Genomic DNA, 55821 nt, shown 5'->3' on the forward strand with positions numbered 1-55821 from the left:
GCTCATCGTGCGCTCGGAGGAGAACCGCAGCTTGCGGCCGGCTTCCTGCTGCAGCGTCGAGGTCATGAACGGGGCGTAGGGCTTGCGCGTGTACGGCTTCTGCTCCACCGAGCTGACGGTCAGCGACTCGCCGCGCAGCCCCGCGGCCAGGGCACCCGCGCCGGCCTCGTCGAGCACCAGCACCTCGTCGGGCTTCTTGACGGCGCCGAGGGAGTCGAAATCGCGGCCCGTGGCCACGCGCCGGCCGTCGACGGTGTTGAGCTTGGCGGTGAACCTGGGCGGCGACGCCTCGGGGTCGGAGACGCTGGCGTCCAGCTCGGCGGTGACGTCCCAGTAGCCGGCGCTGCGGAACGCCATGCGCTCCCGCTCACGCTGCACGATGATCCGGGTCGCAACCGACTGCACACGGCCGGCCGACAGCTTCGGGGCGACCTTCTTCCACAGCACGGGGCTGACCTCGTAGCCGTAGAGGCGGTCGAGGATGCGGCGGGTCTCCTGCGCGTCGACCAGGGCGATGTCGAGGTCACGAGGGTTCTCGGCGGCGGCCAGGATGGCGGGCTCGGTGATCTCGTGGAACACCATGCGCCGGACCGGCACCTTGGGCTTCAGCGTCTCGAGCAGGTGCCAGGCGATGGCCTCACCCTCGCGGTCACCGTCCGTCGCGAGGTAGAGCTCGTCGACACCCTTGAGCAGGTCCTTGAGCTCGGTGACCGTGGCCTTCTTATCGGGGCTGACGATGTAGAGCGGCTCGAAGTTGTCGTCGACGTTCACGCCGAGGCGCGCCCAGGCCTCACCTTTATATTTGGCCGGCACGTCCGCGGCGTTGCGCGGGAGGTCGCGGATGTGTCCGCGCGACGATTCGACGACATAGTTGGAGCCGAGGTAACCGGCAATCTTGCGCGCCTTGGTAGGCGACTCGACTATGACGAGTCGCCGGACCCGGCTGCCGCTACCGGCACCATCGAGGTCAGCCACCGTATCTATACGCTCCACTTCTTGGTCGGCACTAGGACACCGAATGAATGCCTAACGGTCATCCGGTTCCAAGGCAAGTCACAATTTGACACTCCGCGCGAGCCTACGCAAACCGGATGCGGCCAAAATATACGGGCTGCATCCCCTAAATCCGGGGCCATTGGAGAAACGCCTCGGTGAACCCGGGCGGCTCGCCCACGTTCTCTACCAGGCGCAACAACCTCCGACGGCCGCTGATCCGCAGGGCCGGATGGTGACCCCTCGTGCCGATCAAGGTCGGCGCGATCCCGACTCGCATAAGTGCCGACGCCAACGTCGAATGGGTATCCGGTGCGTGGGGATCCAAACCCAAGAGATAGCCGTTCGGTTCCGCGGTGCCCGCGGCCAGCACCCAGGCGCGCAGCTCCCGGGGGCCCGGCAACCATCCGTCGGGCACGGTTTTGACCGCTCCGCGCGTCCAGTCCTGCGCCATGCGGGCCAGCCGGGCGTCGGCTTCGGTGCGCACCAACGGGGTCTTCTCGTCGGTGTGGGTGATCTCGGGCTTCAGGCCCGACTCGGCGATCATCTCGGCCAGCGCCTCGGCCCGCCACAGCGCGTCGACGACGACGGACAGGCGGACTTTGGCGTCCCCCGCCATCACCACCTGTCCCGGCGCGGCGAGCAACCCGGCCAGGTCGGCGACCGCAGGCGGCACCGACTCGGCCGAGAAGAAGGACAGCTGACTCACCCTGCCGACAGTAGGCCAGCCCAGACCAAAAGGCAGGGAGGCCGGGCGCGACTACCCGCGGATGCGAAACGCCCCCACTTCGTCGCTGACGATGCGGGGGCGTTCGGCGGAGTCTGTGAACCTCAGACGGTGCGGACGTTCAGAGCCTGCGGGCCCTTGGGGCTCTGCTCGATCTCGAAGTCGACCTTCTGATTCTCCTCAAGGGTGCGGAACCCATTGGACTGAATCTGCTTGTAGTGGACGAAGACGTCGCCTCCGCCGCCTTCCTGCTCAATGAAGCCGTAACCCTTCTCCGGGTTGAACCACTTCACAGTCCCCTGTGGCATTTGTCCTTCATTTCCTTCTGTTACTGCGGGTGCGGTCCACCGAGTCTTCCGGCGTACCGGGAACGCAGGCGACGTTCCCGGGTGCTGACACACGAACACAGAAGCTGCGACCAAGATCAGTCAACCATGTTCCACGCTGCCGCAACAGTCACACAACGAACTGTGGTTAACAATTCATCTTGTGACGCAGGGACAGTCGAACTTCGGCCGCACGCTGTTGTCGGCTGCGCTGGACGGCACCCCGGCCGGCGAACAGCCGCTGCGGCACGTCGCCGACCTGGCGCCGCGCCAGGCGCGCCGAATGCCCTGGCCCACTTGGGTTGGTGCCGACGTGGCGCAGGTCTTCACCGATCGTGGTGTGGCACAGCCGTGGTCGCATCAGGTGGCCGCGGCCGAGTTGGCGCACGCCGGTCGGCATGTGGTGATCGCGACGGGTACGGCGTCCGGGAAATCCCTGGCCTACCAACTGCCGATCCTGCATGCGTTGCAAAACGATGTGCACGCCCGCGCCCTGTACCTGTCCCCCACCAAGGCGCTGGGCCACGACCAGCTGCGGGCCGCGCAGTCGCTGTGCGCCACGATTCCCGGCCTCCTCAACACCGCGCCGTCCGCCTACGACGGCGACAGCTCAACCGAGGCAAGACAATTCGCCCGCGAGCGGTCCCGGTGGATCTTCTCGAATCCCGACATGGTGCACCTGTCCCTGCTGCGCAACCATTCCCGGTGGGCGGTGTTCCTGCGCCAGCTCAAGTACGTGGTGATCGACGAATGCCACTACTACCGCGGCATTTTCGGGTCCAACGTGGCGATGGTGCTGCGCCGGCTGCTGCGCCTGTGCGACCGGTACGGGTCCGCGCCCACGGTGGTGTTCGCCAGCGCGACCACGGCCGCCCCGGCGCAGACGGCGTCCGAACTGCTCGGGCAGACCGTCACCGCCATCACCGAGGACGGGTCGCCGCACGGCGGCCGCACCGTGGCGCTGTGGGAGCCCGCACTGCTCACCGACCTGATCGGCGAGAACGGCGCCCCGGTGCGCCGGGCCGCGGGTACCGAGGCCTCCCGCGTGATGGCCGACCTGATCGCGGAAGGCGCCCGCACCCTGACCTTCGTCCGCTCGCGCATCGGCGCGGAGTTGACGGCGCTCGGCGCGCGGGCCCGGCTCGAGAACGTCGCACCCGACCTGGCGCCGCTGGTGGCGTCGTACCGCGCCGGGTATCTCGCCGAGGACCGCCGGGCGCTGGAACATGCTCTGACGGAAGGCGAATTGCGCGGCCTGGCGACCACGAACGCCCTGGAACTCGGCGTCGACATCGCCGGCCTGGACGCCGTGGTGCTGGCCGGGTTCCCTGGCACGGTGGCCTCGTTCTGGCAGCAGGCCGGCCGGGCCGGACGGCGCGGGCAGAGCGCGCTGATCGTGCTGATCGCGCGCGACGACCCCCTCGACACCTACCTCGTGCACCATCCCGCCGCCCTGCTCGACAAGCCCATCGAGCGGATCGTCATCGATCCCGCCAACCCCTACGTGCTGTCGCCGCAATTGTTGTGCGCGGCAACCGAACTCCCCCTGACGCCGGCCGAGGTGCGGATGTGGGACGCCGACGCGGTGGCCGAATCCCTGGTCGACGACGGCCTGCTGCGTAAGCGTCCCGCCGGCTACTTCCCGGCGCCCGGCGTGGATCCGCATCCCGCGGTGGACATCCGGGGCTCGTCCGGCGGGCAGATCGCCATCCTGGAGTCGGGCACCGGACGCATGCTGGGCAGCACCGGCGCCGGGCAGGCGCCGGCCTCGGTGCATCCCGGCGCCGTCCACCTGCACCAGGGCGAGACGTTCCTGGTGGACGCACTCGATTTCGAGGCCGGCGTCGCGTTCGTGCACGCCGAGGATCCTGGGTACACCACGTCGGCCCGGGAGGTCACGGACATCAGCGTGCGCGGTACCGGTGAGATCCACCGGTACGGGCCCGTCGCCATCGGTCTGGTCCCGGTGTCGGTGTCCAACACCGTGGTGGGCTTCCTGCGCCGGGCCATGGACGGCACCGTGCTCGATTTCGTCGACCTGGACCTGCCCACGCGCACCCTGGACACCATGGCGGTCATGTGCACGATGACCCCGGAGATATTGCTGGACAAGGGGATTGATCCGGTGCGCGTGCCCGGTTCACTGCACGCCGCCGAGCATGCCGCGATAGGCCTGCTGCCGCTGGTGGCCAGTTGCGACCGGGGCGACATCGGCGGGGTGTCCACCGCGGCGGGCCCAGCTCCCGGCGACTTGTCCGGTCTACCAACGATTTTCGTGTACGACGGCTATCCGGGCGGCGCCGGGTTCGCCGACCGCGGGTTCCGGCAGCTGTCCACCTGGTGGTCTGCCACCGCCGCGGCGATCGCAGCATGTGAGTGCCGTCACGGTTGCCCCTCCTGTGTGCAATCGCCCAAGTGCGGCAACGCGAACGATCCCCTGGACAAAGCCGGCGCTGTCCAGGTACTTCGCCTGGTAGTGCACACTTTGGCGGCCCACGGCAAGTAGGCGGCGGGCCGACACCGGGCAGAGCAAAGAGCGTCAAAACGGATAAACTACGACCATGACGGACGACTGGCTCCTCGTCGAGACCCTCGGCGCCGAACCTGCCGTCGTCGCGTTAGGGCAGCAAACCCAGGACATGGTTCCCATCAGCACTTTCCTGCGGCGCAACGCGAGTCTGATGGCCATCCAGTCGGCGATCGGGGAAACCGTCCGCGCGGGCCTGCCGCTGACGAGCATCACGCCCAAGAGCGACCGGGTGATCCGGACCGAAGTGGTGCAGATGACCGACGGCCGTATCCATGGCGTGCACGTCTGGGTCGGTGCTCCCGATGCCGACCCACCGGACCGGATGATCCCCGGCCCGCTGAAGTGGGATCTGACCAACGGCATCGCGACCGACACCATGGAGTCGCTGGCCAACAGCGGTCTCAACCCGGCGGCCGAGGCCACCCATGGTCGCGCGTTCGCCGACGATCTGCAGACCCGCAAGCTCAACCCGAACGAGGCGCGGGTCATCTCCGCCGTGATCAAGCCCGAACCCGGCCAAACCTTCACGAGCACTTGGGAAATGACCGATTTCCGGGGCCGGCCCATCAGCGTCGGGTTCGCCGCGCGCGTGCTGAACGAGCCTGACGAGGACGACCGGGATCGGCTGATCTGCCGCGCCATGAACTGGCGCGGCGTGCGCGATACGTCGGCGGCCAGCCCGCTCGACCGGGCGCAGCAGCTCGCGGGCGGCCCGGGCGTGCCCGGCGTGTACCGGGCCTTGGTGGACCTGAACACCTGGAAGCTCATCAAGTGGGTCGACGAGCCCTGCCCGCTCTTCGATTGGAGCGCCGACGCGACGTCCGAAACGGTGGTGCACCCCAACGAGATCGCCGAGATGGCCGTCATGACGGTCGAATTCGGCAGCGGACCGACGTCGCGGGTGCTCCGGTTGCGCGCCAACGACGGCGGGTGGGTGCCGATTCACGTCACCGCGCACCGGCTCCAGGTCGCCGACGACACCTTCGCCGGCCTGCTGTCCCTGCGGCTGCCCACCTACGGTGAGCTGGTGGCAGCCGGGGACCGGCTGAACGACGACCTGCCCGAGTCCTGACCAGGACGAGTCCTACTCGGCGCCAGCCGGATTCGCCCCGTCGAACGGCAGCAGTCGCCGAGCTCCCGGCCCTTCGGCGGCGAGCGTGTCGCCGGGGTTGATGACCAGGCAGTGGTTGAGCGAGATGCACCCGCACCCGATGCACTGGTCCATCTCCGACTGAAGGCGCTCCAACTCGAGCTGCCGCTCGCGCAATTGCGCCCGCCACCGCTTGTTGAGCCTGGTCCAGTCGCGCAGTGACGGCATCCGGTCGTCGGGCAGCGTCTGAAAGTGCTCGGCCACCTCGCTGAGCGGAATGCCGAGCCGCTTCGCCACCTGGATGACGGCGATGCGACGCTCCAGGTGACGTGGGTACAGCCGCGTCCCGCCCGACGTGCGCTCGGGGTGGATCAGCCCTTTTCGCTCGTAGAAGTGCAACGCGGACGCGGAGACTCCCGTCCGCTTCACGATCTCCCCGATGGTCAGGAGGTCGGTCGGACCCATGCGCTTGATCTCAACCATAGTTGAGATTCTACGGTAGTGACATGGCAAGCGACACAACGACGGACCGACCCGGGTGGGGTGATCTGTTCTTCTGTGTCCTCCTCATCATGGTGACCACCGCGCTGCCGTCAGCCTGGCCCGGCGCGGGCCCGGCCGTGCGCGTTGCCGAGGTGCCAGCGACCGAACCGCACCGGCACCTCCACGTCGACCACCACATCCAGCCGCTGCACGGCGCAGTGACCAACCCGGCCGTCCATGGCTTCGGCAACGGCGACCGCCCGGCCACAGGATTGGCCGGGCCCGCCGGCCAGTGCGCCCGCGGCGGCGAGTGCGGCCAGATCGGCCGCTGACTGGGCGCGATGCCGACCGATCACCGCCGCGCCGACCGCGGCCGCCCCGGTCATGAGCCCAATCAGCACCACGATGAGCGCGACCGCGAACACCGTCGCCGAACCCCGCTCGTCACGCGCCAGGCTCGGGTGCCGCGACGGCCTCGGCCCCAACGGTGACACCGGGCAGCAGCGGTGCGGGAACGCGGACCCGCGCGACGATGCGCCCGCCGTCGCGCCGCACCTCGACCGAGGCGCCGTCGGGGCCGGTGCGCTGAGCCGTGTCGACGGCGGCACGGTGGTCGCCGCGAGCCGCGAGCCGGGCCGCTTCCCGGGCCGCGTCGATACAGCGCACCTGCGCCGAGACCGCGCCGAGCCCGCCGACACCGAGCGCCGCGACCGCGATGAGTGCGGCAACCGAGAACGCCGCCTCGACCGTGACGCCACCCCGGTCATCACTTGGTGGTGAGGGCACGGCCGATGATGTTGGTCAGAGCGCTGACGATCGAGTCCCCGGTGACCACCGTGTACAGGATGGCGCCGAACGCCGCGGCAGCGACGGTCCCGATGGCATATTCCACCGTCGACATGCCGCTCTCGTCGGTGAGCAGCATGGTCGCGCGGGCTTCGAGTGCGCGAAAGCTGTTCATCTTCATGGTTTTTCCTCCCCTTGTTGCGATCAGAACACCCCGGACCGGAACACGTCACCGGCCAGACCCGCCACCACCGGCACGATGCCGAGACACACGAATGCCGGCAGATAACAGAGCCCCAGCGGACCGGCGATCAGCACGTTGGCCCGCTCGGCGGCCGCATCCGCCGCGTCACCGGCGTCGGCCCTGGCCTGCTCGGCCAGTTCGGCGACGCCCTGCGCCATCGCGGCGCCCGACGACGCCGACCGCCGCGCCAGCCGCAGCAGTGCGATCACATGCGGGTCCGTCCCACGCGCCGGCTCGGCCCAGGCCGCCGCCGGGCCGGCCCCCAGGGCCAGGAGTTCGGCCGCGCGGCGCAGCACGCCGGCCAAACCGGCCGGCGCCGACGCCACCGCTGCCCCGGCCGCCGCACCGGTCGCCATGCCTGCCGCAAGGCAGGCCGCCAACACGTCCAAGCTCGACGGCACCGCCAGTGGGTCGTCCAGCACCGCGGGCCGCGGGGACCGGTCGGGCAGGCGGGGCCGGATTCGGTGCACCGCCGCGCCCGGGATCAGCAGAACCGCCACGGCAAGCAGCAAAATCGGCACCGCGCTCATCGCTGTGCCCGCGCGATGATCCGGTCCGACCACAGCAGCCCGAGGCAGCACAGCACCACGCCGACCGCCAGCACGGCCGCGCCGTCGCCGAGCAGGAAGCGCACGGGATGCGCACCGATCAACTGCCCCAACACAATTCCGAGCACGGGCAGCCCGGACAGGACGGCCGCCGTCGTCCGGGCGCCGGCCATGCCCGCCCGGATCCGCGATGAGAAGCGTTCGCGCGCGATGACATCTCGCTCGGCGGCGCGCATGAGCGGGGCGATCGCGAGCCCGTGGTCGAGCGCCAGTTGCCAGTAGACGGCGAGGCGGTGCCAATGGGCCGACAACGCCGATGATTCCGCGACGCCGCGCAGACCGGCCGAGACATCGGCCCCCAACCGTGCCCGTGCCGCGACCTCCCCCAACGCCACCGCGACGGGCCCGTCCACTTCATGGGCCGCGGCTTCGAACGCCGCGACCGGATGCGCCCCGGCGCGCAATTCGCCGACCAGGATGCCGAGCGCGCCCTGCAGAGTTTGCGCTTCCCGGGCGCGCTGCGCCGCGTGCCGCGAGCGCCGCCACCGGACGCCGGCGGTTCCGGCCACCGCCGCCCCGGCCAGCAGCACCGGCACCGGCAGCAGGACGAGTGCCACGACGGCGACGGCGGCCGCCACCGACCAGAGCAGCCGCGGTCCACCCTGAGAGCCGAATCCCACCAAGCGTTTTCGATGCCCGAGGCGACCGGCGCCGCCGACCGGCGGCGCGACGAGCACGGCCAGCGCCAACAACAGCGCGGGACTCACGACCGGCCCCGCGACGCCAGCAGCTCGCTCAGCGCGGGCATGCCCGGGCCGGCGCCCCGGCAGACGTGCCAGGCCGTCACGACCGTCACGGTCCCGTCCGGCGCGCGGCACAGCACCGCGATCTCACTCAGGTGGCGACGCCCGTCGCGGTCCCGCGCGGTGTGCAGCACCACCTGGCACGCGGCCGACAGTTGCGAATGCAACGCCGCCCGGTCCAACCCGCCGACGGCCGCCAGCGCCTCCATGCGCGCCGGCACCTCGGCGGGGCTGTTCGCATGCACCGTCCCGGCCCCGCCCTCGTGGCCCGTGTTGAGCGCGGCCAGCAGGTCGACGACTTCCGCACCACGGACCTCACCGACCACGATGCGGTCGGGGCGCATCCGCAGCGCCTGCCGAACCAGGTCACGCACGGTCACCTCGCCGACGCCCTCGACGTTGGCGCCGCGCGCGACCAGCCGGACCAGGTGCGGATGGTGCGGTGCGAGCTCGGCGGCGTCCTCGACACAGACGATCCGCTCTGCGGGGTCGACGGCCCCGAGGAGCGCGGACAACATGGTGGTCTTTCCGGCGCCGGTTCCGCCGGATATCAGGAAGGCCAGCCGCGCCGCGACGATGTCGGCGATGAGCGGGACGGCGGGCGGCGCGATGGCCCCGGACTCGACGAGGCCGGCCAGGTCCTGTGTTGCGGGCCGCAATACCCGTAGCGAGAGGCAGGTGCCCGCGGCGGCGATCGGCGGCAGCACAGCATGCAACCGCACGGTCAAGCCGCCACCGATACCACCGAGGTGGCCGTCGACCCAGGGCTGCGAATCGTCGAGCCGGCGCCCGGCCGCCAGCGCGAGACGTTGCGCCAGGCGCTGCACGGCGTTCTCGTCCGGAAATCGGATCATGCTGCGGCGCAACCCGTTTCCGTCGTCGACCCACACCTCGTCGGGCGCACTGACCAAGACGTCGGTGGTCCCCGGTGCTCGCAGGAGCGGTTCCAGAATCCCGGCGCCGGTCAGTTCGGTCTGCAGCAGCCGCATGCCGGCCAGGACATCGCTGTCGGCGACGACACCGCCGGATTCGGCGCGGATGGCGGCCGCCACCGCGTTCGGATGGAGGGCACCACTGGTCTGCGCGGCCAGGCGTTCCCGGACGCGGTCCACCAGTGACGACGTCACGCCGCCTCCCCCGGCTGTTGGCGCAGCACCGTGAGGACGCGACGGGCGGCCACGGCCAGCGGTGACCGGCTCCGCAGACTGCGGCCGAGCCCGCCCCGCTCCAGGGCACCGTCGAGGTTGGTCTCCGCGCGCATGGCCGCCAGCAGCGGCAATCCGAGAATCGTCGCCATCTCGGCGGCACGGAGCCCTCCGGGCGCCGGGCCCCGGACGACCAGACCGACATTCGGGTTGACCGCCGTCACCCAGTCGGCGACGACCCGGGTCGCCGCACAGGCGCGCAGCTCGGCCGGCGCCACCACGACCACCAGATCCGCTGCGGCCAGCACGGTCTCGGCCGCCGGTGACGACTGCCGCGGCACGTCGCAGACGACGGTCGCGCCGGCTCGGCTCCCGGCCTCGACGACGGCCGCGAGCGCCGTCGGCCGCAACTCGACGCCGGTACGGCCCGTCGACAGCACGACCATCCCGCGCCGGCGCGGGAGCGCATCGCGCAGCGCCGGATAGCTCAGCCGTCCCCCGGCTGCCGCCAGGTCGGGCCAGCGCAGGCCGGCATCACACTCGGCGCCGAGCGCGAGATCGATGCCGCCGCCCCAGGCGTCGACATCGACGAGCAGGCACTCCCGGTTCGGTTCACCCGCGGCCTGCGCCAACGCGATCGCGAAGACGGATGCGCCGCCGCCGCCACGTCCGCCGATCACCGCGACCACGGCGCCGCGGCACCCGTCGGATTCGCCGGCCGCGGCCTCCGACAGGACGCCGACCAGGCCCGACTCCTGGCCGGGAAGGGTGATGACCTCCTGCGCACCGATCGCCATCGCGGCCTCGAACTCACGAGTGCCCGGCGCATCGGTGGCGATCAGCACCACGGCGGGCCGTCGCGGCAGCCCGAGCTCGCGACAGCGCCAGGCCGCCGCGACGTCGAGTAGCACTGCCGCCGCACCGACCCACGCCTTCCGGCCGGAGGGCTCTGCCGCGTACACGACCCTGATGCCCGCCGCCGCGGCGATGCGCTCGATCTCGTCGCGCAGTCCCGCGTCGGCGATCAAGGCCAGTGCCCCGTTCGTTGTCATGCGTCAACCGTGATCCGCGTCAGGCCGCGGCACCAGAGCCCGCACGCAGAATGTGGATAGATCGCAAACTGTGGACAACTTTATTGACGGAGTCGTGAGAATGTCGTTCCGCAACTTTTCCGTGGACGCACCGCGACACTCGACGGACCAGGGTCACGACACCTACGCCACGCGGGGAAAACAGCAATCGGGCGCCGGCTGAAACGCGGCGAAGAGGCCATGCCTCGAGGAATTTGACCTACCCCGAAAAAGGGACGACCCCCGCCAGGGGGGGAGGAGGCGGAGGTCGTCGTGGATCAGCCCCGGGGGGTCGGGCTGATGCACACCCAGCGCTGGCCGGGTAATGCCCACTATACACACGTCAACAGGGCTGTGCGCAACTGTTGATTGTCTGTGAAAGGCGCGTGTCAGCACGTCAATCGCCGCGATGGTCGCCCCACGGGCGACCGACACAGCGACACCGCCGCCCACCCGGCACCCGCGTTCCGGAGCATATGCTGGGAGCCGTGACCGCATCCGAACCGGCCGCCCAGGCCGCGGCCGCGCCGCGTCAGGAGGCCGAGTCGAGCGCTCCGGTGCGCACCGCAGCCTTCTTCGATCTCGACAAAACGGTGATCGCCAAGTCCAGCACCCTCGCTTTTAGCAAACCTTTTTTCAACCAGGGACTACTGAACCGGCAAGCCGTCCTCAAGTCCACCTACGCACAGTTTCTGTTCCTGATGTCCGGCGCCGACCACGATCAGATGGACCGCATGCGGTCCTACCTGACCAACATGTGCACCGGCTGGGACGTCGAACAGGTCAAGTCGATCGTCGCCGAGACGCTGCACGACATCGTCGACCCGCTGGTCTTCGCCGAGGCCGCCAACCTGATCGCCGACCACAAGCTGTGCGGCCGCGACGTCGTGGTGGTCTCGGCATCCGGCGAGGAGATCGTGGCGCCCATCGCCCGCGAACTCGGCGCCGATCATTCGATGGCCACGCGCATGGTGGTCGAGGACGGCAAGTACACCGGCGACGTCGACTTCTACTGCTTCGCCGAGGGCAAGGTCGAGGCGATCGAGGAACTCGCGGCCCGCGAGGGCTACGCGCTCGAGCACTGCTACGCCTACTCGGACTCCATCACCGATCTGCCGATGCTCGAGGCCGTCGGCCACCCGGCGGTGGTGAACCCGGATCGCGCCCTGCGCAAGGAGGCCGCCGCCCGCGGCTGGCCGGTACTGACCTTCACCCGCCCGGTCTCGCTGCGGGACCGGCTGCCGGCGCCGTCGGGCGCCGCGGTGGCCACCACCCTGGCCGTCGGCGCCAGCGCTCTCGCGGCCGGCGCCGTGACGTACTCGCTGCTCCGTCGACTGAACTTCTGAAAGCTACTGACGAGTTGCTGAGGCCCCCTCAATAACAATCACAAATCGCCGGTGATTGACCCTTGATGTGACTGCGGTCACGTAGTACAAAGGAAGCACGGAAGCCCCCGAGGCCAAGACCGAACCGGAAGAGAAGGTTCGACCTCCCGAGGCGGGCATCCCAGCACGGAATACCGGCACCCACGCGGAGCACATACCGCGACAATGGTAAAAGCGTTGTGGGCCTGCGTAATTGCGAAGAGCGAACGGCTAAGAGGACCCCTTGGGTGGGGTTGTAGTCGCAGCGCATTGCAGGGACGCCGAGGCCACCCACACAACCCGACAAGCACGCTTGGTAACCGGGGTTCCGTGCTAGCGGGCGGCGAGCCGAGTCAGATGCCCTCTGACGACGGAGCGCCGCCCGCTTTTATGTGTCCGTCTTTGCTGGAGAGGGTCTCAGACGGCCCGCTACTTGGCGGAAGCCTGCGCGATCGACAGCGCCTCACGCGCCCCGGCATGCAGGGCACGACTGCTGGAGATCAACCAGGCCGTCAGCCCGTCGGCCGTGCCCGACGCGAAGCCCCGTGCCGTGGCACGGTATTCGCCGACCTGACGCATCCAATACATCTCGGGAACGCCGAGGCCGTGCGGATCGAGTCCACTGGACATGGTGATCAATCGGGACACCGCCCGCGCCACCACACCGTCGGCCACTCCGAATGGAGCCAGGCTCAGTAGTTCGCCGTGAGCGACGGCCGCGAGCACCGTCGCGGGCACCCGGCTCCCACCACTCACGATCTCGCCGAGCAGCTCCAGCCGCCGACCCACGTCCGGATCGTCGGTGCGGGGCCGGCCGAGCTGGTCCGGATCCGTCAGATCCGCGGCCGCCAGCGAGTGCAGGCGGGCGATCGCCTGCAGCGGCGCCCGCTGCCAGACGCCGACGAGCGCGGTCGAGCCACCTTCGAGCGCCTCGGCCACCCGTAGCGCGCCGGCGAGCACCGCGTCGGCGCGCTCACCTTTGGCCGGTGCCTCGCCGTCCTTACTGAAACTCAGGGATCCGCCGTCCAGCACCGAGGACGCCCGCGCGGCCCGCATCGATGCCTCGGCCGCGGTGGCCGGCCAACCGCGCAGATTCACCTTGTGCCGGTGGGCCCGGCCGAGCGCTTCACGCGCCTCGTCTCCGGCCTCGGCCACGCCGGGCAGTTCGGCCAGGGGAGCCAGCGGGTCAGGTGCAGCCACGTCCGCACACGGTAATGCCACCGGGTGGTCACCTCCAACGTCACGGTGGCGAGCCACCTCCAACGTCACGGTGGCGAGCCACCTCCAACGTCACGGTGGCGAGCCACCTCCAACGTCATTGCAACCTGCCAGTGACTACGCTCACAACCATGACACAAGACACCGCTGTGCCACAGGCTTACCCGCCGCCTGCCGAGTTCGCCGCGCAGGCCAATGCCACTGCCGCGCTGTATCAAGAGGCCGACGCCGATCGCCTGGATTTCTGGCGCCGCCAGGGTGAGCGGTTGTCGTGGGCGACCCCGTTCACCGAGGTGCTCGACTGGTCCAATGCGCCGTTCGCCAAGTGGTTCGGCGACGGCAAGCTCAACGTCGCCTACAACTGCGTCGACCGCCACGTCGAGGCCGGCAACGGTGACCGCGTCGCGATCCACTGGGAAGGCGAGCCCGTCGGCGACGCCCGCGACATCACCTACGCCCAGCTCAAAGACGAGGTCAGCAAGGCCGCCAATGCCCTGACCGCCCTGGGTCTGAACGCCGGCGACCGCGTCGCCATCTACATGCCGATGGTGCCCGAGGCCATCGTCGCGATGCTGGCCTGCGCCCGCCTCGGTGTCATGCACTCGGTCGTTTTCGCCGGTTTCTCGGCCACCGCGCTGGCCGCCCGCGTCGAGGACGCCCAGGCCAAGCTCGTCATCACCACCGACGGGCAGTACCGCCGCGGCCAGGCGGCCTCGCTCAAGTCCGCGGTCGACGAAGCCGTCACCGGCCAGCCGAGCGTCGAGCACGTCCTGGTGGTCAAGCGCACCGGCATCGACGTCGACTGGACCGGCGGCCGCGACGTCTGGTGGCACGAGATCGTCGACGCACAGTCCACCGAGCACGCCCCCGCGGCATTCGACGCCGAGCAGCCGCTGTTCCTGCTCTACACCTCCGGCACCACCGGCAAGCCCAAGGGCATCGTGCACACCAGCGGCGGCTACCTGACCCAGGCGTCCTACAGCCACCACAACGTCTTCGACATCAAGGCCGACGACGTCTACTGGTGCACCGCCGACATCGGCTGGGTCACCGGGCACACCTACATCGTCTACGGCCCGCTGGCCAACGGCGTCACGCAGGTGGTGTACGAAGGCACCCCCACCTCGCCGAACGAGCACCGGCACTTCGACATCATCGAAAAGTACGGCGTCACCATTTATTACACGGCGCCGACGCTCATCCGCACCTTCATGAAGCTGGGCCACCAGATCCCCGCGGCGCACAACCTGTCCAGCCTGCGGGTGCTCGGCTCGGTCGGCGAGCCCATCAACCCCGAGGCCTGGCGCTGGTACCGCGAACACATCGGCGCGGGCACCACACCCATCGTGGACACCTGGTGGCAGACCGAGACCGGCGCCATCATGATCTCCCCGCTGCCCGGCGTCACCGCCGCCAAGCCCGGCTCGGCCATGACCCCGCTGCCCGGCATCAGCGCCAAGATCGTCGACGACGACGGCAACGAACTGGTCCCCGGCGCCGACGAAGAAGAACACGTCACCGGCTACCTCGTGCTCGACAAGCCGTGGCCGTCGATGCTGCGCGGCATCTGGGGCGACGACGAACGCTTCAAGGACACCTACTGGTCCCGTTTCGCCGAACAGGGCTGGTACTTCGCCGGTGACGGCGCCCGCTACGACGCCGACGGCAACATCTGGGTCCTGGGCCGCATCGACGACGTCATGAACATCTCCGGCCACCGCATCTCCACCGCCGAGGTCGAATCCGCCCTCGTCGGGCACTCCGGTGTGGCCGAAGCCGCCGTCGTCGGCGCCACCGACGCCACCACCGGCCAGGCCATCTGCGCGTTCGTCATCCTCAAGGCCTCCGCGCACGGCGGCTCCGAGAACATCGTCGAAGAACTGCGGGCCCAGGTCGCCACCGAGATCTCCCCCATCGCCAAGCCGCGCGAGATCCACATCGTGCCCGAACTGCCCAAGACCCGTAGCGGCAAAATCATGCGCCGCCTGCTGCGCGACGTCGCCGAAGGCCGCGACCTCGGGGACACCTCGACCCTCGTCGACCCCAGCGTCTTCGAGGCCATCCGCGCCAGCAAGTAGGGCAGCCAGCAGGGCCAGGCCGGCTCAGGCGATGGGCACGTAACCCGCGCCGGGCCGGCTCTTGGCGTCGAGATCGGCGATCACCGCGTTGATCGACACCGTCACGGCCGGGGTGTGCAGCGGCACGTACTTGACGACGCACGTCGGCAGGTCGTCGCTGAACGCGCCGTGGATCATGCCGACCAGTTTGTTGTTGACGGTGACGGGCGCGCCCGAATCGCCCGGCTGGCCACACACCTGGTCCACGATGGTGCCCGGGTCCTGCCCGGGGCCCCAAGTGACACCGCAGGTGTAGCCGGTGGTGCGGCCCAGCTTGCACGCCACCTGGCCGAAGGCCGGGTCCGGGCCGATGCCGTCGATCTGGAAGCCGTTGACGTTGTTGAGGGGCTGCACCTTGGCCGGGTCGAACTCGATGACGGCGTAGTCCAGCGGCTGGCTGCCGGCCACCATGACTCCCAGCGTGCCGCGGTTCTCGGCGCCCTCGGCCGCCACCTCGTGGCCGGGACCGCCGCAGTGCGCCGACGTGAAGCCGACGAGCTTGCCGCGGTTGTCATGCCCGATGGTGGTCAGGGTGCAGAACGTGTCACCGTCGACGACGATGCCGGAGCCACCGCCCAGCGGCACCGGTGCGTCCGCGTGGGCCGGCACCCCGACCGACGTGATGACCAGAGCAATGGCCATCCCACACATCGAAGCAAACCCGGGTGCCAAACGCATCGGGGCAGTGTATCGCTGGGCCGGATCGTTAAGCGGCGCCCCACGTGGCAACATATGCCAGGACTACACCGACGCCGGGAGGACGTGTTCGTGAGCAATGGCGATCGCAAGAATGGCCCCGTTCCAGCCACGGTGACCTCGATCCCGCTGGTGGATCCGCATGCGCCCAAGGCCGATCCGTCGATCGGCGATCTGGTCAAGGAAGCCACCGCGCAGATGTCGACGCTGGTGCGCGCCGAGGTCGAGCTGGCGCGCGCCGAGATCACCGCCGACGTGAAGAAGGGCCTGACCGGCAGCGTCCTGTTCATCGCCGCCCTCGTCGTGCTCTTCTATTCGACGTTCTTCTTTTTCTTCTTCCTCGGTTCGCTGCTGGAGCTGTGGCTGCCGGCCTGGGCGTCGTATCTCATCGTCTTCGCGCTGATGGTGCTGACGACCGGTGCGCTCGCCTTCCTGGGCTTCCTCAAGGTCCGCAAGATCCGCGGCCCGCGGGACACCATCGCCACGGTCAAGGAGGCCAAGGTGGCGCTGACACCGGGCCACGACAAGCCGTCGAGCCAAGCCTCCATTCGCACGGCTTCTAGCGACACCTCAGGCTGGTAGTGCCGCCACCTGATCCGTCGGTCGTCCGGATCGACGGTCCGTGGCGACACCTCCAGGTGCACGCGAACGGGATCCGCTTCCACGTCGTGGAGGCCGAGGGCTCGGAGCCCGAAGACCGGAACGCGGACGGTTCCTCCAACGCCGAGCGTCCCCTGGTGATCCTGCTGCACGGGTTCGCCTCGTTCTGGTACTCGTGGCGGCATCAGTTGCGCGACCTGCGCGGCGCCCGTGTGGTCGCGGTCGACCTGCGCGGCTACGGCGGCAGCGACAAACCGCCGACCGGCTACGACGGCTGGACGCTGGCCGGCGACACCGCGGGCCTGGTGCGCGCGCTGGGACACCACTCCGCCGTACTGGTGGGGCACGCCGACGGCGGCCTGGTCTGCTGGGCGACGGCGATGCTGCATCCGCGGGTGGTCCGGGGTATCGCGCTGGTGAGTTCACCGCATCCGGTGGCGCTGCGGTCCTCGACGCTGACCGACAAGGGCCAGCGCGCGGCCCTGCTGCCGGCGATGCTGCGCAACCAGGTGCCGTGGTGGCCCGAGCATGTCCTGACCCGCCGCGGCGGTGTCGCCGTCGAGCAGCTCGTCCGCAGCCGGGCCGGCGCCGCCTGGCCTGCGACGGCGGATTTCGCCCAGACGGCCGCGCACCTGCGCACCGCGATCCAGATTCCGTCGGCCGCGCATTCGGCGCTCGAATACCAGCGGTGGGCGGCGCGCAGTCAGGTCCGCGGTGAAGGCCGGCGCTTCATGCGCGCGATGAAACAGCGCACCGCGGTGCCGGTCCTGCACCTGCACGGCACCGCTGATCCGTACGTGCTCGACGACCCGGTCCGCCGGACCCAGCGCTACGCCCCGCAGACCCGCTTCGTGTCCATCCCCGGCGCAGGGCATTTCGCGCACGAGGAGCAGCCGTCGACCGTCACCTCGGAGCTGTCGACGTTCCTGCACCAGCTACCCGGCTGAGATGCACTTCCCGGTCGGCACCGCTTCGGAGTTGTCGACCTTGGCCATCTGCTTGGCCACCTCGTCGGCCGTGAGGACGAAGCCCGTGTCGGCGTCGTCGACCGCGGCGCCGAACACGACACCGAGCACCTTGCCGCTGCCGTCGATCAGCGGCCCACCCGAATTGCCTTGGCGGACATTGCCTCTGATGGTGTAGACCTCACGCGTGACGGTCGTGGAGTGGTAGATGTCGGGGCCGTTGAGCTTGATGACCTCGCGGATGCGCGCCGGGGTCGCGGCGAACTCGCCGCCGCCCGGGTAGCCCATGACGACCGCGCCGGTCCCGGTCTGCGCCTCCTGCATGTCGAACTTCAGGGGCGCCGCGGGCAGGTCGGGGGCGTCGAGAATCGAGATGTCGGCCTCGGGGTCGTACGACACGACCTTGGCGTCGTAGCTCTTGTCGTCGACCTGGACGGTGACGCTGTTGGAGCCGGCCACCACGTGCGCGTTGGACATCACCCGGCCGGGCGCCACCACGAAGCCGGTGCCCTCGAGCACCTTCTGGCAGCTCTGCGCGACACCGCGGATCTTCACGACGCTGCCCTTGGCGGCGGCCACCGCCGGATCGGCGACGAGCGCGGGGTCAGGTGCCGAGACGCTGACGATCGGGGTGCGGCCGAACGGCTGCAGCACCGACGGCAGGCCCGAGGTGTTCAGCAGTGCCGAGAGCCGCGTGGGCACGCGCTTGAGCCAGGCCGGCGCGAGGTCGTTGACCTCGGACAGCACGCGCGAACCGTTCACCGCCGCAGCCAGGTTCGGCTGATCGGACGACGTCAGCGGCGTGGCCAGCAGCCAGGCGGCGACCAGGACCGCGACAAGTTGCAGGGCCATGCCGACGACCGAGTCGAAGCCGCGCACCACTTCGTTGCGCATGGCGCCACGGACGGCGCGGCCCAGCACCACACCGGCGATCTCGCCGACCACGACCAGGCCCAGGATCAGGAACAGGGCGATGAAGAGCTTGCTGCGGGCGCCGTCGACGTGCGCCACCACATGCGGCGCCAGCAGGACACCGGCCACCGCGCCGAGCACCACACCGAGAAAAGACAGCAGCGAGCCCAACGCCCCGGACCGCCAGCCCGAGACGGCGGCGACGAAGGCGACGGACAGAACGGCCAGATCCAGCCATTGTGAAGGTGTCATGGTTGATCCACACGGTAGCCGCTGGACTCGCCCAGCAGCGCCATTGCCGCGTCCAGTTCCTCGACGACGTCGGTGTTCCAGGGCTTGGCCCAGCCTGCGACGTCGAGCATCGCGGAGATCACCTGAGCGGTGAAGCCCCACACCAGCATCTGGTTGAGCAGAAAGGCCGGGCCGGCGAACCGCCGCGTGTTCTCTTTGCGGTACACCATCAACCGGTTCTCGGGATTGACGAAGGCGCGCACCGGAACCCGCGCGACGATCGCGGTCTCGGCCGGATCGACAGCGCGGACGTGGCCCGGGTCGGGCGAGTACGCGAGCACCGGGACGACGTGAAAACCCGAGGGCGGGATGAACATTCGGTCCAGCTCCGCCAGTATGTGCAGCCGGGAGGGATCGATCCCGGTCTCCTCGTTCGCCTCCCGCAGGGCGGTGCCGATCGGACCGTCGTCCCCCGGATCGGATGCGCCGCCGGGGAACGCCGCCTGCCCGGCGTGGTGCCGCAACGTCGACGCGCGGACGGTGACCAGCAGGTCGGCGTCGGGCGGCAGGGCACCGGCCGGTGCGTCGGGCGCGCCCGAGAACAACACCAGGACGGCGGCGTCGCGTTTGGTGCCGGTCAGCGTCGCGGTGGCGCCGGCAGCGGTGATGGCCGCCAGCACGCTCTTCGGCACCCGGCGCCGGTAGGCCTGCGGCAGGTCCTGTGCGTTGTCGACCAGGGGTTGCAGCCAGGCCGGGGCGGCCTGCGGGTTCAGCACGGTCACCCCGACACTCCTAACTGTGGGTTCACTGCACTGGCGATCTCATCGGCGCTGGTGAACGGCCGGGGCAGGACCTGAGCAACGCTACCGTCCGGGCGCAGCAGCACCGTCGCAGGCATGACGTTGGGCACGCGCAGCGCGGCCGCGATCAGACGCCGGCCGTCCTGCAGCATCGGCAGCTTGACGCCGAGGTCGGCCAGCCGCAGCAGCCCGGCGGTCTCGTTCTCGTCCTGGTGCACCGTCACCACGGTCACCCGGGTGCCCATGCGGCGCTGATACTCGGCGAGTGCGGGCAGTTCGTCGGCGCAGGGACCGCACCAGTAGGCCCACAGGTTCAGCACCACGGCCCGGCCGGCGACGGCCTTCGCGACGTCGACGGGCGTGCCGTCGGCCGCACAGTCGACCGTGATGCCCTGCAGGACTTGTGGTCCGGGGCCACCCTGCGGCGCCGGACAGGGCGGCAGGGCCGCCTTGGCCCGGGGCGCGGCGAGCGCGGCCGGGGTGTCGGCGTCACGATGAGCCCGGGCCTGGCCGGCCGGCTGGCCCGACGGCCCCGGACCCGACGGCTGCTCACCGAGCTGCCGCCACAGCGCCACCCCCAGCACGACGAAGACGGCCAGAACCACAACGGTCCAGCGGGCAGACCGACTCACTCGGTGATCCCGGCCAGCGCCAGCAGGTGCTCGGTCTCGGGTCCTCTGACCAGTGCCGCGGCGGTCGCCAGATCCGTCGGCCCGAGGCCGTAGGACGGGCAGTCGCGGGCCAGCACGCACACGCCGCAGGCCGGGGTCCGGGAATGGCAGACGCGGCGGCCGTGGAAGATCACGCGGTGCGACAGCAGGGTCCACTCCTTGCGCGGGATCAGTTCGCCGACGGCGTGTTCCACCTTGACCGGGTCCTCCTCGGCGGTCCAGCGCCAGCGGCGCACCAGCCGGCCGAAGTGGGTGTCCACCGTGATCCCCGGGATGTCGAAGGCGTTGCCCAGGATGACGTTGGCGGTCTTGCGGCCCACGCCGGGCAGTGTGACCAGCTCGTCCAGGGTGTCCGGCACCTCGCCGTCGAAGCGGGTGACCAGCTCCTGGCCCAGCCCCATGATCGACGTCGCCTTGTTGCGGTAGAAGCCGGTGGGCCGGATCAGCTCCTCGAGTTCGGTCCGGTTGGCCTGCGCATAGTCCAGCGCCGTCGGGTATTTGGCGAACAGCGCGGGCGTCGTGAGGTTCACCCTCTTGTCCGTGCACTGCGCCGACAGGATGGTGGCCACCGCCAACTCGAGCGGGTTGGTGAAATCCAGCTCGCAGTAGACGTGCGGGAAGGCCTGCGCGAGTTCACGATTCATTCGCCGAGCGCGCCGCACCAGACCCAGGTGGGTTTCGTTGTCGAATTTTGCGGTGGATCGTCGCGCAGGCACGCCGGTAAGCGTACTGAGAGAAGTCGGTAAGGATACTTTGACCGGCGTCGTTTCGTGATCACCCTGAGACATTCGGCGTGTTTACTTCTGCGTGTGTCCTGGTTGCTCGTGGTGTGCATTCCCGGGTTGCTCATGCTGGCAACCTTCGGGTTGAGCCGCCTGGAAGCGATGCTCGATACGTCCAAGGAGACGTACACCGCGGCCGACGTCAAAGCCTTTGTCGACAAGGTCAAGACGGCATGGTCGCAGCAGAGTGCACCCTCGGACACACTGCCGCACCGATCGGCGCCCCGATTCGAGGAACCTCGTGCACTGGCGGCCCCGTCGCCGACGCGCGACAACCCGCTCGGGGCCTTCGGTGAACCCGAATTACCCAGCCGCGCGTATGCCCACTATGCGAGCAATCCGCAATTTCGCGACACTCGCCATGCAAATCGTGTGTAGCGTGGCTGGTTGCGAAACGGCTTACCACTAGACTGACTTTGTTAACCAGTTCACTGGCTAGCTTGCGCGCGTTTTTTATCACTCACCAGCCTTAGGGAGCAACGTGGACGAGATCCTGGCGAGGGCCGGAATCTTCCAGGGTGTCGAGCCCACCGCGGTATCCGCACTGACCAAACAGCTGCAGCCTGTCGACTTTCCTCGCGGACACACCGTGTTCGCCGAAGGCGAGCCCGGCGACCGCCTCTACATCATCATCTCCGGCAAGGTGAAGATCGGCCGCCGGTCGCCCGACGGCCGTGAGAACCTGCTGACGATCATGGGTCCGTCGGACATGTTCGGTGAGCTGTCGATCTTCGACCCGGGCCCCCGGACGTCGAGCGCCATCACCATCACCGAGGTGCGCGCGGTCTCGATGGACCGCGAAGCGCTGCGGGCGTGGATCGCGGACCGCCCGGAGATCGCCGAGCAGCTGCTGCGCGTGCTCGCCCGCCGGTTGCGCCGCACCAACAACAACCTGGCCGACCTGATCTTCACCGACGTGCCCGGTCGTGTGGCCAAGCAGCTGCTGCAGCTGGCCCAGCGGTTCGGCACGCAGGAGGGCGGCGCCCTGCGCGTCACCCACGACCTGACGCAGGAAGAGATCGCCCAGCTGGTCGGCGCCTCCCGCGAAACCGTGAACAAGGCACTCGCCGACTTCGCGCACCGCGGCTGGATTCGCCTGGAAGGCAAGAGCGTGCTGATCTCCGACTCGGAGCGGCTGGCGCGCCGAGCTCGGTAGCAGTGACGCAGAGATGCCCCCGCACGCACAGCGTGTCGGGGGCATCTTGTATTCGTGGCGCTAGGCCGTCCGCAGGTAATCCAGCTGGGCCTGAACGGACTTCTCGGCGGCGTCCCACAGCTTCTGGTCGACGTCGGTGTAGACGTGCTCGACAACCTGCCGCGCCGACGCCTCGTCACCGAGCACCTGCAATGCGCCGCGCACCTGGTCGAGCCGTTCCTCCCGGTGCGCGAGGTACATGGCGGCCACCGCCGACAGATCCGGTAGATCGGGGCCGTGCCCCGGCAGGACCGTCCGTCCGCCCAGCCCCTGCAGGCGCCGCAGCGATTCCAGGTAGTCGCGCAGGCTGCCGTCCTCGTTGTCGATGACGGTGGTGCCACGGCCCAGCACGGTGTCAGCGGTCAGGACGGCATCGTCGACAACGAACGACAGCGAATCGGCGGTGTGCCCCGGCGTGGCCAGGACCCTGATCCGCAGCCCCGCGGCGTCGATCACCTCGCCGTCGGTGAGCGGTCCGCCCAGCCCGCGCAGAAAACCACTGCCGACCGAGCGCACCACCGCCCCCGTCAGCGCGACGAGCTTGTCGATGCCGCCGGTGTGGTCGTCGTGCTTGTGACTGATCAGCACCAGCGGGATCTTGCCCAGTGCCGCGATCCGCTCGAGGTGCGCATCGTCGTCGGGTCCCGGGTCGACGATGACCATCTCGTCACTACCGCGCCCGCGCAGCACCCAGGTGTTGGTGCCGTCGAGCGTCATGATCCCCGGGTTGTCGCACAGCAGTACCGAGGCCGATTCGGTTACCGGCCTCAGCACGCCGTACGCCGGATGGGTCATCCGACCTCGACGATCAACTCCACCTCGACCGGCGCGTTCAGAGGCAACTCCGAGACTCCGACCGCCGAGCGGGCGTGCGCGCCGGCGGGGCCGAACACCTCGCCCAGCAATTCGGACGCACCGTTGATCACCGCGGGCTGGCCGTTGAAGCCCGGCGCCGAGGCGACGAAGCCGACGACCTTGACGATCCGCACCACCGAGTCGATGCCGACCAGCGCGTGCACGGCGGCCAGCGCGTTGAGACCGCAGAGCCGGGCCAGGGCCTTGCCGTCTTCGGCACTGACCTCGCCGCCGACCTTGCCCTCGGCCAGCAGACTGCCGGCCTGCATCGGCAGCTGTCCCGAGGTGTAGACGAGGTTTCCGGTCCGGACCGCGGGAACGTAAGCGGCAAGGGGCGCAACGACTTCCGGCAGCTCGATGCCGAGCTCGACCAACCGGTCCGAGACGCTCACTTCGGCCGCTTCAGGTACGCGACGTGCTGCTCACCGCTCGGGTTGGCCAACACCGACACCAGCTCCCACCCGTCCTGGCCCCACTGGTCCAGGATCTGCTTGGTGGCGTGGATCAGCAACGGGACGGTGGCGTACTCCCACCGGGTCGGTTCGCTCATGCCGCCGAGCTTATCGGCCGAGGGGTACCGCATGGTTAACATGCTGGGGTGACCTCCGAATCGACGGGCCAAACCCATACCGGTTGGCCCGCGCGCCTGGACCAGGCGCGCCTCCATTTCGTCACCGGCAAGGGCGGTACCGGCAAAACCACCGTCGCTGCCGCGCTGGCGCTGGCGCTGGCCGCAGGCGGCCGCAGCGTCCTGCTGGTCGAGGTCGAGGGGCGGCAGGGCATCGCCCAGCTTTTCGACGTGCCACCGCTGCCGTACGGGGAGCAGAAGATCGCCACCGCCGAGGGCGGTGGGCTGGTCAACGCGCTGGCCATCGACACCGAGGCCGCGTTCCTGGAATACCTGGACATGTTCTACAACCTCGGCATCGCCGGCCGCGCCATGAAGCGCATCGGCGCGGTCGAGTTCGCCACCACGATCGCGCCCGGCCTGCGTGACGTCCTGCTCACCGGCAAGATCAAAGAGGTCGTCGTCCGCAACGGCAAAACCGCCAAGGAACTGAAGGGACAGCGGCCCTACGACGCCGTCGTGGTCGACGCCCCGCCGACGGGCCGTATCTCGCGCTTCCTCGACGTCACCAAGGCCGTCTCGGATCTCGCCAAGGGCGGGCCGGTGCACTCCCAGGCCGACGGCGTCGTGAAGCTGCTGCACTCGGAGCTCACCGCCATCCACCTGGTCACGCTGCTGGAGGCGCTGCCCGTGCAGGAGACGCTGGAGGCCATCGAGGAACTACGGGAGCTGGAGCTGCCGATTGGCAGCGTCATCGTCAACCGCAACATCCCGGCCTACCTGTCGCAGGACGATCTGGCGAAGGCCGCCGAGGGCGTCGTCGACGCCGACGCGGTACGCGCGGGACTGGCCGACGCGGGAATCACGTTGTCCGACACCGACTTCGCCGGACTGCTGACCGAGACCATCCAGCACGCGACGCGCATGATGGCGCGCGCCGAGAGCGCCGAGGCGCTCGACGCCCTCGAAGTGCCCCGCCTCGAACTGCCCGCCCTGCCCGACGGGGTCGACCTGGGCAGCCTGTACGAACTCGCCGAAGCACTCGAGCAGCAAGGGGTTGGCACCAAATGAGCGGCAAACCCTTGAAGCTCGACATGCACGCGATCCTGTCGGACACCGCCAACCGCGTAGTGGTGTGCTGCGGCGCGGGCGGCGTCGGCAAGACCACCACGGCCGCCGCGATGGCGCTGCGGGCCGCCGAGTACGGCCGCACCGTCGTGGTGCTGACGATCGACCCGGCCAAGCGCCTGGCGCAGGCCCTCGGCATCAAGGACCTCGGCAACACCCCGCAGCGGGTGCCGCTGGCTCCGGAGGTACCGGGCGAGCTCTACGCGATGATGCTGGACATGCGCCGCACCTTCGACGAGATGGTGGTGCAGTACTCCGGCGAGGACCGCGCCGACGCGATCTTGGAGAACCAGTTCTACCAAACCGTCGCGACGTCGCTCTCGGGCACGCAGGAGTACATGGCGATGGAGAAGCTCGGCCAGCTGCTGGCCGAGGACAAGTGGGATCTGGTCGTCGTCGACACCCCGCCGTCGCGCAACGCGCTGGACTTCCTGGACGCCCCGAAGCGCCTCGGCAACTTCATGGACAGCCGTCTGTGGAAGCTCCTGCTCGGACCGGGCCGCGGCATCGGCCGCCTCGTCACCGGCGCCATGGGCCTGGCGATGAAGGCACTGTCCACCGTGCTGGGTTCGCAGATGCTCTCCGACGCAGCCAGTTTCGTCCAGTCGCTGGACTCGACGTTCGGCGGTTTCCGGGAGAAGGCCGACCGCACGTACGAACTGCTCAAGCGCCCTGGCACCCGGTTCGTCGTGGTCTCGGCCGCCGAGCCCGACGCGCTGCGCGAGGCGTCGTTCTTCGTCGACCGGCTGTCGCAGGAGCAGATGCCGCTGGCCGGCCTGATCCTCAACCGCACGCACCCCATGCTGTGCGACCTCACCGCCGATGCCGCCGACGAGGCGGCGGGCAAGCTGGAGAAGTCCGGCCAGGACGCCGACGCGCTGGCCGCGGCGACGCTGCGGATCCACGCGAACCGCACCGTCATCTCCAAGCGTGAGGTGCGGCTGCTGTCGCGGTTCACCGGGGCCAACCCGCACGTGGCATTGGTGGGCGTGCCGTCACTGCCGTTCGAGGTGTCAGACCTCGAGGCGCTGCGGGCCATCGCCGATCAGATCACCGGCGACATCGTCAAGGCGTAAGCCCGAACCCGAACAACGGAAGTCCGCAGAAAACTGCGGACTTCTGTTGTGTCAGAAGGAAAATCAGACCGCGTTGCGGTGCTTGCGCTGGGTCGCGAAGAACTCGGCCCAGGACACCACCTCGGGGTGCTGCTTGAGAAGGGCGCGGCGCTGACGCTCGGTCATGCCGCCCCACACGCCGAACTCGACGCGGTTGTCGAGGGCGTCGGCGCCGCACTCGACGATCACCGGGCAGTGCCGGCAGATGACTGCGGCCTTGCGCTGTGCGGCGCCCCGGACGAACAGCTCGTCGGGGTCGGCCTGCCGGCATCGGGCCTGCGAAACCCAGGCGATCCTGGCTTCGGCTTCAGGTTGGACCACACCCTGCATCGCGCCGTTTCCGGCCTTGGGAGCGATTGTCGCGCGAACTACTGGCTGTGTACCTGTCACCAGCGATCCCTTCGTCACACCGTCTCCCGACGGCCGAGTCCTCCCGAGTAGGTCGCTGATGCGATCTACGCCACATTGCGGCTAGTAGTGTTACCTAGATCGCATTGTGTGTTCAAGTTAGGTGGTCAGGGGCCTATTGCGCAATGGGTCTGGGGCCGCTTTTTTGGGACGTGTGTCCAAACGTTAATTTTTGCCCGTGTCGCAGCCACCTAGATGCCCTGGGGACGTGGTAATCGACCAGCACTCAGCTGCTGGCCACCACGGTCGCTAGGCTGTACCCCATGTCCGAGCGACCGCAGAACCGTCCGCCGACCGCGGTCACCGTCATCAAGTTGACGTGGTGCGTTCTGCTCGCCGCCGTGGTGCTTGCCGCGATGATGTTCCCGCTCATCGGGGGTGCCGGCCTGATGTCCAACCGGGCATCCGACGTCGTCGCCAACGGTTCGGCCCAGCTGGTCGAAGGTGATGCGCCCGCCGTATCCACCATGGTCGACGCCAAGGGCAACCCCATCGCGTGGCTGTATTCGCAGCGTCGCTTCGAGGTTCCGAGCGATCAGATCGCCAACACCATGAAGCTGGCCATCGTCTCGATCGAGGACAAACGGTTTGCCGAGCACAACGGGGTTGACTGGAAGGGCACGCTGACGGGCCTGTCGGGCTACATGTCCGGCTCCGCCGATACGCGTGGTGGATCGACCCTCGAGCAGCAGTACGTGAAGAACTACCAGCTGCTCGTGGTCGCGCAGAGCGACGCCGAACGGCGGGCCGCCATCGAGACCACCCCGGCACGCAAGCTGCGCGAAATCCGGATGGCGCTGACCCTGGACAAGACGTTCACCAAGTCCGAGATCCTGACGCGCTACCTGAACCTGGTGTCGTTCGGTAACGGCGCGTTCGGCATCCAGGACGCCGCCCAGACGTACTTCGGCATCAACGCCAACCAGCTGAACTGGCAGCAGGCCGCGCTGCTCGCCGGCATGGTGCAGTCGACCAGCGGACTGGATCCGTACGTCAACCCCGACGGCGCCCTGGCACGCCGAAACCTGGTGCTGGACACCATGATCCAGAACGTCCCCCAGGAAGCCGACGCCCTGCGCGCCGCCAAGGCCGAGCCGCTCGGCATCCTGCCGCAGCCCAACCAGCTGCCCCGCGGCTGCATCGCCGCCGGTGACCGCGCCTTCTTCTGCGACTACGTCCTCGACTATCTGTCGAAGGCCGGCATCAGCAAGGACCAGGTGGCCAAGGGCGGCTACCTGATCCGCACGACGATCGACCCCGACATCCAGAACTCGGTCAAGTCGTCGATCGACGGCATCGCGTCCCCGTCCATCGACGGCATCGCCAGCGTCATGAGCGTCATCCGCCCCGGCAAGGACAACCACCAGGTGGTGGCGATGGCCAGCAACCGGACCTACGGCCTGAACACCGCGGCCGGGGAAACCATGCAGCCACAACCGTTTTCGTTGGTCGGTGACGGCGCCGGCTCCATCTTCAAGCTGTTCACCACGGCCGCCGCCCTGGACATGGGCATGGGCATCAACGCGCAGCTGGACGTGCCCGGCCGGTTCGAGGCCAAGGGCCTGGGCAGTGGTGGCGCCAAGGGCTGCCCCAAGGACAAGTGGTGCGTCGAGAACGACGGCCGCTACCGGGGCAGCATGAACGTCACCGAAGCGCTGGCGTCGTCGCCGAACACCGGGTTCGCCAAACTCATCTCGCAGATCGGTGTCCCGCGGACCGTCGACATGGCGGTCAAGCTGGGGCTGCGGTCCTACGCCGCGCCGGGCACCGCCCGCCCGTACGACCCGAACAGCAACGAGAGCCTGGCCGACTTCATCAAGCGCCAGAACATCGGCTCGTTCACCCTGGGACCGTTCGAGGTCAACGCCCTCGAGCTGTCCAACGTCGCGGCGACGCTGGCGTCGGGCGGCACGTGGTGCCCGCCCAACCCGGTGGACAAGGTGTTCGACCGGCACGGCAACGAGGTCTCGGTGACCACCCAGACCTGCGAGCAGGCGGTCCCCGAGGGTCTGGCCAACACCCTCGCCAATGCGATGAACAAGGACGCCATCAGCGGCACCGGCGCCGCGGCCGCACAGTCGGTGGGCTGGACCTTGCCGGTATCGGGCAAGACCGGCACCACCGAGGCCCACCGGTCGTCGGCGTTCCTGGGCTTCACCAGTGCCTACGCCGCCGCCAACTACATCTACGACGACTCGCCCACCCCGTCCGACCTGTGCTCGTTCCCGCTGCGCCAGTGCGGCCGCGGTGATCTCTACGGCGGCCACGAGCCGGCCCGCACCTGGTTCACGGCGATGAAGCAGTTCACGCCACCCAACGTGGTGATGCCGCCGACCGACCCGCGCTATGTCGACGGCGGGCCGGGCTCGAAGGTGCCGAGCGTCGCGGGTATGGACCTCGACCTGGCGCAGAACCGCATCAAGGAAGCCGGCTTCCAGTTGTCGGCGCAGCCGTCGTGGGTCAACAGCACCGCGCCGTCGGGGCAGGTGGTCGGAACGTCGCCGTCGGGGCAGACCATCCCCGGCTCGATCATCACGATCCAGGTCAGCAATGGCATCGCGCCGCCGCCACCGCCGCCACCGCCAGTGGGAATTCCGGGCCTCGACGGCCTGCCGCCGGTGCAGATCGGGTCGACGGTCGTGGAGATTCCGGGCCTGCCGCCCATCACCGTGCCGGTCCTCGGTCCCCCGCCCCCATAGGCCCGGCCGAAACCTCAGAACGACCTAAGCCAACCCTGTGGGCTTTCTAACGATGACCAGCGACAACGGGCCAACTCTCGCGCTGAGCAAGTAGGCTGCCTGCATGTCTGCCATCGCCCGTAACGCAGCCGTCACCGTCGCCGGAACCCTGGCTGCGGGCCTCGCCTACGCGTCGCTCATCGAGCGCAACGCGTTCGTGGTCCGCGAGGTCACCATGCCGGTGCTGACGCCCGGCTCGTCGCCGCTGCGGGTGCTGCATCTGAGCGATCTGCACATGATGCCGGCGCAGCGTCGCAAGCAGGCGTGGCTGCGCGAGCTGGCCCGCTGGGAGCCCGACCTGGTGGTCAACACCGGCGACAACCTCTCGCACCCGAAGTCGGTGCCGGCCGTGGTGCAGGCGATGGGTGATCTGCTGGCGGTGCCCGGTGTGTTCGTGTTCGGCAGCAACGACTACTTCGCGCCGAAGCCGAAGAACCCCGCCAACTACCTGTTCAGCAAGCACAAGCGAATCACCGGGCGGCCGCTGCCGTGGCAGGACCTGCGCGCGGCGTTCACCGAGCGCGGCTGGCTGGACATGACCCACACGCGGCGCGAGATCGAAGTCAACGGGCAGCTCATCTCCGTCGCCGGGGTCGACGATCCGCACCTCAACCGCGACCGGTACGACACCATCGCCGGACGGCCCAACCCAGCGGCCAACCTGTCGCTGGGCGTCACCCACGCGCCGTACACCCGCGTGCTGGACCGCTTCGCCGACGACGGCTACCAGCTGGTGCTGGCCGGCCACACGCACGGCGGGCAGCTGTGCGTGCCGTTCTACGGCGCGCTGGTGACGAACTGCGACATCGACACCTCCCGGGTGAAGGGCCCGTCCCGCTGGGGTGCCCACACGCAGCTGCACGTGTCGGCCGGTCTGGGTACCTCGCCGTACACGCCGGTCCGCTTCTGCTGCCGGCCCGAGGTGACGCTGCTGACGCTGGTGGCCGCGCCCACCGGCGGTGGGCACACCGGTATCGGCGCCGACATGACGCAGCCGGCCGTCTCGGCACGGTGACCTCGCCGGTGGCGGAGCGCAGCGTCGACCGCGGCTGGGTCGACAACGCGGTGCGCCTCATCGAGGCCGACGCCCGGCGCAGCGCCGACACCCATCTCCTGCGCTATCCGTTGCCCGCTGCCTGGAGCGCGAGCGTCGACGTCCAGCTGTATCTGAAGGACGAGAGCACGCACATCACCGGCAGCCTCAAACACCGGCTGGCCCGGTCGCTGTTCCTGTACGGGTTGTGCAACGGCTGGATCGGTCCGCACACGACGGTCATCGAGGCGTCCTCCGGGTCCACCGCGGTGTCCGAGGCGTATTTCGCGGCGCTGCTGGGGCTGGAGTTCATCGCGGTGATGCCGTCGTCGACGAGCGCGGCCAAGATAGAACTCATCGAAAATCAGGGTGGCCGTTGCCATTTCGTCGAGCAGTCGTCACAGGTGTACGACGAGGCGGAGCGCCTGGCGCGCGAGACGGGCGGCCACTACCTGGATCAGTTCACCAACGCCGAGCGCGCCACCGACTGGCGGGGCAACAACAACATCGCGGAGTCGATCTTCTCGCAGCTGCGCGACGAGGCCCATCCGATTCCGGAGTGGATCGTGGTCGGTGCGGGCACCGGCGGCACCAGCGCCACGATCGGGCGGTTCCTGCGCTACCGGCGCCATGCCACCCGGCTCTGTGTGGTGGACCCGGAGAATTCGGCGTTCTATCCGTCGTGGGCCACAGGCGACCGGGAAGTGTTCACCGGGGCGTCGTCGCGCATCGAGGGCATCGGCCGGCCGCGGGTGGAGCCGTCGTTCCTGCCCGGCGTCGTGGACGCCATGGTGTGCGTGCCGGACGCGGCCTCAGTGGCCGCAGCGCGGCACGTGAGCAAGGTGCTGGGCCGACGAGTGGGGCCGTCCACGGGGACAAACATCTGGGGTGCGTTCGGGCTCCTGGCCGAGATGGTGGCGCAGGGCCGCAGTGGGTCGGTGGTGACGCTCCTCGCCGACAGCGGTGACCGCTACGCCGACACCTACTTCGACGACGCGTGGGTCAGCAGCCGCGGGCTGGACTCGGCCGACGCCGCAGCGGCGCTGGCGGAATTCGAGCGCTCCGGCCGCTGGGAGTGATCCTGACGGCCCAGCCAGGCCGCCCGGTAGTCAGAAGTCGCGAACAGCCACAGCGCCGCCAGACCGAAGAATCCGCAGTAGAGCAAGGCTCCCAATCCGGTCATGTTCGTTCCTCGCTTTCTGGCGTTCGGTTGCCGTTCATCAGAGTTACCCGTTTTAACGCACGTTGCGCAAAAATCCATCCCGTGAATGGACGTGATCTTCGCCGCTAACCCCGCCCACCAGCGGCTATCTCTCCCGGCTAGGGCCGTTTGGCTTCTGAGGGCACCCGTGCGATAGGCTGTCGAAGCTTCACGCGGGGTGTGGCGCAGCTTGGTAGCGCGCTTCGTTCGGGACGAAGAGGTCGTGGGTTCGAATCCCGCCACCCCGACAAGTGAGCAAGGCCCTGACCAGGGAAATCTGGTCGGGGCCTTCTTCTTTTCCGGGCTCGCCGTTCGGTTGCGGGCACCTGCCCAGCGACGAGGTCGGTCCGTGCCATCACCGGCGAATCCCGCCGGAAAAGTACGTGAGTGCAATCGTGACTACGAACTGCCCGTGGTTACCGCGCTCAGGGACCCCTGCCGCCCGAAATAAGTACCTGGGTTCAATCAGCGGAGCCGCATGCGCCTGATGGTTGACGCTACGCACTCCTCCGGCCCACTCCGACCGAGTGACCCATGCGCAGCTCGTCACCACCGACGTCCCCGCCGCGACGTGATCACTCTCACGAGCCTCATATTGGGACATCAATGTCCCATTTTCGGCTAATCGTGCTACTTTTGACACATGGCTGAATTGAAATCGTTCGACTCTGGCGTGCGGTCGCGCACCCGGAAGGCGATTCTCGATGCCGCCACCGCCGTCCTGGCGACCAATCCCGCGGCGTCGCTGAGCGACATCGCCACCGCCGCGAACGTCGGCCGCAGCACCCTGCACCGGTACTTCCCCGAGCGGTCCGAGCTGATCCGCGCCGTCGCGCTGTACGTGCACGAGATGTGCAACGCCGCCATCGACAAGGCCGAGCCGGCCTGTGGTCCCCCACTCGCCGCGCTGCGCCGGGTGGTCGAATCCCAGCTGGACCTCGGACCCATCGTGCCCTTCGTCTACAACGAGCCGACCATCGTGGCTGATCCGGAGTTGTCCGCGATCCTCGATACCGGCGACGAGGCGATAGCCGAAGTGCTGGCGCGGGTTTCGGCACGACCGCAGACCAGCCCACCGGAGTGGCCGCGCCTGGTTTTCTGGGCCCTGCTCGACGCCGGATATGAGGCACTGCGCCGGAACATCGCGCCGCGGGTCGAGATCGTCGACGCCATCATGGCCAGCCTGACGGCCGGCACCATCACCCCGGATCAGTCCTGATCCCCACGAATCTGCTTTCATCTCAACAAGTTAGGTAGTTCTCATGTCCACCAGTCTCGTCACCAACGAGGTGACGAACCGGACCCCGCAACGCCATTGGTGGGCGCTGGCAGTGCTGATGCTGCCCGTGTTGCTCGTCTCCATCGACAACACGGTGCTGGCCTTCGCGCTGCCCCGCATCGCCGAAGACTTCCGCCCGTCGGCCGCCACCCAGTTGTGGCTCGTCGACATCTATTCACTGGTGCTGGCAACACTTTTGGTGACCATGGGCAGCCTCGGTGACCGGTTCGGCCGGCGCCGGCTGTTGCTCATCGGCGCCGTCGGGTTCGCCGTCATCTCGGCTGCCGCGGCATTCGCGCCCAGCGCCGGGTACCTGGTCGCCGCGCGCGCCGCACTCGCCGTGTTCGGCGCCATGCTGATGCCGTCGACGCTGTCACTGATCCGCAACATCTTCACCGAGGCCACGTCGCGCCGGCTCGCGATCGCCATCTGGGCGTCGTGCTTCGCGGCCGGCTCGGCCCTGGGCCCGATCGTCGGTGGCCTGCTGCTGCAGCACTTCCACTGGGGCGCGGTCTTCATGATCGCCGTGCCGATCCTGCTGCCGCTGCTGGTGCTGGCACCCAAGCTGGTGCCGGAATCGCGGGACCCGAACCCGGGCCCGATCGACGCGCTGAGCGTGCTGCTGTCACTGGTGGCCATGCTGCCGATCGTGTGGGCGATCAAGACCTCCGCACATGACGGCGTCTCGGCGGTGACGCTGGCGGCCGTCGCCCTGGGCGTCGCTGCGGGCGTCTGGTTCGTGCGTCGGCAGAACAGCAGTGCCACACCGATTCTCGACATGCGGCTGTTCCGAAACGGCCCGTTCACGGCGTCGATCCTGGCCAACTTCCTGTCGATGGTGGGCCTCATCGGGTTCCTGTTCTTCGTCTCGCAGCACCTGCAGCTGGTACTCGGACTGGCCCCGCTGACCGCCGCGCTGGTCATGTTGCCGGGAGCGGCGGCCTCGACCATCGCGGGCATCGCCGTCGTGCGGCTGACCAAGCGGTTCGCGCCGCAGACGCTGATGGTCACCGGTCTGCTCCTGGTGGCCGCCGGCTTCCTGCTCATCGTGCTGTTCCGTCACGACCTGACGATGGTCGGCGTCATCGCGTCGTTCACCGTGCTGGAGCTGGGTGTCGGTGTGTCGCAGACGATCTCGAACGACACCATCGTGGCGTCGGTGCCGCCGGAGAAGGCCGGCGCGGCGTCCGCGGTGTCGGAGACCGCCTATGAGCTGGGCGCGGTGATCGGCACCGCCGGGCTGGGCACCATGTTCACCGCGTTCTACCGCGCGAACGTCGAACTGCCCGGCGCCCTGTCACCCGCGCAGTCGGCCGACGCCGGCGAGAGCATCGGCGGCGCTATCTCGGTGGCCCGGACCCTGCCCGCCGAGCTCGGCAACCACCTGATGGAGTCGGCACGCGTCGCCTTCGATTCGGGGATCGGCGCCACTGCGGCAACCGCCGCGACGCTGGTTCTGATCGCCGCGGCGATCGTGGGCGCCGCCTTCCGCGCCCGGCAGTAAACCCTGAATGCACTGTGGCCCCATCGCCTTTCGGCGGTGGGGCCACAGTCGCGTAGGAGTTACTTGCTGCCGGATTCGCCCTTGGCCGCCTTCGGCGCCTTCGGAGCCTTGGTGGCGCCCTTGATGGCGCCTGCGATCGACTTCGCGACCTTGGACACGGGGTTCTGCGCCTTCTTGGTCTTGGGCGCGGTGTCCTTGGGCGTGGTCACGGTGTCGGCATCCTTGTTCGCACCCTTGGTGTCCGTCGCCTTGGTGTCGGCGGCCTTGGTCGCGTCCGTGGCGTCGGTGCCCTTCGCGTCGGCGCCCTTGGCATCGGCATCCTTGGCGTCCGCCGCCTTGGAGTCAGCGGCCTTGGTGTCAGCAGCCTTGGCGTCGGCGTCCTTGCTGGACGTGTCCTTCGCCGCGTCGGTCGGCGGTGCTGCCTCGGTCGAGGTCGCCGCGGTCGCCGTCGCTGCCTTCTTCGTCGTCGCCGTGTCGGTCGAACCGGCGGCAGAGGACTCCGTGGCCGTCTTCGTGGTCTCGGCCGCCGGCGCCGCTGCCAGAGCGGCAGTTGTCGTTGCGGCGACGGGGACGGTGACGCCGCCCGGTGCGTTCGGGTTCACGTTCAGCGCCGTGATGATCCGGTTGACGATGTACGGAACAGTGCCGGTCTCAAAATCGGTGACATTCTTCTGAATGTTTTGCACCAGGCTCACCACGTTGTTGAGCACGCCGTTGTAGATGGTGCCCGGATTCAGAGTGAGCACCGACTGCAGGATTCCCGTCACGCTCTTGACCACCTGCTGCACCACCGGCGTGGTTCCGAGGCACGAGCCGCAGCCGATTCCGACGGTCGAGATCGCCAGGCCGGCGACCAGAGCGGTCACCGAATCCAGCACCGCGGGCACCATGGCCTCCGCCACGGCCAACGGTTGCTGCAGGATGTTCTGCACCGGCCCGTTGATGCCGGTGATCAACTGCAGCCCGCCCGGGAGCAGACCACCCACCAGCGAGTCGATGGCGCCGTTGACGTTGAGCGTGCCGAGGTTCCCCAACACGTTGACGAGGGTGCCCGGCAACGCGCCACCGAGGGTGAACGTCGCGCCGGTGATGTTGCCGATCAACTGCATGCCCTGCTGCACGCCGTAGTTGGCGTCGAGCACCACCTGGCGCACCAGCGGGTTCACGCTGGTCTCCACCATGTAGCTGGTTTGCCCGACGGTCTCGGCCAGCGCGTTGTAGATGTTGCCCAGTGCCACGATCGGGTTGACCAATGCCGTCAGCTGCACATCGGAAACCTGCACGTGCGGAACGGCCGGCAGATGCGTTGGAGTCTGCGGCACCACCGGCGCCACAGCAATCACGCTCGCTCCTGCGAGGGCAATGCCCGCAGTGACATACGGCTTCATTGTGAGCTGCATTTGAGTCCTCCCAGTTATCGCGACACCCGTGTGGCGCAGAAATTTACCCCTAGTAGATAGGCATTTTTAACGAACCTACACATTTCCCAGCTAACCAAAATCGACCCGTCAGGAAATTGTCAACCTCGTTAGATTGCTACTCCAGCGGGCAAGTTAGCTGCGCTACCAATTCAGCAAATTGGTTGAGGAGAACCGCCCAAATCGCAGCCACTCACGTCACAGCGAGTTCACAGTATGGCGAGACCCACGTCACACCCGGCGGCAGCCGGGTCGAACAACATGCCACAAACCCGAGACGTCGAAGAATTGCAGTTTCAGCAAATTACGCTACGCATAACTTGCGCGCGCGTCAGTCATAGCCGCGGACGGCCTTCACGGGACGAACCCCAGCAAACCTGCGTCCACATACTGAGACGGTGCGTCGGTACTCGCTTGCGCGTACCGCTAACTCGCCCGTTCGGGTGGCCGCCGCCCGCCGCGTGTGACGGCGCCCGGCATGAGCAGGCCGGTGGCGGCGGTGATCAACGCGTCGTCAGTGACCGGGTCGGCATGGCCGGCAATGCCTGAGCGGAACAGTGCGGCACCTTCGATCAGCATGGTGACGATGCGGGCATTCGCGCGAGCGGTCTCCGGGGAGATTTCCGGACTCCGCGCGGAAATGAGCGCAGCAACATGGTCCTGATACGTGGCGTAGAAACCGCGAACCGCTTCGGCTATCGACACGTCGCGCGCCGCCAACGCCCATATCTCGGTATAGATCCGCACGAGTCGTTGGTTGCTGTGCTCGGCGAGCAGGGTTCGAACCAGCTCGGATACCGGCTGATCGAGCGACGACAACACCGGCGTGAGACGTTCCAGACTGCGTTCGAGAGTGCGATTCAACACGGCTGTGACCAGCTCACCGCGACTGGCGAAGTAGTACTGCAGATGCCCAAGCCGAACCTGCGCGGCGGCGGCGACCGCGCGCATGGTCAGTTCGCCCTGCCCTGATTCGACGAGCACCGCTTCGGCGACGTCGAGCAACTCAGCTCTGCGCTGCGCGCCCTTCGCGGTCCGGGCGGTGGGGCTGGTCTCGGTCGGCGGCTCGCTCACGCAGCGTGACCGGTTTGCTCGGCCTCGTCGATCTGCACCGCGACACCGCACGTCGCCAACATGGCCGGAACGGCGGCAGGCGTCGGTGTCTGCTCCGGGAAGCCGACGCCCGGGCGCACGGGGGCGCCGTCCAGCCCCAGGATCCGGTTTACTCCGAGAAGCGCGCCGACGGCGGTGAGGTGAGCCTGGCCGGCCGGATCCGTCACGACCGCGCTCCTGGTGAGCCCGCCGCGCGCCACGTCGACCCGGACCTGCGCGACGCCGCCCTCTCCCGGCGCGTACAGCAGTGACCGGCGCACGTCGGCGAAGCGTTCGCCGCGGCCCCACCGGAACAACCCCAGGCGCTTGACCGCGAGCAGCGCCGCGGTGGATGCGCCGGAGCTGAAGCCGATGCGCGTGGTGGCGGTGGTGGCACCGAGCGACAGCGGCAGCGTGAACTGCTCTGGCGTGTCGATGCGAGCCACCCGGGTGAGGTTGTCTCCGATATGGATTCGGCGGGTATCGCTGAGCGGCGCCACCGTCCGGCGGAACCCGTTCTCGATCACCTCGAAGTCCAGGCCGAGGCGATCCATGAACTCCACCGAATCGGCGCCGGCCCGGTCGCGCACATCCCAGCGGATCGCCACCTCGACACGGTCAGCGCCGCCGAGCTGATCGGCCAGGTGGGCCGCGACCAGACTGGTGACGCCACCCATCCAGGCCGACGACAGCAGCACTGGCGCGGTCGGGTGCAGCATCGAGGCGACGGTAGCCGCACGCTGCAACCGGTTGGTCCAGCGCGTGACGTCCACGAACGGGACGCCGCCCGCGATCGCCGCGCGCAGGACCCGGTCATCCGGATCGTTGACCAATCCGACCACCGCACGCACCCTGGTCCGGAACGCGGCGGGGTCCGCAAGGTCCCAGGCCCGCAGTTCCGCACCAGTTTCCGCGGCCAGCGCTCGACCGCGTGCCACGGTACGACCGGTGAGCAGTAGCGGCAGCGAAGGCGCCGCCATGCGCGCCACTTCGGCGCCTACTACCCCGTATCCACCCACGAGAAGGACTGGGCCCTGCGCATCGAAATTCAGCTCATCGGTCATTTTTTCAAAATAGGTCGTTTGACCTATTTTGGCAAGAGGCCTGCCTGCCGGCGGCGGGCGATCCCGCCGGCCACCGACGTCGCCACGACGGTCAGCAGCGCGCCGAGAATCAGCGCCGACGGCTCGCCGGGACTCAGCAGCTGCTGCTGGGTCCCCAACGTGGCGGCGGCCACCGGAACACCCAGCTGCGTGGCCGCCAGCACCGCGAGCGACAGCGGCTGCCCGAACAGCCGGCCACTGAGATGCGCCAGCACCGCCCCCACACCCAGCGCCACACCCAACCCGATCAGGTCCGGGTGCGCACCGAGTTCTCGCACCTGCAGCGATGCGCCGAGCCAGACGAAGAACAACGGTGCGAAGAACCCCTCGGTGATGCCGAACAACTGGCGCGCCAGCCGGCGCGGCTCGCCGATCGCCGACAGGCACAGGCCCAGCGCAAAACCCGCGAGCATGATCGACACGTGCGTCGACTTCGCCAGCGCAGCCAGGCCGAACAGCACGATCAGGCTGATCCTCAGCTCGAGCGCCAGGTGCCGGCTGTGCGAGTACTTGTGCATCCGCTTGAGCCACCCGCGTTTGGCTTCGTACCGCAGGAAGAAGTACAGGAGGACCGCGCACGCGGCGATCGCGAGGACGCCCACCGCCGCGCGCGGGGCACCGGCCGGATTGATGACCAACGGCAACAACACGATCGACGCGGCGTCGGCTATCGCGATCTGCGCGGTGACCGACAGCACCGGCGGTCCCGTCAACCCCAGGGACTGGATGACCGGCAGCGCCAGCGCCGCCGAGGACGACGCCATGAGGACCGCGTACAGCGGGGCGTGGCCCGTGCCGAACAGGTGGGCGATGACCGTGCCCAACGCCGCGGCGAACGCGCCCACCACGACCGCCCGCAACAGTGCTCGGGGGAGGTCACCCCGTAATGACTTGTCGCGCACCGGTACATGGGTCCCGACGATGAACATCACCAGCGCGAACCCGATGTCCGCGAGCAGCACGAACGTCGGGTTGTCCGCGTCGACGATGCCGAAACCGGTGCGGCCCACGACGATTCCGGCCGCAAGTTCGCCGACGATCAAGGGCACCCGCAGCTTCGGCACGGCCGCCAGCAGGGGCCCCACGAGGCCGATGACGGCCACCAGCGCCAGGGCATGGAATCCGAAGTCGCCCATCGTCAGCCGGCTGCCACCTGGGCCGGCTCGTCCAGCCACGTCATCGCCATCGCCACACCCTAAACGCGGCGGCTCCGGGGCGGGCGTGACGCAGCCAACTCCCAGCGGACTGTTGCAACCCGATAGTTTCCGATATATCGTTAATGCATCGGAGGCGCACAGAGCGCCTCCCGCCGAAAGAGAGAACACATCTATGGAAACCCCATTCACCCCACCCGGCCGCCCGTTCGACGGCGGCCCCTTCAATCGTCCCTCCCCCGGCGGTGGCTTCGGCTTCACGCCCGGCGACCGTTCGCCGTTCGTCGGTCCCGCCGACCGGCGCGCACGGCATGACGAACGCCGCGCAGCCCGTCGGGAGATGCGCGAACAGTTCCGCGACCACGTGCGGGATCACCGCGGCGAGGGCGGCTTCGGATTCGGACCGGGCTTCGGTCCAGGTTTCGGTTTCGGACCTGGCTTCGGCCCCGGCTTCGGTGCCGGCCCCTTCGGACCGGGCGGCCCCCGCGGACGCCGTCACGGTGGCCGCGGACGTGCCAGTGGTCGCAGCCGGCGCGGCGATGTCCGGGCCGCGATCCTCAAGCTGCTCAGCGAGCGGCCGATGCACGGCTACGAGATGACGCAGGAGATCGCCGCGCGCAGCGACGGTCTGTGGAAGCCCAGCCCGGGCTCGATCTACCCGACCCTGCAACTGCTGGAGGACGAGGGCCTCATCAAGCCCGCCGAAAGTCATGGCAGCAAAAAGACTTTCGAGCTGACGGAGGACGGCCGCACCGCCGCCGACGCGATCGAGACCGCCCCCTGGGAAGAGATCGCCGAAGGTGCCGACCCGGCCGCCTTGAACCTGCGCAACGCGCTCGGTCAATTGTTCGGCGCCGTCGCGCAGTCGGTGCACTCCGCGAATACCGAACAGCAGCAACGCATCCTGGACATCGTGAACAACGCCCGCCGCGAGATCTACCAGATTCTCGGCGAGTCCGACTAGCGTTAGCCTGGCTGCATGACGACGTACGCGCTCGGTCAGCACCAGGTCCACCGGATCGGATTCGGAGCCATGCAGCTGCCCGGGCCCGGCGTTTTCGGCCCACCACGTGACCACGACCAGGCGCTCGCCGTGTTGCGACGCGCGGTGGAACTCGGCGTCAACCACATCGACACCGCGCAGTTCTACGGCCCCGACGTGGCCAACCAGCTGATCCGCGAGGCCCTGCATCCCTATCCGCAGGGCCTCGCGCTGGTCAGCAAGGTCGGCGCCCGCCGGGACGACGCCGGCGGCTGGCTCCCTGCACAGCAGCCCGACGAACTGCGGTCCGCGATCGAGCAGAACCTGGAAACCCTCGGCACCGACCGGCTCGCGGCGGTGAACCTGCGGGTCATGGGACCCGATGGCGATCCCAGCGCGCCGGGCGAGGTCGACCGGGACCTGTTCGACCGTCAGCTCACCACCATGATCGCCGCGCGCGACGAGGGGCTGATCGGCGGCATCGGCCTCAGCAGCATCTCCCTCGGACACCTCGAGATCGCGCTGCAGCGCACCGACATCGTCTGTGTCCAGAACGCCTACAACCTCCTCGATCGGTCCTCTCAGCCGGTACTGGACGCCTGCACCGCGCGCGACATCGCGTTCGTCCCCTTCTTCCCGCTGGGATCGGCGTTCAATCCGGAGAACCCGGTGCTCGGGCACCCCGAAATCCGCAAGACGGCAAGCGAACTCGACCGGACACCGGCGCAGGTCGCGTTGGCCTGGACCCTGGCCGCGGCGCCCAACATGCTGCTGATCCCGGGCACGTCCTCCGTCACGCATCTCGAGGAGAACCTCGCGGTGGCCGACATCGAGGTGCCCGCCACGTTGACCGAGGCACTCGGATGAGCGCCGACATCGACCGCATGCCGCGCGGCGGTCCGCGCGCGTCATGCCTCGATCGCGCGCTCGAGACGGACCAGCCCGAATACCTCGACCGTGACGACGTCGACCCCGCGATCAAACGCAGTGTCGTGCGCGCGCTGGAGCTCACCGGCAACTGGTTCGGCCTCCACGAGCGCTTCGCCTACATCGTCATGGACGAAGTCGCCGACGTCCCCGATCCCCGCATCCTCGAACTGGGGGCCGGGCACGGGGGTCTGTCGAAGAAGGTGCTGGAGATGCACCCCACGGCAACGCTCACGGTCACCGATCTCGAGCCGGACTCGGTTGCGGCCATCACCGCGGGTGACCTGGGTTCCGATCCGCGCGCGACGGTGCGCGGCATGGACGCGACAGCCATCGACGCGGCCGACAGTGCTTATGCCCTGGCCGTTTTCGCGTTGTCGTTCCACCATCTGCCGCCGTCCGCCGCCGTCCAGGTGCTGGCCGAGGGCACCCGGGTGGCGGACAAGTTGCTCATCATCGACCTGCCCCGGCCACCGTCGCCCCTGCATCTCCTGCGGCTGGCCACCATGCTGCCGCTGGCCCCGTTCGTGCCATTCGTGCACGACGGCGTCATCAGCTCACTGCGGGCCTACAGTCCGGCTGCGCTGCGGGCGCTGGCCGACGCCGCCGGCGTCGACATTGAGTTGCGCGGCGGCGTGTGCACACCGCAGATCGCGGTCGCCACCCGACGTTAGATCTGCGGCCAATTCCGCGGCGTACTTTGGACCCATGACGGAATCCAACGAAGTGATGGACTGGGATAGCGCCTACCGGGAAGAGGGCGGATTCGATGGACCGCCGCCGTGGAACATCGGTGAACCCCAGCCGGAGTTGGCCGCGCTGATCGCGGCGGGCAAGGTCACCGGTGACGTGCTCGACGCGGGCTGTGGCCACGCGGAGCTGGCCCTCGCGCTGGCCGCGGCGGGACACAACGTGGTCGGTATCGAGCTCTCCCCCACCGCGGTCGCCGCCGCGAAACAGGCTGCCGCCGAACGGAACCTGACCAACGCGACATTCGTCCAGGACGACATCACGTCGTTCACCGGATTCGACGGCCGCTTCGACACCATCTTGGATTCCACGCTGTTCCACTCGCTTCCCGTGGAAGCCCGCGACGCCTACCAGCAGGCCGTGTTCCGCGCCGCCGCGCCGGGCGCCAAGTACTACATCCTGGTGTTCGCCAAGGGCGCGTTCCCCGCCGAGGCCGACCAGAAGCCCAACGAGGTCACCGAGGACGAACTGCGCGAGGCCGTCGGCAAGTACTGGGCCATCGACGAAATCCGCCCGGCCTTCATCCATGCCAACATGCCCGCGCGGCTGCCCAGCGGCCCCGACCAGCCCACCTTCGAGATGCCGCCCCACGCCCTCGACGAGAAGGGCCGCATGAAGATGCCGGCATTCCTGCTCACGGCGCACAAGGCCTGACGGTCAGGTCGACGCGGCGGTCAGCGCCCCGGCGAAGGACTCCAGTTCGTCTTCGGTGATGTCGACATGCGGCGAGACCCGCAGCACCGGAATCTTCATCTCGAACGGCGCCCGCTCGACGCCGGCCACGGTCGTGACGACGTGGTGTTCGGTAATCAGCTTGGTGCGCACGGAGTTCGGGTCGGCGCCACGCGTCGGCTCGAGCGTGGTGATGGCCGTCGGCTCATCGACATCCTCGACCACGCGCCATCCGGACAATCCGGCCAGCGCGGTGCGTGTCAGGCGTCCCACCTCGGCCAGCCGCGCCCGCACCAGTTCCGGACCGGCCACCAGATGTTCTTCGAGGGCCTTCGAAAAGGCTACGCGGGCAGCCACATTGGCCTCACCGAGGTCAAGCCGTTTCAGCACCGGCAGCGGTGTCCCCCATTCCGGCAAGGGAATGCGCGGCCGAAGCCGGTGCGACACAGACGAACTGATCGCCAGCACCCCGACGCCGCGCGGCCCGGCCAGCCATTTCCGCGACGACGCGTAGATGACGTCGGGAGCCACCGCGCAGTCCAGATGACCCAGCGCCTGTGCCGCGTCCACCGCCACCGGCACACCGATCGCATGACACGCCGCCACGAACTCCGACAATGGCTGGGCCACCCCGCGGTGGCTGCCGAGCGCCGTCAGATGGGCCAGCGCCGGCGGGTCACCCTGCATCAGCGCGACCGCCACTTCGACGTCGAGACGCCCCTGGCCGTCGACGGGCAGCTCGCGGACGGTGAATCCGTTGGCTTCCATCACCACCAGGTTGGGGCCGTATTCGCCCGGCAGACAGGCGACGGTCTTCTCGCCGTCCCAACTGCTGAGCAGGAGGTTGAGCGCATTGTTGGAACCCGTGGTGAACACCACGTCGCCGGCGGACATCCCGGTCAGCGTGGCCACCGCCGCCCGGCCGCCCTCCAACACGGGTTCTGCGGATTCGGCGGCGACATAACCGCCGACCTGCGCTTCCAGCCGGGCATGCTGGGCCGCCGCGTCGATGACGGCGAAGCTCTGCCGCGAGCAGGCGGCGTTGTCGAGATGCAGGCCCGCCGGTGTGGGCCGGGCAGCGCGCCACAGACGCGCGACGGCGGAGTCGGCCCCGGTCACGTCCGCAGGTCCGGCTTGACCGCCAGCGACAGCCCGAAGTCCCCGGCGGGGTCGGTCCACCAGTCGGTCTGCTGCAGCCCGGCGGCCGCCAACTCGGCGGCGACGCCCTCGGGGCGGAACTTGCACGACACCTCGGTCAACATCTCCTCACCCGCCTCGAACTCCACCGACAGATCCAGCTCACGTATCTGAATCCGTTGCGCGGCAACGGACCTCAGCCACATCTCGATACGCTCGTTTTCGGTGTTCCATCGTGCCACATGTTCGAAGCGGTCGAGATCGAAATCGGCATCCAGCTCCCGGTTCACCACCGCGAGGACGTTGCGGTTGAACTGCGCGGTGACCCCGGCGCTGTCGTCGTAGGCGGCCACCAGTCTGGCGATGTCCTTCACCAGGTCGGTGCCGAGCAGCAGCGTGTCGCCCGGCCGCATCGCCGCGGCCAGGCTGGCCAGGAACTCCGCGCGAGGGCCGGCCGTCAGGTTGCCGATCGTCGACCCGAGGAACACGATCAGCCGCCGGCCCACGACCGGCAACTCGCCCAGGTGCTGCTCGAAATCACCTCGCACGCCGCTGATCTCGACGCCGTCGTACTCGTCGGACAACTGGGTGAGCGCGGCGCTGAGCACGTTCTCGTCGACATCGAACGCCACGAACCGGCGCAGCGCCGCGGCGTCCCGGAACGCGTCGAGCAGGATGCGCGTCTTCTCCGACGTGCCACTGCCGAGCTCGACGAGGGTGTCCGCGCCGGAGGCCGCCACGATCGCGCCGGCCGCCTCGTGCAGGATGTGCGCCTCGGTGCGCGTCGGGTAGTACTCGGGCAGGCGGGTGATCTGATCGAACAGGTCACTGCCGACGGCATCGTAGAACCACTTGGGCGGCAACGATTTCGGCGACTGCGACAAGCCATCCCGGACATCACGCCGCAGCGCACGCGGCGCCCAGTCGGCGGCGAGATGGTTGGTCAGCAGCGGTGCCGTCTTGCTCGGTGTCATCGTGGTCCTCTTCTTCAGGTCAATGGTGTCAGTGCGACGCCGGCGGCCGTCACCTCGACGAGGTGACGGTCTGGGATGTCCTGCCAGTCCGGGTGGTCGTCGTAGGGCTCGCTGGCCAGCACCACCCCGTCGGGCCGGCGCAGTATCGACAGCGTGTCGCCCCACACGGTGGCCAGCATCCGGGATCCGTTGGCGGCCAGGATGTTCAGCCGTGCCGACGGATCGGACTCCCCGACCCGGCGCACGGTGTCTCCCAGGTTGTCCAGTCCCTCGGCGAAGATGTGGGCGGCCAGGATCGCGCTGTCGACCGTCGATTCCGCGGTCCGCGAGACCGGCAGCACCGCCCGGTCGACGACGCCGTTGTGCGACAACAGCCACTGGCCGTCGGTGAACGGCGCCGACGCCGACGGCTCGATCGGCATCCCGACGGTGGCCGACCGGACGGCGGCCACCACGCATCCACTGCGCAACGCCGGCGCCACCGACGCCAGCGACGCGTCACCCCACAGGGGGGCGGCGCTGCGCCAGCGGCGGGGTGTCTCACCGTCGAAGAAGCCGACGCCCCAACCGTCGGCGTTGAGCAACCCGTGCTTCTGCCGTCGGGGCGAATACGACTGCACCAGAAGCCCGTTCGCGGGTTCCAGGATCAGCGACGACACCGGGACCGGGTCGCCGAGCCAGCCCAGATGGCGACACATCAGCCGCGCTCCTCGTCACCCGACCAGGCCAGCCGCACACCGGAGAAGATCTGGCGGCGGATCGGGTGGTCCCAGTTACGGAAGCTGGGGCGCAGGATGTCGCCCGCCACCGCCCAGGAACCACCGCGCAGCACCCGGTAGTCCCCGCTGCCGGTGCCGTCGAAGAACGGCTGCGAATAGCGGTCGTAGATCATCGGCGTGAATCCCGGCCACGGCCGCAGCGGCGAGGTGGTCCACTCCCACACGTCGCCGAGCAGCTGCTCGACGCCGTAGGCCGAGGCTCCCTCCGGATAGGACCCCACCGGTGCCGGGCGCAGCGCATCCCCACCGAGATTTGCCCGGCTCGCATCGGGTTCGGCTGCACCCCAAGGGAATCGGCGCCGCACCCCGGCGACGGGATCCCAGGCACAGGCCTTCTCCCACTCCACTTCGGTGGGCAGTCGCGCGCCGGCCCAGGCGGCGTAGGCCTCGGCTTCGTAGAAGCTGACGTGCTGCACGGGCTCGTCGGGCGGCAGTTCCTCGACATGGCCGAACCGGACCCGCGTGGTGCCGTCGGCACTCCAGAACTGTGGCGCCACCAGGTCTGCCTGCTGCCGATGCGCCCAGCCGGCCGCCGACCACCATCGGGGCTGCCGATAGCCACCGTCGGCGATGAACTCGCGCCATTCGGCATTGGTGACCGGCACCCGGCCGATCCGGAACGACGGCACGTCGACGACATGCGCGGGGCCTTCGTTGTCGAGCGCGAAAGGTTCGTCGGCCTCGTCGACGCCGAGTACGAACGGTCCGCCGGGCACCAGCACCGAGGTACCGGCGACGCCGTCACGCCCCCGCGGCAGGACGGCGCCCGGCCCCAGCAGCGGCCGGCCGCTGCGCAGGTTCAGGGCCTGCAGCATGGTCTCGTCGTGCTGGTTCTCGTGGCTGATCACCAAGGCGAACGGGAACTGGGCACCGGCCTCGTCGGGCGCCCGGTCAAGGGCATCAAGGGCTTTGGACCGGATGGTGCGGCAGAAGGCGCGCGCATCGGTCGGCGGCAACAGCGGCAGGGACACCCGGCTGGCGCGCGAATGCACGAACGCGTCGTACAGGCTGTCCACGTCGGGCGGCAGCAGTCCGGGACGATTGAGGTCGCCGCCGCGCAGCAGCCACAGTTCTTCCTGCTGACCGATGTGCGCGAGGTCCCACACCAACGGGCTCATGAGCGGGTCGTACTGGCGCAGCAGTTCGGCGTCGTCGAACTCGACGAGGGCCAGAGTCCGGTCCCGGGCCCTGGTCAGCCCCCGGGCCAACAGCTCGCGCGTACTCACACCCCACCTTTCAGCCGGTCATCACATGCCAACCCGGTGATCGCCGAATCGATTCCGTGCGCGACGACCCGGTCCGCGAAATCATCGGCCGCGCTACGCCCTTGCCGCACCTGCCGCAGCAGCCGGTCCATCGAGCCCGCCACGTCTGGCGGCGCGACCTCGGCGGCCGCTTCCACACACTGCACCGCGGCCGCCTGCAGCCGCGGATCGGCCAGTCCCACCCGCGCCGCCTGATCCCATGCGGTGGCAACCGATTCCGTTGCTTCCCAGGCGATCTTCGACAGCCGGGCATCGTCCAGCAGCGTCACCAGGGTGAACACCACAGCGGGCCACAGCTCGTCGGACACGGCGTCGAGGTAGCGGATCTCCAGCCAGCGCCGCGGCCGAACCGGTGGGAACAGCGTCGTGAGGTGGTAGTCGAGGTCGGCCTCGGTGGGGCGGCGGCCGCCGAGCAGCGTCCGCCCGTCCGCCCAGTCGGCGAACGGCACCCATTCGGTGACCGGTTCGGCCTCCGGAGAGTGCACGAGCATGACCGGCGCCTTGAGCGCGTAACGCGCCCAGTCGTTGGCGGGATCATCGCCGCTGGCGCCGAGAACCGGTCCGCAGCGGGCGGTGTCGAGCTGGCCCCAGATCCGCTGGCGCGTGCTCTGCCATCCGGTGAATTCGCCGCCCAGCATCGGCGAACTCGCCGACACCGCGATCATGGTCGGGCCCAGGGCGTGGGCCAGCCGAACGCGGTCGGCCCAGCCCTCGCGCGGGCCGGCGTCGACATTGATCTGCAGCGAGGCGGTCGACGTCATCATCGCGGCCCCGGCGGCACCGGTTCCGCCGGCCGCGAAGAACGCCTCCATGGCCCGGTACCGACCGCCGGGGTTGACCCGCGCCTGCGGCCGGAGCGGATCCGCGCCGACCTGCAGCAGGCCCAGCCCGCGGCGCCGCAACGATTCCCGCAGCACGGCCTGATCGGCCTGCATCGCCGCGATGGCGGCCCCGGCGCCGTCCAGCGGCGGACCCGACAGTTCGATGGCGCCGCCGGGCTCCATGGTGATCGTGCTGCCGCCGGGCAGCTGCGATACGGCCTCGACGGCTTCGGTCAGTTCATCCCAGCCGGGACGACGCGTCAGGTCGGACAGATCGAAGCAGTGCGCCTCGAGTTCGAGGCCGACGCGGCCGACCGGTCCGTCCCGCAGGCACCCGCCGCCGGCCAGCAGCGCGGCGCTGTACGCGCTCGACAACTCGGGGTATTCGGCGTGCGGACGACACATGGCGGTAGCGGTGCCCATCTGAACATCCCCTTCCGGGATCGGGGGCCTGTCCCCGCATCCGTTGGTTGGTGTTCCCGGACCAAGTCTGCGTTACACAAAGGCAGACGCGTCCCGAGCATTACGTGTTCGTCCGACGATGCCATGAGGCACCGACAAAAATCTGCGCAATATGTGTGCGATACCTGACTCACCCCGGGCATCGTCATTGCCCCAATGCGTTCTGCATGGCGCCGGCCAGCACATTGACCGCGAGACCGGCGTTGCCGGATTGGCAGACTTTCGCCTGCAGCAGAACGTTCTCCCGCAGTCGGGTCTGCACGAAACAGCGGCGATCGGTGTCCGCTTCCTGCTTGACCCACGCTGCGTCCGCCGGGCCGGCCTGCGCACCCGCGAAGCTCCAGACCTCGGTCCGGCCGTTCTCGAGGTGCATCGCCGTGGTCTGCCCCGCGCAACCGGTGGTCCGGTCGACGACCCGGTGAAATGCCCGCGACGCGGCCTCGGCGGTGGCGAACACGCCCACCACCTGCTTGGCCGCGTGGCTGTCATCGGTGGCCGTCGTCTGCGCCACGGCGCCGTTGAACGACGCCAGGTCCGGGTCGCCGTACACCTCGGGCAGGCCGATGTCGCCCCAGTTGTTGCACGCCGGGAGGTCGACGTAGAAGCCTTGATACGGCGCGGTGAACGTGGACTCCCAGCCCATGGGCGCGCCGACCACATTGCCGACCGATCCCTTGCCGAGGACCGCGTACGACACCACGCCCGGGTCCGACGGTTTGGCGGCCGCGGCGGGCGCCAGGGCGAGTGCCGCGGTGACGCAGGCTGTGAACCAGATCGGGCGCGCAGTCATGGCTTCGATGATGCCAGTTGCGGCCCTCGTGTCAGCCGGTCAACCGGGCGGCGGCCCCCGCGTCGACAGGCAGGACCGTCCCGGTGATGTGGGTGCTGTCCGGGTGCGCCAGAAACATGACCGCGCGTGTGATTTCCGCGGGCTTCATGAAGGGCACCGGCTGTAGGTGCAACGACGCGAAAACCGATTCCACGTCGGCGAGCGTCGGTTGCTCCAGATCCGGCCGCATGGCACCGAACAGGGCGTCGTTGAAGGTCATTGGGGTTTCGACGTTGCCGGGCGCCACGGCGTTGACGGTGATGCCGTATCCGGCCAGATCGTGCGCGGCGACCTTGGTCAGTCCGATGACGCCCCATTTGGAGGCCGCGTACGCGGCCTGACCGAAATTGCCGCTGCGGCCCAGCATCGAGGACACCGTGACTATCCGCCCGAACCGGCGCGCGATCATCCCCGGCGCCACCGCGGCGATCGTGTTGAACGTGCCGGTGAGGTTGGACCCGATCACTTCATCCCACTGCGCCGATGGAACATCGGGCAGCATCGCGACGGCACTGACGCCGGCGTTGGTGACGGCGATGTCCACGCGCCCGAGCTCCGACTCGGCGCGGGCCACGAACTGCTCCAGCGCACCACGGTCGGTTGTCGACAGTTTCGCTGTGACACAACGCCTTCCGGTCGCCTCGACCATCTCGGCGGTGGTGGCCAGATCGGCTTCCGTCGCCAACGGGTACGCGATCTGGTCGTTGTTCTCGCACCGGTCGCAGATGGCGATATCCGCTCCCGCCTCGGCCAGCGCCACCGCGTGCGATCGCCCCATTCCCCGTGCGCCGCCGGTGATCAACGCGACGAGGCCGTCAAAGTCGGCCATACAGCTCCTATCTCAGTTCGGCTTGCCGGTGACCACACAGTGGGTCTGGCTGTAGATGGTGGGCATGCACAGATTGCAGTGTGTGCAGCCCGATTTCACCGTCCTGTCGGCTTGAATCCGGTTGAGCAGGTCCGGTTCGGCGAGCAGGGCCCGGCCCATCGCGACGAACTCGAAACCCTCGGCCATGGCCAGGTCCATGGTTTCCCGGTTGGTGATGCCACCCAACAGAATCAGCGGCATCGTGAGCTCGGCCCGGAACTGGCGAGCCTGCTGCAGCAGGTAGGCCTCCTGGTACGGGTACTCGCGGAAGAACCTGTGCCCGCTCATCCGGATGCCCCAGCTGATCGGCGGTATGAAGTTCGCGGCGAACTCCTTGACCGGCGCATCGCCGCGGAACAGGTACATCGGATTGACCAACGAGCTGCCCGCGGTGAGCTCCAGCGCGTCCAGCGCGCCGTCCTCTTGCAGCCATTTCGCGGTCTGCAGCGACTCGTCCATCGGGATGCCGCCGCGGACGCCGTCGCTCATGTTGAGTTTGGCGATCACCGCGATCTGATTACCGACGGCCTCGCGCACCGCCTGCACCGTGCCGCGGGCGACCTTGGCGCGGTTGTGCAGGGAGCCGCCGAATTCGTCGCGGCGCTTGTTGATCAGCGGCGACAGGAACGAGGACGCGAAGTAGTTGTGGCCCAGGTGCACCTCGACGGCGTCGAACCCGGCCTCGATCGCCAACCGGGCGGCGCCCGCGTGCGCGGCCATCACCGCGTCGATATCGGCGCGGGTGGCCTTGCGGGCGAACCGCATCGACAGTGGGTTGAACAACCGCACCGGCGCCAGCGCGGTGGCCTTGTTGGTGCGCGCGTTGGCGACCGGGCCGGCATGCCCGATCTGCGCGCTGATCGCCGCCCCCTCGCCATGAATGGCGTCGGTCAACTTCTGCAGCCCCGGGATCGCCGCCGGGCGCATCCACAACTGCCACCCATCGGTACGCCCACCCGGGGACACCGCGCAATAGGCCACCGTCGTCATCCCCACCCCACCCGCGGCCGGCAACCGGTGATAGCGGATCAAATCGTCGGTGACCAGCGCATCCGGGGTCGCCGCCTCGAACGTCGCCGCCTTGATCACCCGATTACGCAACGTGATCGGACCGAGCTTGGCCGGCTGGAAGGGATCGGGTGCCATTCTGTCAGGAGTCCTTTCGGTAAGTCTTGATGTAACAACGTCTTTCACGGTCTCGCACCGTGCTGGGTGGCAGTCCCGGGCGGGATCTTGAACGGGTCGGCGGCCTGGCCGGACAGATTGGCGAGCGCACCCATCAGGAAATCCGGTGGATTGACGATCTCGGACAGTCGCGGCATGTTCGGGTCGAATGCCGATGTGGTGAGCATGTTTTCGCCCAACCGCCGCAGGGTGAGGTCGAACGTCGAGAAGACGTTGAGATAGTCGCCGCGAACGGCGTTGCGCAGGTACTTCTGGGCGAACGGGAACGTGGGCAGGATTTCCAGATCGTGGATGAAGTCGTCGGCGTTGTCGTTGAGGGCTTTGATGACGGGAAACGCATCCTTGAGGTCGGCAGCGAAGTCGTCTTTGGTCTGCGACAGAACGTGTTCGGCCGTTGCGGCCAACCTGCGCAGCGCGCCGAACGCCGCGACGATGTCGGCGCGATTTCGGTTCAGGACATCGAGTGCGGCGGGCAGCATCTCCAGCGTCCGCCCCAGCGCATCGGCGTCCCGTGCCAATGCCGCCGCGGTCCGGTCGACGCCCTCCACCGCCGCGATGATGGTGCCGGTTTGCGTATCGAGGAAGCCGGTCAGCTCGGCCAGCTTCGCCACCAATCCGGTGAACGTCGCCGCGCGCCCGGCCACGGCCGCATAGGCTTCGTTCGTAATATCCTGCAGGGCACCGAGATTGCCGTTGTTGATGATGACGCCGATCGCGGCCAGCACCTCTTCGGTGGTGGGATAGTGACCCGCCCGGCCGATCCTGATGTGCGCGCCGTCGGCCAGTTTGGCGGGCACCGGCTGGTTCGGGGGCACCAGTTCGACGTGCTGGGAGCCGAGGAGCGACGTCTGTCCCACCGTCACCGAGACGTTCGCAGGGAGATCCACCTGGCGGTCCAGCGAAAGACGAACGGCCGCATACACCGTGCTGTCGGCTCGTTGCCTGACGGCGACCCCGGAGACGCTTCCCACCGTCACGTCTCCGACCTTGACCGGCGAATTCTGCGGTAGGCCAACGACGCTGTCCAGCTCGACGGTCACCTCGAATGAGCCCGGGCCGTGACCGGCGGTGCCCGGCAACGACAGCGAATTCAATCCGTCGAACTGGCACCCCGACACCGCGGCAGCAATACAGGCCAGGATCGCGCCGCCACGCAGCCCAACACGGCGGTCACCCATTCTCCGAGCACCTGCCCTTCGAGGGGTCCGGTGCTCCGCCGATGGGAATGATGATGTCGCTGCCCGCGGGCCCACTGAGCTTGATCCGGCTGGAGCAGAAGAAGATGTTGAAGAACGCACCGTAGGCGCCGAGTGAGTTGAGCCGCAGGTAGCTCTCGGCGAGGGGCTCGATGGCGGCGTTGACCTCAGCCTTCCGCTCATAGGCCCGCTGCGCGAAAGGGCGCACATTCTCGAGGACGCCCTGGACCGGCCGCCGCCCGCGCTCCAGCATCTGGGTCATCTCCGCCGACGACGCGGCCAGCGGCGCGATGGCTCCGGCGAGAGAATCACGGTCGCGCGCCAGACCCGTCAGCAGCTGCTGGAGCGTGTCGATACTGGTGCCGAACTGCCGGCTCTTCGAATCCACAGTCCCGAGAACCACGTTGAGGTTGGTGACGACGTCGCCGATGTGCTGATCACGGCCGGAGAGGTTCTGCGCGAAGTTGCCCGTCGTCGAAAGTAGTTGGGACACCGCACCGCCCTGGCCCTGAAGCAGATCGATGACGGCGGCGGTGATGGCGTTGACCTTGTCGCCGTCGAGACCCTTGAGTACGGGACGCAGGCCGCCCAGGAGCGCGTCGAGGTCCACGGCGGGCTGGGTATGGCTCAACGGGATGGTCGCCCCAGCTGCCAGAGCGTGCAAATCGCCTGCGGCGAAGGCCAATTCGAGATAGCGGTCACCGGTGAGGTTCAGGTAGCAAATGACGGCCCTGGTCGACGTGTACAGGCGGTAGCGCGAATCGACACTGAAGAGCACGTCGACGGTGTTGTCGGCGCTCAGCGACACGCGGTCGACCTTGCCCACCGGCAACCCGGCCATCCGCACGTCCTGCCCGGCTGTCAGACGTGAGGCATCGGTGAACTGGGCGTGATACCGCTCCCCCGCCCCGAACCGGAACTGGCCGAACACCACCACCAGCGCGGCGGCGACCAACAGCATCACCACGGTGAACGCAGTCACCTTCGCCCCGGCGGCCATCGCCAACCTCCTTAATTAGTGATCCAGTGGTACACTAATTACCGGGGTGACGTCAATGGCATCGCCGACAGTCGGGGGCTGTGATGATGGACCCGTGAGCAGTCAGTCAGGCCCGGGCCGGCCACGGGACGCGAGTATCGACGATCGTGTCCTCACGGCGACCCGGGAGCTCCTTTCCGAGGGCGGGTTTCAGGAATTGAGCATGCGCCTGGTCGCGCAGCGCTCCGGCGTCACGCGCGCCAGCCTGGCGCGGCGATGGCCGTCGAAGGCCGCGTTGGTCATCGATGCCGTGATGGGCGTGGCACCCGACCTGACGCCATTCGACGGAACCGATGTCTACGGCTGGATAGATTTCGTCGTCCGCGGCAGCCGCGCCCTGTTCAACCGCCCCGATATGAAGGCTGCGGCACCCGACCTGACCCAGGCTCTGGTCGAAGACAAACAGCTGGGGCGATCACTGTGGAATCGGTTCACGGGACCGGCGGTCGAACTGTTCGCCGACGACGTCGGAGCACAGACCGCCGAGGAGCGGCGCAGTGCGGAACTGGACGCGCGCGCCGTCCTGATCATGGCGGCGGGTGCCGCCATGTACGTGTCCACCATCGCCGCCGACGACGACTCCGCCGAGCTCGAGGAACGGATCGTCGAACTGCTGACCGCCGGCTATCGAGCAGTGACCGCGAACCGGCCGGCGGCCGACGGACAGGCCTAGAACAGGCGACAGGCCGCACCCTGCGCGGGCACGGCCTGTCGTTTGATGCGGGACTGCTGGGGTCAGCGGCCGGGCTGGGCCGGTCCGGGCTGGCCGGGCGCCTGCGGCCCGGGGCCTCCCGGGCCCTGTCCACCGGGGCCTCCCGGGCCCTGCCAGCCGGGGCCGCTGGGGCCCTGCCAGCCCGGACCACCGGGGAACATCGGGTGCCACATGCCGCCGCCGCGCGGTCCGTGCCCCTCGCGGAACTCAGCGGTGTCATGCCCGCGGTGGTGCTTGTGCCAGCCGTGGTGGCCGCCGCCGGAATGCGCGCCGAGGACGAAGCCGGAGAAGAAGATCGTCGCGACGATGAACACGATGCCCGCGACGATGCCAACCCAGGCCAGCACCTTGTTGAGCTTGCTGGGCTTGTGCTCGACGGGCGGTGCGGCCACCGCGGTGGCCGTTGCTACGGGCGGGAACGAGTCCGTCGGGGTATCCGGCGTCTCGGGCGTTTCTTTAGGGGTTTCGTCACTCATGTCATCGATGATCCGTCCGTCAACCACTGCGGTGGCTAGGTTGCGCGTAAGAATCAGCTATGAGGCGCGCGGCGCGGTAGCGTGGCCTGTGTAGCGGAGCTTCGGCCGGGCTTTGGGGGCCGGCCGACGCTCCGATATCAGCACGCGGCAGAAAAGGTGAGATGTCCAGAACCACCCTGCGCGCCGCGGCCCTCGCCTGCGGCACCGCGTTGCTCCTGACCCTCACCCCGGCGTGCGCGAAGCAGACCGCCGTGCTGACAGCTCCGGCGCCGACCGCGTCGCCCACGACCGCGTCCCGCACCCAAGGGCCGGCACCGACGACCAAGAGCAAGTCCGGGCTGCCCGTCTGCCAGCTGTCGTCGCTGCCACCCGAGGCCACCACCACCGTCGACCTCATCCACCGCGGCGGGCCGTTCCCCTATTCGCGGGACGGCATCGTGTTCGGCAACTTCGAGCGCCGGCTGCCGAACCAGCAGCGCGGCTACTACCACGAGTACACGGTGCCCACGCCGGGCGCGAAGACCCGCGGCACACGGCGGGTCATCACCGGCGGTGAGCCGCCGACCAACCCACCGGAGTTCTACTACACCGGCGACCACTACGAGACGTTCTGCCAGATCGGAGGAGCGTGAAGACGTTCACCGTGCGGGGTGCGCGGATCCATTCCCGCGCAGACCTTTTCACCGAGCTGGGCCACGCGGTCAATGGCGCCGGCGGCTATTTCGGCAGCAATCTGGACGCACTGGCCGACTGCCTAGGCGGCGGCTTCGGCACCCCGGACGACGAGCCGTTCCGCTTCGTGCTGACCGACAGCGTAAAAGCCAAGAAGGCCTTGGATTCTCACACCTGGTCCGGACTGCTCGACGTCTTCGACAGCGCCGGGATCGACCTGGTGCTGCGCTGACAACAGCGCCTACGGCTTCGCCGGGTTCACCGCGAACTGGATGACGCGGTACGGCGCGGTATCGCGCGGCGTGGTGTTCCACTGGCTGACCAGGATGCGCAGTTCATCGAGCGTCGAGCCCGGCGAGATGTAGCCGCCGTACGGCTGTGCCAGCTGATTGTCGTGCGGCTCAGGCAGTTCGTCGGCCCGCTCCGGCCAGCCGCCGGCCACCACGACGGTCGTCACCGGCGCGGTCCCGAGTTCCGTCGGCGTGTTCGCCACACGGACCTCCATGTTGCCGGTGCTGCTGTTGAAGTAGGACAGCACCGTCTTGCCGTCGACCTGCTTCATACTCATCTCGCCGATCAGGTCGCGCCACAACGGAGTTGGCGGCTTGCCCCAGCCCCCGTTGGCAGACCAGCCCTGCCAGCTGGATCGGTCGGTGAACGCCTGCGGCGTGGCCCGGTAGAGGTAGGCCGGGCTGCTGCGGTCAAAGTTGTTGGCGACCAGGTAAACCCAGCCACGCGGCGAGTCCGCGGTCGGCACCGGGTCGTAGTAGCCGGTGATCTGGCTCTGCGCTCCCCCGGCATATCCGGCCGGTCGCACAGACCCCGGCACGGTCGGCCACGCGCCGCGCGCCGGGTCGGCCTTGACCAGTCGCGAGCTCGCCGGTTTCAGATCGCGCGTGGTGGTGATCAACAGGTAGTTCTCCCGGTTGATGCTCACCACGCCAGCCGGAAGTTGCGACGTGCCAGGGATTTTGGCGTCGGCCAGCAGCGGCTTGTCGACGCCCATGACGCCGCGGTACCGCAGGCCGTCCGGCGAATTGATGGAGTCGGTCTCGACGTGCAGCGCGACGGGCGCGTACCAGCCGCCGAATCCGACACCCTGCCCGGCGAAGCTGTCGCCGCAGATCTGCAGGATGCCGCTCGGGAACTCCATGAACTCACAAAGGTCCGTCGCACCGATGCC

Annotated in this window: 59 protein-coding genes and 1 tRNA gene (2 of these 60 only partly in view); 23 read left to right on the forward strand and 37 right to left on the reverse strand. The window is 68.7% G+C overall.

The features are described from left to right. From topA to H289_RS0111580, 3 genes are all read right to left on the reverse strand, one after another. On the reverse strand, positions 1–975 hold the start of the coding sequence (gene topA, locus H289_RS0111570) for a type I DNA topoisomerase (protein WP_020100958.1). Its footprint begins 1851 nt before the window's first position; 975 of the gene's 2826 nt are visible here — the first part of the coding sequence; its start codon is at positions 973–975; its stop codon lies off the left edge, out of view. 145 nt (positions 976–1120) lie between these two features. Next, positions 1121–1702 carry a hypothetical protein gene (locus H289_RS0111575; protein ID WP_020100959.1) on the reverse strand — a complete coding sequence of 194 codons (582 nt, stop codon included), beginning with the start codon at positions 1700–1702 and terminating at the stop codon, positions 1121–1123. 122 nt (positions 1703–1824) lie between these two features. After that, the gene (locus tag H289_RS0111580) at positions 1825–2028 is read right to left on the reverse strand and encodes a cold-shock protein (protein ID WP_020100960.1); all 204 of its coding nucleotides are present in this window, start codon (positions 2026–2028) and stop codon (positions 1825–1827) included. Positions 2029–2209: 181 nt separating this feature from the next. Between H289_RS0111580 and H289_RS0111585 the strand changes: the two genes are divergently transcribed. Then, positions 2210–4552: a DEAD/DEAH box helicase gene (locus tag H289_RS0111585; protein ID WP_020100961.1), complete on the forward strand. Its 2343-nt coding sequence runs from the start codon at positions 2210–2212 to the stop codon at positions 4550–4552. Between the two features lie 55 nt (positions 4553–4607). Continuing rightward, the gene (locus tag H289_RS0111590) at positions 4608–5648 is read left to right on the forward strand and encodes a PAS domain-containing protein (protein WP_020100962.1); all 1041 of its coding nucleotides are present in this window, start codon (positions 4608–4610) and stop codon (positions 5646–5648) included. 12 nt (positions 5649–5660) lie between these two features. Here H289_RS0111590 and soxR read toward each other — a convergent pair whose 3' ends face one another. The 8 genes from soxR to ssd form a co-directional block, all read right to left on the reverse strand. Further along, positions 5661–6149: a redox-sensitive transcriptional activator SoxR gene (gene soxR, locus H289_RS0111595; RefSeq protein ID WP_020100963.1), complete on the reverse strand. Its 489-nt coding sequence runs from the start codon at positions 6147–6149 to the stop codon at positions 5661–5663. A gap of 110 nt (positions 6150–6259) precedes the next feature. Further along, a complete protein-coding gene (locus H289_RS32960) occupies positions 6260–6634 on the reverse strand; it encodes an Rv3654c family TadE-like protein (RefSeq protein ID WP_196810019.1) in 375 nt (124 codons plus the stop codon). Further along, positions 6594–6935 carry a TadE family type IV pilus minor pilin gene (locus H289_RS32965; RefSeq protein WP_020100965.1) on the reverse strand — a complete coding sequence of 114 codons (342 nt, stop codon included), beginning with the start codon at positions 6933–6935 and terminating at the stop codon, positions 6594–6596. The genes H289_RS32960 and H289_RS32965 overlap by 41 nt, the downstream gene beginning before the upstream one ends. Further along, entirely contained in the window at positions 6916–7116 is a 201-nt protein-coding gene (locus H289_RS0111610) for a DUF4244 domain-containing protein (RefSeq protein WP_020100966.1), read from the reverse strand. Before H289_RS0111610 ends, H289_RS32965 begins: the two co-directional genes overlap by 20 nt. A gap of 23 nt (positions 7117–7139) precedes the next feature. After that, entirely contained in the window at positions 7140–7709 is a 570-nt protein-coding gene (locus tag H289_RS0111615; RefSeq protein ID WP_020100967.1) for a type II secretion system F family protein, read from the reverse strand. After that, entirely contained in the window at positions 7706–8494 is a 789-nt protein-coding gene (locus tag H289_RS0111620) for a type II secretion system F family protein (protein WP_020100968.1), read from the reverse strand. The genes H289_RS0111615 and H289_RS0111620 overlap by 4 nt, the downstream gene beginning before the upstream one ends. Next, positions 8491–9657, reverse strand: coding sequence for a TadA family conjugal transfer-associated ATPase (locus H289_RS0111625; protein WP_020100969.1), 1167 nt, complete (start codon positions 9655–9657; stop codon positions 8491–8493). The genes H289_RS0111620 and H289_RS0111625 overlap by 4 nt, the downstream gene beginning before the upstream one ends. After that, on the reverse strand, positions 9654–10727 hold the full coding sequence (gene ssd / locus H289_RS0111630) for a septum site-determining protein Ssd (RefSeq protein ID WP_020100970.1): 1074 nt from the start codon (positions 10725–10727) through the stop codon (positions 9654–9656). The genes H289_RS0111625 and ssd overlap by 4 nt, the downstream gene beginning before the upstream one ends. A gap of 506 nt (positions 10728–11233) precedes the next feature. On the opposite strand from ssd, the gene H289_RS0111640 reads away from it, so the two are divergent. Next, positions 11234–12091, forward strand: a complete 858-nt coding sequence (locus H289_RS0111640; RefSeq protein WP_225433701.1) for an HAD-IB family hydrolase — start codon at positions 11234–11236, stop codon at positions 12089–12091. Between the two features lie 447 nt (positions 12092–12538). Here the strand turns inward: H289_RS0111640 and H289_RS0111645 are convergent, their stop codons facing one another. Continuing rightward, positions 12539–13309 (reverse strand): Fic family protein, encoded by a 771-nt coding sequence (locus H289_RS0111645; RefSeq protein ID WP_020100972.1) that lies wholly within the window; start codon positions 13307–13309, stop codon positions 12539–12541. Positions 13310–13458: 149 nt separating this feature from the next. Here H289_RS0111645 and acs point away from each other — a divergent pair, with 149 nt between their 5' ends. Further along, positions 13459–15405 carry an acetate--CoA ligase gene (gene acs, locus H289_RS0111650; RefSeq protein ID WP_020100973.1) on the forward strand — a complete coding sequence of 649 codons (1947 nt, stop codon included), beginning with the start codon at positions 13459–13461 and terminating at the stop codon, positions 15403–15405. 24 nt (positions 15406–15429) lie between these two features. Here the strand turns inward: acs and H289_RS0111655 are convergent, their stop codons facing one another. Continuing rightward, positions 15430–16095: a S1 family peptidase gene (locus tag H289_RS0111655; protein ID WP_110772248.1), complete on the reverse strand. Its 666-nt coding sequence runs from the start codon at positions 16093–16095 to the stop codon at positions 15430–15432. Positions 16096–16212: 117 nt separating this feature from the next. Between H289_RS0111655 and H289_RS0111660 the strand changes: the two genes are divergently transcribed. Next, a complete protein-coding gene (locus tag H289_RS0111660; protein WP_029105113.1) occupies positions 16213–16722 on the forward strand; it encodes a phage holin family protein in 510 nt (169 codons plus the stop codon). Then, positions 16722–17687: an alpha/beta fold hydrolase gene (locus H289_RS0111665; RefSeq protein WP_020100976.1), complete on the forward strand. Its 966-nt coding sequence runs from the start codon at positions 16722–16724 to the stop codon at positions 17685–17687. Before H289_RS0111660 ends, H289_RS0111665 begins: the two co-directional genes overlap by 1 nt. Here the strand turns inward: H289_RS0111665 and marP are convergent. Genes marP through nth form a run of 4 tightly spaced genes read right to left on the reverse strand, consistent with a single transcriptional unit; the run spans position 17676 to position 20963 of the window. After that, complete coding sequence (gene marP / locus H289_RS0111670) at positions 17676–18869, reverse strand: acid resistance serine protease MarP (RefSeq protein ID WP_020100977.1); 1194 nt, start codon at positions 18867–18869, stop codon at positions 17676–17678. The genes H289_RS0111665 and marP overlap by 12 nt on opposite strands. Continuing rightward, on the reverse strand, positions 18866–19630 hold the full coding sequence (locus tag H289_RS0111675) for an NUDIX hydrolase (protein ID WP_020100978.1): 765 nt from the start codon (positions 19628–19630) through the stop codon (positions 18866–18868). The genes marP and H289_RS0111675 overlap by 4 nt, the downstream gene beginning before the upstream one ends. Beyond that, the gene (locus tag H289_RS0111680) at positions 19627–20280 is read right to left on the reverse strand and encodes a TlpA family protein disulfide reductase (RefSeq protein ID WP_029105114.1); all 654 of its coding nucleotides are present in this window, start codon (positions 20278–20280) and stop codon (positions 19627–19629) included. The genes H289_RS0111675 and H289_RS0111680 overlap by 4 nt, the downstream gene beginning before the upstream one ends. Then, positions 20277–20963: an endonuclease III gene (gene nth / locus H289_RS0111685; RefSeq protein ID WP_020100980.1), complete on the reverse strand. Its 687-nt coding sequence runs from the start codon at positions 20961–20963 to the stop codon at positions 20277–20279. The genes H289_RS0111680 and nth overlap by 4 nt, the downstream gene beginning before the upstream one ends. 165 nt (positions 20964–21128) lie before the next feature. On the opposite strand from nth, the gene H289_RS0111690 reads away from it, so the two are divergent. Both H289_RS0111690 and crp read left to right on the forward strand, forming a co-directional pair. After that, a complete protein-coding gene (locus H289_RS0111690) occupies positions 21129–21479 on the forward strand; it encodes a hypothetical protein (protein WP_020100981.1) in 351 nt (116 codons plus the stop codon). A 103-nt stretch (positions 21480–21582) separates the two neighbouring features. Continuing rightward, on the forward strand, positions 21583–22257 hold the full coding sequence (crp, locus tag H289_RS0111695) for a cAMP-activated global transcriptional regulator CRP (protein WP_020100982.1): 675 nt from the start codon (positions 21583–21585) through the stop codon (positions 22255–22257). A 60-nt stretch (positions 22258–22317) separates the two neighbouring features. On the opposite strand, the gene H289_RS0111700 is transcribed toward crp, so the two are convergent. From H289_RS0111700 to sp36, 3 genes are read right to left on the reverse strand one after another with little or no spacing between them, the layout of a single operon-like run. Then, positions 22318–23091, reverse strand: a complete 774-nt coding sequence (locus H289_RS0111700) for an MBL fold metallo-hydrolase (RefSeq protein ID WP_020100983.1) — start codon at positions 23089–23091, stop codon at positions 22318–22320. After that, complete coding sequence (locus H289_RS0111705; protein WP_020100984.1) at positions 23088–23543, reverse strand: RidA family protein; 456 nt, start codon at positions 23541–23543, stop codon at positions 23088–23090. The genes H289_RS0111700 and H289_RS0111705 overlap by 4 nt, the downstream gene beginning before the upstream one ends. After that, the gene (gene sp36 / locus H289_RS30350) at positions 23540–23701 is read right to left on the reverse strand and encodes a Sp36 family protein (protein WP_090562576.1); all 162 of its coding nucleotides are present in this window, start codon (positions 23699–23701) and stop codon (positions 23540–23542) included. Before sp36 ends, H289_RS0111705 begins: the two co-directional genes overlap by 4 nt. A 48-nt stretch (positions 23702–23749) precedes the next feature. Between sp36 and bagA the strand changes: the two genes are divergently transcribed. Further along, positions 23750–24790, forward strand: a complete 1041-nt coding sequence (bagA, locus tag H289_RS0111715; RefSeq protein WP_020100986.1) for an ATPase BagA — start codon at positions 23750–23752, stop codon at positions 24788–24790. Then, positions 24787–25923, forward strand: coding sequence for an ATPase BagB (gene bagB / locus H289_RS0111720; RefSeq protein WP_020100987.1), 1137 nt, complete (start codon positions 24787–24789; stop codon positions 25921–25923). Before bagA ends, bagB begins: the two co-directional genes overlap by 4 nt. Before the next feature lie 63 nt (positions 25924–25986). On the opposite strand, the gene H289_RS0111725 is transcribed toward bagB, so the two are convergent. Then, a complete protein-coding gene (locus H289_RS0111725) occupies positions 25987–26292 on the reverse strand; it encodes a WhiB family transcriptional regulator (RefSeq protein ID WP_020100988.1) in 306 nt (101 codons plus the stop codon). Positions 26293–26633: 341 nt separating this feature from the next. On the opposite strand from H289_RS0111725, the gene ponA2 reads away from it, so the two are divergent. From ponA2 to lfrA, 6 genes are all read left to right on the forward strand, one after another. After that, on the forward strand, positions 26634–29069 hold the full coding sequence (gene ponA2 / locus H289_RS0111730; protein ID WP_020100989.1) for a transglycosylase/D,D-transpeptidase PonA2: 2436 nt from the start codon (positions 26634–26636) through the stop codon (positions 29067–29069). A 103-nt stretch (positions 29070–29172) separates the two neighbouring features. After that, positions 29173–30123 (forward strand): metallophosphoesterase, encoded by a 951-nt coding sequence (locus tag H289_RS0111735; RefSeq protein WP_020100990.1) that lies wholly within the window; start codon positions 29173–29175, stop codon positions 30121–30123. Continuing rightward, positions 30120–31220 carry an L-cysteine desulfhydrase Cds1 gene (gene cds1 / locus H289_RS0111740; protein ID WP_020100991.1) on the forward strand — a complete coding sequence of 367 codons (1101 nt, stop codon included), beginning with the start codon at positions 30120–30122 and terminating at the stop codon, positions 31218–31220. Before H289_RS0111735 ends, cds1 begins: the two co-directional genes overlap by 4 nt. A gap of 296 nt (positions 31221–31516) precedes the next feature. Further along, positions 31517–31590: transfer RNA gene (locus tag H289_RS0111745), tRNA-Pro, on the forward strand. 395 nt (positions 31591–31985) lie between these two features. Further along, positions 31986–32561, forward strand: a complete 576-nt coding sequence (locus H289_RS0111750) for a TetR/AcrR family transcriptional regulator (protein WP_020100992.1) — start codon at positions 31986–31988, stop codon at positions 32559–32561. 43 nt (positions 32562–32604) lie between these two features. After that, a complete protein-coding gene (gene lfrA, locus H289_RS0111755; RefSeq protein ID WP_020100993.1) occupies positions 32605–34125 on the forward strand; it encodes an efflux MFS transporter LfrA in 1521 nt (506 codons plus the stop codon). A 59-nt stretch (positions 34126–34184) separates the two neighbouring features. Here lfrA and H289_RS0111760 read toward each other — a convergent pair whose 3' ends face one another. The 4 genes from H289_RS0111760 to H289_RS0111775 form a co-directional block, all read right to left on the reverse strand. Continuing rightward, positions 34185–35468, reverse strand: coding sequence for a hypothetical protein (locus H289_RS0111760; protein WP_155944107.1), 1284 nt, complete (start codon positions 35466–35468; stop codon positions 34185–34187). A gap of 501 nt (positions 35469–35969) precedes the next feature. After that, positions 35970–36548 (reverse strand): TetR family transcriptional regulator, encoded by a 579-nt coding sequence (locus H289_RS0111765; RefSeq protein ID WP_081633392.1) that lies wholly within the window; start codon positions 36546–36548, stop codon positions 35970–35972. Positions 36549–36613: 65 nt separating this feature from the next. After that, a complete protein-coding gene (locus H289_RS0111770; protein WP_020100996.1) occupies positions 36614–37699 on the reverse strand; it encodes a saccharopine dehydrogenase family protein in 1086 nt (361 codons plus the stop codon). A 23-nt stretch (positions 37700–37722) separates the two neighbouring features. Then, positions 37723–38874: a cation:proton antiporter gene (locus H289_RS0111775; RefSeq protein ID WP_020100997.1), complete on the reverse strand. Its 1152-nt coding sequence runs from the start codon at positions 38872–38874 to the stop codon at positions 37723–37725. Between the two features lie 193 nt (positions 38875–39067). Between H289_RS0111775 and H289_RS0111780 the strand changes: the two genes are divergently transcribed. Genes H289_RS0111780 through H289_RS0111795 form a run of 4 tightly spaced genes read left to right on the forward strand, consistent with a single transcriptional unit; the run spans position 39068 to position 42205 of the window. Then, the gene (locus H289_RS0111780; protein WP_020100998.1) at positions 39068–39856 is read left to right on the forward strand and encodes a PadR family transcriptional regulator; all 789 of its coding nucleotides are present in this window, start codon (positions 39068–39070) and stop codon (positions 39854–39856) included. A gap of 15 nt (positions 39857–39871) precedes the next feature. Continuing rightward, positions 39872–40741, forward strand: a complete 870-nt coding sequence (locus tag H289_RS0111785) for an oxidoreductase (protein WP_020100999.1) — start codon at positions 39872–39874, stop codon at positions 40739–40741. After that, positions 40738–41475 carry a class I SAM-dependent methyltransferase gene (locus H289_RS0111790; RefSeq protein WP_020101000.1) on the forward strand — a complete coding sequence of 246 codons (738 nt, stop codon included), beginning with the start codon at positions 40738–40740 and terminating at the stop codon, positions 41473–41475. The genes H289_RS0111785 and H289_RS0111790 overlap by 4 nt, the downstream gene beginning before the upstream one ends. Before the next feature lie 34 nt (positions 41476–41509). Continuing rightward, complete coding sequence (locus tag H289_RS0111795) at positions 41510–42205, forward strand: class I SAM-dependent methyltransferase (RefSeq protein ID WP_020101001.1); 696 nt, start codon at positions 41510–41512, stop codon at positions 42203–42205. Between the two features lie 3 nt (positions 42206–42208). Here H289_RS0111795 and egtE read toward each other — a convergent pair whose 3' ends face one another. The 10 genes from egtE to H289_RS0111845 all read right to left on the reverse strand — a co-directional run bounded on the left by egtE (position 42209) and on the right by H289_RS0111845 (position 52739). Continuing rightward, complete coding sequence (gene egtE / locus H289_RS0111800; protein ID WP_020101002.1) at positions 42209–43342, reverse strand: ergothioneine biosynthesis PLP-dependent enzyme EgtE; 1134 nt, start codon at positions 43340–43342, stop codon at positions 42209–42211. Continuing rightward, positions 43339–44334 (reverse strand): L-histidine N(alpha)-methyltransferase, encoded by a 996-nt coding sequence (gene egtD / locus H289_RS0111805; RefSeq protein WP_020101003.1) that lies wholly within the window; start codon positions 44332–44334, stop codon positions 43339–43341. The genes egtE and egtD overlap by 4 nt, the downstream gene beginning before the upstream one ends. Positions 44335–44348: 14 nt before the next feature. After that, positions 44349–45032: an ergothioneine biosynthesis protein EgtC gene (gene egtC / locus H289_RS0111810; RefSeq protein WP_020101004.1), complete on the reverse strand. Its 684-nt coding sequence runs from the start codon at positions 45030–45032 to the stop codon at positions 44349–44351. Further along, complete coding sequence (egtB, locus tag H289_RS0111815) at positions 45032–46339, reverse strand: ergothioneine biosynthesis protein EgtB (RefSeq protein ID WP_020101005.1); 1308 nt, start codon at positions 46337–46339, stop codon at positions 45032–45034. Before egtB ends, egtC begins: the two co-directional genes overlap by 1 nt. Further along, positions 46336–47622, reverse strand: a complete 1287-nt coding sequence (egtA, locus tag H289_RS0111820; RefSeq protein WP_020101006.1) for an ergothioneine biosynthesis glutamate--cysteine ligase EgtA — start codon at positions 47620–47622, stop codon at positions 46336–46338. Before egtA ends, egtB begins: the two co-directional genes overlap by 4 nt. A gap of 184 nt (positions 47623–47806) precedes the next feature. Beyond that, positions 47807–48451 carry a sensor domain-containing protein gene (locus H289_RS0111825; RefSeq protein ID WP_020101007.1) on the reverse strand — a complete coding sequence of 215 codons (645 nt, stop codon included), beginning with the start codon at positions 48449–48451 and terminating at the stop codon, positions 47807–47809. A gap of 31 nt (positions 48452–48482) precedes the next feature. Next, positions 48483–49319: a mycofactocin-coupled SDR family oxidoreductase gene (locus H289_RS0111830; RefSeq protein WP_020101008.1), complete on the reverse strand. Its 837-nt coding sequence runs from the start codon at positions 49317–49319 to the stop codon at positions 48483–48485. Between the two features lie 12 nt (positions 49320–49331). Then, positions 49332–50504: an NADH:flavin oxidoreductase gene (locus H289_RS0111835; protein ID WP_020101009.1), complete on the reverse strand. Its 1173-nt coding sequence runs from the start codon at positions 50502–50504 to the stop codon at positions 49332–49334. A 44-nt stretch (positions 50505–50548) separates the two neighbouring features. Beyond that, positions 50549–51721 (reverse strand): MCE family protein, encoded by a 1173-nt coding sequence (locus tag H289_RS0111840; protein ID WP_020101010.1) that lies wholly within the window; start codon positions 51719–51721, stop codon positions 50549–50551. Continuing rightward, positions 51714–52739, reverse strand: a complete 1026-nt coding sequence (locus H289_RS0111845; RefSeq protein WP_020101011.1) for an MCE family protein — start codon at positions 52737–52739, stop codon at positions 51714–51716. The genes H289_RS0111840 and H289_RS0111845 overlap by 8 nt, the downstream gene beginning before the upstream one ends. A 94-nt stretch (positions 52740–52833) precedes the next feature. On the opposite strand from H289_RS0111845, the gene H289_RS0111850 reads away from it, so the two are divergent. Further along, positions 52834–53451, forward strand: a complete 618-nt coding sequence (locus H289_RS0111850; protein WP_029105119.1) for a TetR/AcrR family transcriptional regulator — start codon at positions 52834–52836, stop codon at positions 53449–53451. Between the two features lie 62 nt (positions 53452–53513). Here H289_RS0111850 and H289_RS30355 read toward each other — a convergent pair whose 3' ends face one another. Continuing rightward, on the reverse strand, positions 53514–53966 hold the full coding sequence (locus tag H289_RS30355; protein ID WP_036420466.1) for a hypothetical protein: 453 nt from the start codon (positions 53964–53966) through the stop codon (positions 53514–53516). A gap of 161 nt (positions 53967–54127) precedes the next feature. Between H289_RS30355 and H289_RS34075 the strand changes: the two genes are divergently transcribed. Both H289_RS34075 and H289_RS0111865 read left to right on the forward strand, forming a co-directional pair. Next, positions 54128–54598 (forward strand): ribonuclease domain-containing protein, encoded by a 471-nt coding sequence (locus H289_RS34075; RefSeq protein ID WP_020101014.1) that lies wholly within the window; start codon positions 54128–54130, stop codon positions 54596–54598. After that, positions 54595–54870 (forward strand): barstar family protein, encoded by a 276-nt coding sequence (locus H289_RS0111865; protein WP_020101015.1) that lies wholly within the window; start codon positions 54595–54597, stop codon positions 54868–54870. Before H289_RS34075 ends, H289_RS0111865 begins: the two co-directional genes overlap by 4 nt. A 9-nt stretch (positions 54871–54879) precedes the next feature. On the opposite strand, the gene H289_RS0111870 is transcribed toward H289_RS0111865, so the two are convergent. Then, positions 54880–55821: the 3' portion of a DUF4185 domain-containing protein gene (locus H289_RS0111870; protein ID WP_051128476.1), read on the reverse strand. 129 nt of this gene lie beyond the right edge of the window; 942 of the gene's 1071 nt are visible here — the last part of the coding sequence; its start codon lies off the right edge, out of view; its stop codon occupies positions 54880–54882.

Source organism: Mycobacterium sp. 360MFTsu5.1, from assembly GCF_000383495.1.
Lineage (GTDB): Bacteria > Actinomycetota > Actinomycetes > Mycobacteriales > Mycobacteriaceae > Mycobacterium > Mycobacterium mucogenicum_B.

What these genes read in the sequence shown, in the direction of transcription:
- egtC (WP_020101004.1), bottom strand. Translation starts at nt 45,032, where the DNA reads ATGTGTCGCCATCTGGGCTGGCTCGGCGACCCGGTCCCGGTGTCGTCG.
- egtA (WP_020101006.1), bottom strand. Translation starts at nt 47,622, where the DNA reads ATGGGCACCGCTACCGCCATGTGTCGTCCGCACGCCGAATACCCCGAG.
- soxR (WP_020100963.1), bottom strand. Translation starts at nt 6,149, where the DNA reads ATGGTTGAGATCAAGCGCATGGGTCCGACCGACCTCCTGACCATCGGG.
- H289_RS0111725 (WP_020100988.1), bottom strand. Translation starts at nt 26,292, where the DNA reads ATGCAGGGTGTGGTCCAACCTGAAGCCGAAGCCAGGATCGCCTGGGTT.
- bagB (WP_020100987.1), top strand. Translation starts at nt 24,787, where the DNA reads ATGAGCGGCAAACCCTTGAAGCTCGACATGCACGCGATCCTGTCGGAC.
- H289_RS0111825 (WP_020101007.1), bottom strand. Translation starts at nt 48,451, where the DNA reads ATGACTGCGCGCCCGATCTGGTTCACAGCCTGCGTCACCGCGGCACTC.
- H289_RS0111835 (WP_020101009.1), bottom strand. Translation starts at nt 50,504, where the DNA reads ATGGCACCCGATCCCTTCCAGCCGGCCAAGCTCGGTCCGATCACGTTG.
- H289_RS0111590 (WP_020100962.1), top strand. Translation starts at nt 4,608, where the DNA reads ATGACGGACGACTGGCTCCTCGTCGAGACCCTCGGCGCCGAACCTGCC.
- H289_RS34075 (WP_020101014.1), top strand. Translation starts at nt 54,128, where the DNA reads ATGTCCAGAACCACCCTGCGCGCCGCGGCCCTCGCCTGCGGCACCGCG.
- sp36 (WP_090562576.1), bottom strand. Translation starts at nt 23,701, where the DNA reads ATGAGCGAACCGACCCGGTGGGAGTACGCCACCGTCCCGTTGCTGATC.
- lfrA (WP_020100993.1), top strand. Translation starts at nt 32,605, where the DNA reads ATGTCCACCAGTCTCGTCACCAACGAGGTGACGAACCGGACCCCGCAA.
- H289_RS0111795 (WP_020101001.1), top strand. Translation starts at nt 41,510, where the DNA reads ATGACGGAATCCAACGAAGTGATGGACTGGGATAGCGCCTACCGGGAA.
- marP (WP_020100977.1), bottom strand. Translation starts at nt 18,869, where the DNA reads ATGACACCTTCACAATGGCTGGATCTGGCCGTTCTGTCCGTCGCCTTC.
- H289_RS0111655 (WP_110772248.1), bottom strand. Translation starts at nt 16,095, where the DNA reads ATGTGTGGGATGGCCATTGCTCTGGTCATCACGTCGGTCGGGGTGCCG.
- H289_RS30355 (WP_036420466.1), bottom strand. Translation starts at nt 53,966, where the DNA reads ATGAGTGACGAAACCCCTAAAGAAACGCCCGAGACGCCGGATACCCCG.
- H289_RS0111780 (WP_020100998.1), top strand. Translation starts at nt 39,068, where the DNA reads ATGGAAACCCCATTCACCCCACCCGGCCGCCCGTTCGACGGCGGCCCC.
- egtD (WP_020101003.1), bottom strand. Translation starts at nt 44,334, where the DNA reads ATGACACCGAGCAAGACGGCACCGCTGCTGACCAACCATCTCGCCGCC.
- H289_RS0111775 (WP_020100997.1), bottom strand. Translation starts at nt 38,874, where the DNA reads ATGGGCGACTTCGGATTCCATGCCCTGGCGCTGGTGGCCGTCATCGGC.
- H289_RS0111580 (WP_020100960.1), bottom strand. Translation starts at nt 2,028, where the DNA reads ATGCCACAGGGGACTGTGAAGTGGTTCAACCCGGAGAAGGGTTACGGC.
- H289_RS0111840 (WP_020101010.1), bottom strand. Translation starts at nt 51,721, where the DNA reads ATGGGTGACCGCCGTGTTGGGCTGCGTGGCGGCGCGATCCTGGCCTGT.
- H289_RS0111610 (WP_020100966.1), bottom strand. Translation starts at nt 7,116, where the DNA reads ATGAAGATGAACAGCTTTCGCGCACTCGAAGCCCGCGCGACCATGCTG.
- nth (WP_020100980.1), bottom strand. Translation starts at nt 20,963, where the DNA reads ATGAATCGTGAACTCGCGCAGGCCTTCCCGCACGTCTACTGCGAGCTG.
- H289_RS0111770 (WP_020100996.1), bottom strand. Translation starts at nt 37,699, where the DNA reads ATGACCGATGAGCTGAATTTCGATGCGCAGGGCCCAGTCCTTCTCGTG.
- H289_RS0111750 (WP_020100992.1), top strand. Translation starts at nt 31,986, where the DNA reads ATGGCTGAATTGAAATCGTTCGACTCTGGCGTGCGGTCGCGCACCCGG.
- ssd (WP_020100970.1), bottom strand. Translation starts at nt 10,727, where the DNA reads ATGACAACGAACGGGGCACTGGCCTTGATCGCCGACGCGGGACTGCGC.
- ponA2 (WP_020100989.1), top strand. Translation starts at nt 26,634, where the DNA reads ATGTCCGAGCGACCGCAGAACCGTCCGCCGACCGCGGTCACCGTCATC.
- H289_RS0111700 (WP_020100983.1), bottom strand. Translation starts at nt 23,091, where the DNA reads ATGACCCATCCGGCGTACGGCGTGCTGAGGCCGGTAACCGAATCGGCC.
- H289_RS0111790 (WP_020101000.1), top strand. Translation starts at nt 40,738, where the DNA reads ATGAGCGCCGACATCGACCGCATGCCGCGCGGCGGTCCGCGCGCGTCA.
- H289_RS0111830 (WP_020101008.1), bottom strand. Translation starts at nt 49,319, where the DNA reads ATGGCCGACTTTGACGGCCTCGTCGCGTTGATCACCGGCGGCGCACGG.
- H289_RS0111845 (WP_020101011.1), bottom strand. Translation starts at nt 52,739, where the DNA reads ATGGCCGCCGGGGCGAAGGTGACTGCGTTCACCGTGGTGATGCTGTTG.
- H289_RS0111735 (WP_020100990.1), top strand. Translation starts at nt 29,173, where the DNA reads ATGTCTGCCATCGCCCGTAACGCAGCCGTCACCGTCGCCGGAACCCTG.
- acs (WP_020100973.1), top strand. Translation starts at nt 13,459, where the DNA reads ATGACACAAGACACCGCTGTGCCACAGGCTTACCCGCCGCCTGCCGAG.
- H289_RS0111615 (WP_020100967.1), bottom strand. Translation starts at nt 7,709, where the DNA reads ATGAGCGCGGTGCCGATTTTGCTGCTTGCCGTGGCGGTTCTGCTGATC.
- H289_RS0111785 (WP_020100999.1), top strand. Translation starts at nt 39,872, where the DNA reads ATGACGACGTACGCGCTCGGTCAGCACCAGGTCCACCGGATCGGATTC.